Raw genomic sequence first — 54,033 nt, forward strand, 5'->3', positions numbered from 1 at the left:
GCGCCGAGGCACTGCTGAAGGTCCTCTGAGGACGCCGCCGGCCGCAGATCGGCCCTCTTAAGGCCACGTTCCGTCCGCTTGTGTCGCCGGGCTCTGCCCGGAGACCGGCCCGAGGACCGCATGGCCTTCCTGAACGACCTGCCCATCGCCGACCTGATCGCGAATTACGGATACATCGCGATCTTCGTGATCATCACCCTCGAGAGCGCCGGCGTGCCGTGCCCCGGCGAGACGGTGCTGATCTCGGCCGCCGTCTACGCGGGCAGCACCGGGAACCTGAACATCGGCCTGGTCATCGCCGCGGCGGCGACGGCGGCGATCCTGGGCGACAATGTCGGCTACTGGGCGGGGCGGCGCTGGGGCATGCCGCTGCTGCTCCGCTACGGCCATCTCATCGCCCTCGACCACGGGCGGCTCAAGCTCGGCCAGTACCTGTTCCGCCAGCATGGCGGGAAGATCGTGTTCTTCGGCCGCTTCACCGCGATGCTGCGCGCCTACGCGGCCCTGCTCGCCGGGGTCAACCGCCTGGACGCGCGCCGCTTCTTCGCCTTCAACGCCCTCGGCGGCATCGTCTGGGCCGGCAGCATGGGCATCGGCTCGTACTATTGCGGGCGCCAGATCGAGCACATCGTCGGCCCGGTGGGCCTGACCCTGCTCGCCCTGGTGGTGTTCGGCGGCCTGGCCCTGTGGCTGTTCGTGCGCCGCCACGAGGCGCGCCTGCTCAGCGAGGCGGAGATCGCCATCCCCGGCCCGCTCGCCTGACGGGCATCACGTCTCCGCGAGGTCGAACGCCTCGATCGCCTCGAGGGCGTCGTGGTGCAGGAGGAGGACGCCGGTGGCCGTGGCGAGCCGGCGCGCCGCCGGCGTGAAGCCGGCGTTCGACACCACGGCGGCCCGGTCCCCGTCCCAGTAGCGCAGGGCCGCGGCGGCTTCCTGCACGGCGGCGTTGCCCACGGGCTTGCTCAGCCGCTTGCACTGCACGACGAGGCGCAGCCCGTCCCGCACCGCCACGATATCGGCGCCCTGGTCGCCGCTCGCCGGCGTTCGGTGCGCCCGCCAGCCCGCCCGGACCAGGCGCTCGGCGCAGTAGCGCTCGTAGTCGAGCCCGTCCCCGGGCGCCTCGTCCTCCTCCGGGAGCGCGACGGCGGCGGCCTCGGCCTCGACGATCGCCAGCATCCGCGCGTGCTCCGCCTCGGCGAGGTCGGCGAAGCGCGGGCCGAGCTGCGGCAGGACGGTCCGCTCGAGGAAATAATCGCGCTCGCGCAACCAGCCGTCCTCGATCCGGTTGCCGTAGGGGTCGGTGTAGCTCTCCTGGCGCCGCCGCAGCGCCAGCGTCTCGGCATGGGCGCGGGCGATCCGGCGCACCCGGGCCCGGAACCGGCGCGGGCGCCCGAGATGCCGCACCAGGACGAGCGCGAGGGCGAGTCCCGTCGCGGCGAGCGCCGGCCGGCCGTACCAGAGCCCGAAGGGGAGGCCGATCACGGCCGTCCAGAACAGGCGGGCGACGAGGCTGGGCTTGCCGGGCATCGGGTCTCGGGGGCGCTGACGGGCCCCCGACCCTCGCAAGCGCGGCTTGCCCGATGCCTAACCCGCCTCCGAAAGCTGTGGACGCCGACGCGGATGAGAGCGCCGCGCCGTCAGCCCTTCCGGCGCTGGTGGCCGAGGCCCATGCTCTTGGCGAGGCTGGACCGCGCCGCGGCGTAGTTCGGCGCCACCATCGGGTAGTCGGGCGGCAGGCCCCACTTTCCCCGATACTCCTCGGGCGTCAGGTTGTAGTGCGTCCGCAGATGGCGCTTCAGCGACTTGAACTTCTTGCCGTCCTCCAGGCAGACGATGAAGTCGGGCTGGACCGAGCGCCGGACCGGCACGGCCGGCCGCAGCTGCTCCGCCGGCGGGGCGGACGGCTCGCCGAGCCCGTGCAGCGTCGCGTGGATGGCCGCGATCAGCCCCGGCAGTTCCGGCGCGGGGACCGGATTGTTGCTCACGAAGGCCGACACGATGTCGACGGACAGCGTGAGATAGTCCGGTTGCCCTTCACCCGTGGCGTCCATCCCGTAACCTCCAATCGATCCCAGCCGGCCAGCGACGCCGGCCGGGATCTGTCTCTGCTCGACCCGATACAGGGTAGTTAATGGGCAGTTACTATGGTGGTGTGAATTCAATAGCAAGTCCAATCCACACATGCCCACAAGTGCCGTCTTAGAGTGGATAAATGGCGCCCGATATTGAACAAAAGGAGGTCTGGAGACCGCGCTCGCGTCGACCACGCGATTTCCGGCCGGCGCGTGCCGACCGGGCGTTGCAGGCGCGCCGGATCGCGCCATCTGGGAGAGCGGCGGGCGCCCCGGCGCCTCGTCCGTTCGGACGTGAGCGAGAGGCCAGATGCGTGCCGCCAGGAACGGCCTGCGGGACCGCGTCCCGTGACGATGTCGTGAGCCGCCGGTCGTGAGCACCTACCGGTTCGACAAGCTGCTGGCGCCCCGCTCGATCGCCCTGGTCGGGGCGGTGGGGCGCGAGGGCTCGCTGGGGCGCAGCGTGCTCGACAGCCTGCGCGCCGCGGGCTTTCCCGGCGCGATCATGCCGGTCCAGCCCGACCAAACGACCGTCGACGGGCTGGCCTGCGTGCCGCGGGTCGCGGATCTGCCCGCCGCTCCCGACCTCGTCCTGATCGCGGTGCCGCCGCCGAGCGTGCCCGAGGTCGTCGCGCAGGCCGCCGCGATCGGCGCCGGGGCGGCCGTGATCCTCACGGCGCGGCTCGGATCCGGGCCGGAGGATCCCGGTCCGGTCGCCCACGGGATCGCCCGCGCCCACGGCCTGCGCCTGCTCGGGCCCGACAGCGCCGGCTTGGCGGTCCCGGGCGCGAGGCTCAACGCCAGCCTGTTCGCCCAGGCGCCCGAGGTCGGCGACCTCGCCCTCGTCTCGCAATCCGGCACGGTCGCGGCCGCCATCGTCGCCTGGGGCGCCCGCCACGGCACGGGCTTCTCGGCAGTGCTGTCGCTGGGCAGCGTCCTCGACATCGGCGTGGCCGACTGCCTCGACCACTTCGCCGCCGATTTCCGCACCCGCGCGATCCTGCTCTGCCTCGACCGGGTCGCGGATGCCCGCCGGTTCATGTCGGCCGCCCGCGCCGCGGCCCGGGCCAAGCCCGTCGTGGTCCTGCGGGCGGGCCGGCACCGGCCCGACACCCGCGCCGCCGTCACCCATACCGGCGCCCTGGCCCGCCCGGACGCGGTCTACGCCGCGGCCTTCCGGCGGGCCGGCCTGCTGGCCGTGCCGGACCTCGACGCGATGTTCTCCGCCGTGGAGACCCTGGGGCGGCAGCGGCCGTTTCCCGGCCACCGGCTGGCGATCGTGTCCAACGGCCGCGGCATCGGCCTCCTCGCGGCGGACCGGCTGATCGAGCGGGCCGGGACCCTGGCGGCGCCCGCTGAGGCGGAGGGCCGCGCACCGGGAAACCCCCTCGACCTCGGCATTGACGCCGCCGGTCCGGCCTTCGCGTCCGCGCTGACGCCGCTGCTGACGGACCGGACGAGCGACGCCGTGCTGGCGATCCACGTGCCGACGATCCGCTCGGAGGCCGGCGCGGTGGCCGAGGCCGTCGCCGCGACGGTCAAGGCCGCCCGCGCCGGCCAGACCCGCAAGAAGCCGGTCTTCGCGGTCACGCTGGGCGACGCGGAGGCGGCGCGCGAGACCTTCGCGCAGGCCGGGATCCCGCATTTCACCACCGATTCCGAGGCGATCGAGGGCTTCCTGCATCTCGTGCGCTACCGCGAGGCCCAGGACGACCTGATGCGCACGCCGGACTCGCTGCCGCGGGACTTCTCCCCCGACACGGCGCGGGCCCGCTCGATCGTCGCCGGCGCCCTGCGCCAGGGCGCCGCGTGGCTCGACCCGGTGGCGGTGAACGGCCTCCTGCAGGCCTACGGGATCCCGACCGTCCCGATCACGCTCGCCCCCGACACGGACGCGGCCGCGGCGGCCGCGTGGCCGATCATCGCGGCGGGCGGGACGGTGGCGCTGAAGGTCGTCTCGCCGGACATCGTGCACAAATCCGACATCGGCGGCGTCCACCTCGACCTGACCAGCGAGGCCGACGTCGCGGAGGCCGCCCGCAGCATCCTGGCCCGCGCGCGCCGGGAGCGGCCCGACGCCCGGGTCACCGGCTTCGCCGTGCAGCCGATGGTCCGCCGCGGCCAGCGCCGGGAGCTGATCGCCGGGCTCGCGGAGGACGCGGTGTTCGGTCCGGTGGTGGTGTTCGGCCGGGGCGGGACCGCCGTGGAGGTGATCGACGACCGCGCCCTCGGCCTGCCGCCGCTCGACCTGACCCTGGCGCGCGACCTCATCGCCCGCACCCGGGTCGCGCGCCGCCTGGAGGCCTACCGCGACGTGCCGGCGGCCGATCTCGGGGCGATCGCGCTGACGCTGGTGAAGCTGTCCCAGCTCGCCGCTGACCTGCCGCAGGTGCGCGAGCTCGACATCAACCCGCTCCTGGCCGCCGAGACCGGCGTGCTGGCCCTCGACGCCAGGGTCCGGATCGGGCGCGCCGAGCGCGGCGCCCAGGGCAGCGCCCACGGCCGCGGCCACCCGCGCTTCGCGATCCGGCCCTATCCGGCCGAGTGGATCCGCACGCTCAACCTCAAGGACCGGACCGTGCGGGTGCGGCCCGTGCGCCCGGAGGACGAGGGCCTGTTCCTGGCCTTCTTCAAGGGTCTTGATCCGGAGGACCTGCGGCTGCGGTTCTTCGGGCCGGTGCGCGAGTTCAGCCACGCCTTCCTGGCCCGCCTGACGCAGCTCGACTACGCCCGCGCCATCGCGTTCGTGGCCACGGAGATCGGGCCGGGCGGCGGCGAGCGCATGCTCGGTGCGGTCCGGCTCCACGCCGACGCCAACCACGAGAGCGGCGAGTACGCGATCGCGGTGGGCCGCGACGCCCGCGGGACGGGCCTCGCCTTCGCGCTGATGCGCCTGATGATCGACTGGGCGCGCTCCGAGGGGATCGGCCGGGTCGAGGGCACGGTGCTGGCCGAGAACCGGCCGATGCTGGCGGTGTGCCGCCGCCTCGGCTTCACGCAGGGGCGCGACCCGGACGATCCGGGCCTCGTGAAGGTGCACCTCGATCTCGCAACCGGCTAGGGGCGCGGCGAGGCCCGACCCGGCGCCGGCCGCGCCGGTGCCGGGGGGCGCGGCTCAGTGGCCGCTGTCGGTCGCGTTGCGGGTGGTCTCGTAGAGGAACCACGTCCGCTCCTCGGACTGATCGATCCACTCCTCGAGCTGCGAGGTGGTCGCCACGTCGCCGGCCTCGTCGGTGACCTCGTGGAGGGTCCGCATGTTGGCGGTGAGGGCCTTGTTGTCGTCGCGCAGCTCCTTGAGCATGTCGAGGGGCGAGACGTACTCGGCATCGTTGTCGGCCACGCGGGTCAGGCTCTTGGCCTGGCCGAGCGAGCGCAGGACCGTGCCGCCGATCTTGCGGGCGCGCTCGTTCACCGCGTCGATGATCTCGAAGATCTGGGCCGACTGCTCGTCCAGCAGCAGGTGGTAGTCGCGGAAATGGGGCCCGCTCATGTGCCAGTGGAAGTTCTTGGTCTTGATGTAGAGGGCGAACAGGTCCGAACTCAGGACCGTCAGGCCCTCGGCGATCGTCCGGACGTCGCTCGGATCGAGGTCGGTCGGGGTGTTGAGGCGCGCGCTCTCGATGCGGCTGCTCGGCTTGGCCTTGGCCATGGTCGTCTCCAATGCGATTCGCTGGCTCGGCGCGCCGCTCCGTCACTCCGCGGAGGGGCGAACGCGCCTTCTGCAGGCCAATGGCCGGCCCGCCGGGATGTTCCGGCGTGCCGAGAATCGCATAGCTGGGTTGGCTTTAGCGGGTAGGTTCGACGGATTCCAAACTGCGGTGCTCGGTAACGGGCCGCTCCGGCGACGGCTTCGCCGATGCGGGCCTGACCGGCGCGGGCCCGACCGTCGCGGGCTTGGCCGCGGCAGCCCGCGCGGGAGCCGGCTTCGCGTCGTGGGCGGCACCGGGCCGGGGCGGGGCCGGCGCGGTGGCGGGGGCCGGCTTCGCGGCGTCCGCGCCCGCCGCGGGCGGGATCGCGCCGGTGGCGGCGGGCTCGGGCGCCGGCGTGTCGAGGTTGTAGATGTCGTCGCGGAAATGCGCCTTCCCGTCCGGCGTGGCGAAGCCGGTGAGGTACACGAAGGTGACCGGAATCGGCTTGGTGAGCTTGATGTCGCGGCGCTCGCCGTCGGCGATGCCGGTCTCGATCTCGATCGGGCCCCAGCTCGTGCCCGGCCCGTTGGGGCCGTCCGTGCCCTGCAGCAGCCAGCCGACCAGCTCCTTCACCTGTCCGACCCGGACGCAGCCGTGGCTGTGGAAGCGGACGCTCGCGGCGAAGAGCGACTTCGCCGGCGTATCGTGCATGTAGACGGCAAAGCGGTTCGGCATGTCGATCCGCACCTGGCCCAGCGAATTGTCGAGGCCGGAATCCTGGCGCAGCGTGTAGTTGACGGCCTTCTGGCCCGCCCAGTCGATCCGGGTCGGGTCGACCTCGCCCGCCGGGCCCAGGATCCGGATGCGGTTCTTGGCGAGGTAGCCCGGGTTCTTGCGCATCGCCGGGATGATCTCGTTCTTCACCACCGAGGCGGGGACGGTCCAGGTCGGGTTGAAGTTGATGTCGGTGATCCGCGTCTCGACGGACGGCGTCGCCTTGTCGGGGGAGCCGACCACCGCGACGTAGCGGCGCGTCACGGCGCCGTTCTCCACCGCCTCCACGGCGGCGGACGGGATGTTGACCACCACGTAGCGCTCGCCGAACGGGAATTTCGAGCCCATCAGCCGGGCCGCGGAGGCGGCGAGCTGACGCTGGCGCACCGCGGCCGGCACGTTGAGCGCGTTGATCGTGAGCCGGCCAAGGATACCGCTGTCGGGCAGGCCGTGACGCCCCTGGAACGCCGCGATCGCCGCCACCAGGGGCGGGTCGAGGCGGTCGTTCGCGGGGGCATCCGCCGGCAGGTCGCCGGTCAGCGTCAGGTGGTGGCGCAGGGCGGGGATCGCCGGGTGGCGCTCGCCGGGCTTGAGGCGCGCGAGATCGTCTGGCAGCCGCTCCCAGCCCCCGGCCTCCGCGAAGGCCGCGTAGCGCTCGGCCGCCCGGAGCGTGTCGAGGAACGTCCGCGGCGTCAGCGTCGGGTTCGGGTCGGCGGAGACCTTGGCGTAGACCAGCGGCGCCGGCTCGCGGGACCTCTTCGCCGCTTCCTGAGGCTTGGCCGGCTGGGACTTGGTCTCGGCCGATCGGGCGTCCGACGCCTTGCTGTCCGACGCCTTGCTGTCCTGGGCCTTCGCGTCCTGTGCCTTCGCGTCCTGTCCCTTCGCGTCCTGCGCCCTGGCATCCTGCGCCTTGCCCTGCGCCGGGACTGGCTCCGGCGCGGCCTCGGTCGCCCGGGGCTCGGCTGGCCTGGTCTCGGCCGACCTGGTGTCGGCCCGCTTGGCCTCCGCCGGCTTGCCGGCCGCGCCCTTCGCCTCACCCTTCGCCTCCGGTGCGCGGGGCTCCTGGCCCTTCGCGGTCTCGCCCGCGGCGGGCGGCACCGCGACCGGCGCGGCGAGCGGCGGCACCGGCGCGGGGCCGCCCTGCGCCGCGCCGGTCCCCTGCGCCAGGGCGACGCCGGGCGCTCCGAGCAGGGCCAGCAGGGACAGGCCCGCACCCAGCGCGGCGTGCGGGCGGGCGTGACGGCGGGGCTGGACCGGGACCATACGCAACACTCCCGACGCGCTCAGGCGGCGCGACCGGGCCGGATGATGGGCCGGCGTGGTTACCAATCTCCTCCGACCCCGAGAGCGGGCAGGATCGGGATTCACGATCCCGCCATTGATTCATCCGCGTGTGACATCGCGGATGTCGGTCGGCGTGAACGTCGCGCTCATACATTCATGCGTTGCTGGCTCCGGCGCCCACGTCTTTGCGAGCGGAGCGAAGCGATCCAGACGGCGCGACGCCGCCCGTCGTCGCGCTGCCCCAGGTCACTTCGCTCCGCCCGCGATGACGGAGTAGGACACCTTCATCGAAGCGTTCCGTCGGACACCGCGTGGCCGGGCCGCCACGGCTGCCCAGGCCCAGACAGGAGATCGGTCCCCAGCATGCCGGATTCCGGTGATCCGATCCCGAGGACGATGCCCTACCTGCCGCAGCTCGACGGGGTGCGGGCGCTCGCCATCCTGATCGTGTTCGCGGCCCATTGCGGCTACGGCCACGTGGTGCCGGGCGGCTTCGGCGTGACCGTCTTCTTCTTCCTCAGCGGCTACCTGATCACCACGCTCCTGCGGATCGAGCGGGCGCGGACCGGGACGGTGTCGCTTCCCGCCTTCTACCTCCGGCGGAGCCTGCGCATCCTGCCGCCCATGTACCTGACCCTGCTCGCCTCCGGCGCGCTGTACGCGGCGGGGTGGCTCGACTGGATGCCGGTCGCGCCGGCGGCGGTCCTCGGGCAGGCGACCTTCCTGACGAACTATCCCGGCCTGTTCGGCACCGAGGCGGTGCTGCCGGTGCCGCTCTGGAGCCTCGCCATCGAGGAGCACTTCTACCTCGTCTTCCCGCTGGTCTTCCTGCTCTGGCTCGGGCGCCTGCGGCCGCGCCGCGCGGCCCTGGCCTGCCTGGGGCTCTGCGCGGCCGTCCTGGCGATCCGGTGCGTCAACGTCTGGCGGCTGCCGGATTACAGCCTGAACTACAGCTGGACCCACACCCGGATCGACGCGATCCTGTTCGGGTGCTGCCTCGGGCTGTGGAACAATCCGGTGGTCCCGGCCGACCGCGCGTGGCGCCCCGCGCCCTGGCACGTGGCGGCGAGCCTCGCGGTGATCCTCGGGACCCTGGCGGTCCGCGATCCCGCCTTCCGGGAGAGCCTGCGCTACACGCTCCAGAGCGCCGCCCTGTTCGTGCCCTTCGCGTACCTGCTGCACGGCGAGGGACCTCTGGTGCGGCTGTTGGCCAGCCGGCCTATGCGCCGGCTCGGGCTCTGGTCCTACAGCTTCTACCTCGCGCACATGACCGTGGTGGCCCTGGTGCTGCACCTGCGGCCCGGGCTGCACGGCGTCGGCCTGATGCTGGCGGCCTTCCCGGTGACCCTGCTGTGGTGCTGGGGCATGTACGGCCTCGTCGAGCGCCCCTGCGCGCGCGTCCGCCGCCGGCTCCTGGCGGACCGGCCGCCGGAGCCGAGCCTGGCCGAGGACGGCCGCCGGGCCGGCGTCACGCCCGCCTGAGCTTCTCGCGGGCGGCCCTGTGATCGGGCGCGGCCTCGAAGGCCGCCTTCATCGCGTTCCACAGGGGCTTGCGCCGGAACTGCGCGTCGAGCGGCAGCGCCCGCTGCGGCAGGCCGTCGGGCCGCTTGCGGTAGGGGTGGTCGTTCAGCCACGTGTCCGGGTCGTAGATGTCCCAGGTCAGGACGTCGAGGCAGGCGGGCTCGTCCAGCACCACGTCGAGGTAGCGGCGGGCGTAATCGGCCACCATCCGGTCGCGGGTCGCCACGTCGGACGGGAAGGCGCGGTCGTCGATGTCGAGCTCGGTGATCTCGATGCCGAGGCCCATCTGGCCGATCTCCCGCAGGAAGCGCCGCAGCTGGCCCTGATCGATCGGGATCGTGCTGGTGAGGTGCGACTGGAGCCCGAAGCGCCGGATCGGCACGCCCCGGGACCGCATCGCCTCCAGGCGGCGCAGGACCTTGGTGCGCTTGGCCTCCATCCAGGGCACGCCCTGCTCCACCGCGTCCTCGTTCCACGTGCCGGCGGCCGCGGGGTCGGTCTCGTGCAGGATCCGGAAGGCGAGGTCGACGTACCCGGGGCCGATGGAGGCCAGCCAGGGCGAGTCGCGCAGGCCGCCGCCGCGGTCGGGATCGGCCTCGTTGCCGAGGATCTCGTTGACCACGTCCCAGGCGACGATCTGGCCGCGGTAATGGCCCGCCACCGTCTCGATCCAGCGCCGCATGAAGTCCTCGGCCTGGACGGCGCTCGCCCGGCCGAGCAGCGGTCCGACCCAGGGCGGCAGCGCCGCGTGCCAGACGAGCGTGTGGCCGCGCATGCGCTGGCCGTTCGCCCTCGCGAAGCGCAGGATGGCGTCGCCGCGGGCGAAGTCGGTCTTGCCCGGCGCCGGCAGGACCTCCTCCATCTTCATCTCGGTGCCGCAGACGAGGATGCCGCATTCCCGCGCCACCGCCTGCCGGTAGGCGGGCGTCGCGTCGAAGCGGTGGAACGGCACCTCGCAGCCGTATGTCAGGCCCTTGGCGGCCGCGGCGGCCTGGAGGCTGTCGGCCGACCAGGACGGCCGGCCGAGGGGACCGAACCCCGCCGGGCCGGCCGCGCGCGCCGCGCCGGCGAGGCCGAGGGCGGCCGCGCCGGCGAGGATCGACCGGCGGTGCGGGAGAGGGGGCATCCGGGTGCTTCGTTCCGTGACGTGCCCGCCACCCTAGCAGAAGCCGCCGCGGCGGCGATCCGCAGGTTCTGCCGGGGCGGCGCGGGACCGCGGCGCGAACTCGCCTTCCGCCCGGGGCGCCCCATCTGATGGGCGCCCGTCAGCCGAGGATCCGTCATGAGCCAGCACCCCGCGATCAGTCCGGGCCGCAGCGCGGTCGTCACCGGGGCTGCGAGCGGCATCGGGCTCGCCGCCGCGCAGGCCTTCGCCCGGGCCGGCATGAACGTCTGGCTCGCCGACCTGCCGGGGCCGGTCCTGGACGCGGCCCGGGCCCTCGTCGCCGAACTCGCCGCCGTCGAGGTGCGCGCCGTGCCCACCGACGTGTCGGACCGGGGCGCCGTCGAGGCCCTGGCGGCCGCCGTCTCCAAGGGCGGGCCGCCCGCCCTGGTGATGCTGAATGCCGGGATCGAGGCCGGCGGAAAACTGTTCTCCGACGCCGACACCTGGACGCGGATCCTGGGCACGAATCTCGGCGGCGTGGTCAACGGCATCCACGCCTTCGCGCCCGGCATGATCGAGGGCGGCAAGCCCGGGGCGATCATCGTCACGGGTTCGAAGCAGGGCATCACCACCCCGCCGGGCAACGCGCCCTACAACGTCTCGAAGGCGGGCGTGAAGGCGGTCACCGAGGCGCTCGCCCACGAGCTGCGCAACCGGGAGGGCTGCCACACCACGGCCCACCTGCTGATCCCGGGCTTCGTCTACACGGGCCTCACGAAGGCCCGCGGCGTCGCCGAGAAGCCCGCCGGGGCCTGGACGCCCGACGAGACCGTGGCCTTCCTGCTGGACCGGCTCGCCGCCGGCGATTTCTACATCCTCTGCCCGGACAACGAGACCACCCGCGCCCAGGACGCGAAGCGGATCGCCTGGGCGTCCGGCGACATCGTCGAGAACCGGCCCGCCCTGTCGCGCTGGCACCCGGACTACGCCGAGGCGTTCAAGCGGTACATGGCGGGGTGACCCACGCGGCCTCGCGCTGCCCTGGGTCACGTCGCTCCGCTCGTGATGACGGAGTGTGTGAAGGCGGCCTGGGGGGCCGCGATGAGCCAGACAACGCCGTCTTTGCGAGCGCAGCGAAGCAATCCAGGGATCCGCGACGCCGGACCCGTTCACGCGAGATCGGGATACAGGTCGTTCCAGTCCGGATTCGTCGCCTCGATCAGCGCGAGCTTCTTCTTCCGTGAGCCCGCCTTGATCTGCTTCTCGCGGGTGATGGCCTCATTCATCGTGGGATAGCGCTCGTACCAGACGAGGCGTTGGCAAGCGTAGCGGCTCGTGAAACCGGGAAGCAGCCCCTCCCGGTGCTCGTGGACCCGCCGTGCGAGGTCCGAGGTCACGCCGGTGTAGAGCGTGCCGTTGCGGCGGCTCGCCATGATGTAGACGGCCGGCTCGCGCATCGTGCTGTCCTTCGGCGCCGCCGCGCTGCCCTGGGTTGCTTCGCTGCGCTCGCAAGGACGGAGCGTGGCAGCGTGGACTTGCCCGGATCTGTCCCGGCCGCCCCCTGAACCGGACAGCGCTGGCCTGCGCCCCTCGTCTGGCGAAGCCCTTGCACACGGGCTAGGTCAGTGCGACGCAGCCGCCGCACGAGACCAGCGCACGACAACCGGGAGCCGCACTTGGCCACGATCATCCCCGTCGCTTCCTTCGACTGCGTCGTGTTCGGCGCCACCGGCGATCTGACCGCGCGCAAGCTCCTGCCGGCCCTGTTCTACCGATTCCGCGACGGCCAGATCCCCGAGACCAGCCGGATCATCGGCGCCTCGCGCTCGGAACTGTCCCTCGACGCCTTCCGCGAGCACGCCCGCGACGCGCTCAAGCGCTTCGTGCCGGCGGCCGACCTGTCCGACGACATGCTCCACCGCTTCCTCGACCACGTCGACTACGTCGCGGTGGACGGGGCCGGCGACAGCGGCTGGACCGACCTCGTCGCCAAGCTCGACGAGCGGCCCGACCAGGTCCGGCCCTACTACCTCGCCACCTCGCCCGACCTCTACGGCTCGATCTGCCGCAACCTCGCCACCCACGGGCTCGTGGGGGAGAAGTCCCGCGTCGTGCTGGAGAAGCCGATCGGCAAGGATCTGAAATCGGCCCGGGCGATCAACGACGCGGTCGGCGAGGTCTTCCCCGAATCGCAGATCTTCCGGATCGACCACTATCTCGGCAAGGAGACGGTCCAGAATCTGCTCTCGCTCCGCTTCGCCAACACGATCTTCGAGCGGCTCTGGACCTCCGACGTGATCGACCACGTCCAGATCACGGTCGCCGAGACGGTGGGGGTCGAGGGCCGGGCCGGCTACTACGACACGTCGGGCGCGATGCGCGACATGCTGCAGAACCACATCCTGCAGCTCCTCTGCCTCACCGCCATGGAGAGCCCGCTCAATCTCGAGGCGAACTCCGTCCGCGACGAGAAGCTCAAGGTGCTGCGCGCCCTGAAGCCGATCACCAGCCAGGACATCCCGCTGGTGACGGTGCGCGGCCAGTACGTGGCGGGCGCCGTCGACGGCAAACCGGTCGAGGGCTACCTCGCCGAGCTCGGCCACGAGAGCCGGACCGAGACCTTCGTGGCCATGAAGGTCGAGATCCAGTCCGGGCGCTGGGCCGGGGTGCCGTTCTACCTGCGCACCGGCAAGCGCCTGCCCCAGAAGCTCTCCGAGATCGTGGTGCAGTTCCGCGCCTCGCCGTTCTCGATCTTCCCCGAGGAGGCCTTCGGCCGCGAGCCCAACCGCCTCGTGATCCGCCTGCAGCCGCAGGAGGGCATGAAGCTCGAGGTGATGACCAAGGATCCGGGGCCCGGCGGCCTGCGGCTGCGCCCGACCGACCTCGACATCTCCTTCGAGGAGACCTTCAAGCAGCGCTACCCCGACGCCTACGAGCGCCTGCTGATGGACGTGGTCCGCGGCAACGCGACGCTGTTCATGCGCCGCGACGAGGTCGAGGCGGCCTGGGCCTGGGCGGACGGCGTGCTCAAGGCCTGGGCCGACCGGCCCGAGGCGCCGCGGCCCTACCCGGCCGGCAGCTGGGGCCCGACCGCCGCCATCGCGCTGATCGAGCGCGACGGCCGGACGTGGCACGAGGAATTGCGGTAACGACGCGCCGCGGCTCACGGCCAAGCTGCCTTGATACGGTCAAGCCGGATGTGAAATCTGTCGGCGCTGCCGGATACCGCCCCGCCAGAGGGTGGAGACGGCGCAGCACGAGGGATCATCACATGCTGGACCATCATCGGGACGCGGCCGTCCAGGCCGAGCGTCGCCTGGAGCGTTCGGTCGCCGCCGCCCTGCGCGTCATCGCGGCCGCCCACGACGAGCGGCAGGCGCCGCCGGTCACCGCGGCCCGCCGCCGCCTGAGCGAGGTCTACGGCGCCACCCGCCTGGCCCGGCGCCTGGAGCAGGAGCGCCGGACCGCCTGAGACACGCCGTCTTCGCGAGCGTGGCGACGCGATGACGGAGCCTAGACGGCGGCGTCCCAGGTCTCGCTGAGTGGGACGGTTCCGCGGACCAGCCGGGCGCGCAGCACGACGTCGCCCGGCGGCACCGGCTCCGGCGGGCGCCACTCGACGTAGATCCGCCAGCCTCCGGTCTGCGGCACGAAGTTGGCCACCGGATCGTGCAGCGTGCCGGCGCTGGCCGAGACCTCCGCGGCGACCGCGTCGTCGGGACCCTTCGGCAGGCCCGGACCCTCGAAGTCGATGACGCAGAGGCGCCGCCGCGGGTCGGGCGGGTTCGACGGGCGCAGGCGCTCCGCCGAGCCGAGCCGCGTCGACGTCACCCGGGCGAGGGCGGCCTCCGGGATCGCCGGCACCGGCTCGGCGCCCACCGTGGTCAGCCCGTAGCGGACGTGCAGCGGCGCGCCGGGCTGCGCCGGGGCCGCCGGCACGAAGGCCGCCACGATGTTGTCCATGTACTCCTCGCCCGACGGGATCTCGAAGAGCTGCACGGCGCCGTCCGCGAAGGCGCCCCCGGCGGAATCCGGCGCCACCCACAGGCCCGGCCGCGCCTCGTGGCGCGCCTCCACGTCGAGGTAGGCCGCGAAGCTCCGCTCCCGCTGCAGCAGCCCGAAGCCGGCGAGCGGCCGGGCCGCGAAGGCGGAGATCTGCGGCTGCGCCCGCCCGTTGACCAGGGGCCGCCAGATCCGGTCGATCCGCGCCGGGTCGGCCCCGGCCGCGACGCAGAGCCCGTCGGAATCGTGCACCTGCGGCCGGAAATCGTCGAACGGCTTGGCGCCCCGCGCCCCGGGCCCGTTCTGGCCGTACAGGAACATGCTGGTGAGCGGCGCCAGCCCGAGCTTCGGGAGCGCCCGGCGCGGGTGGAGCGCCGCGGTGACGGCGATCCGGGCCGGGTCGCCGGGCGCGATCTCGAACCGGTAGGCGCCGGCCACGCTCGGGCTGTCGAGGAGGGAGAGCACCGTGAGGGTGCGCGCCTCCGGCTCCGGCTCGCAGATCCAGTGGGCCACGAAGTCGGGAAATTCCTCGCCCTCCGGCGCGCCGGTGCCGATGGCGAGGCCCCGGGCCGAGAGCCCGTATTCCTGGTTCGCCGCCCGCAGGCGGAAGTAGGAGGCGCCCAGGAAGACGAGGAACTCCTCCTGGAAGCCCTTCGGCCGCCAGGCCGGCGTGTCCGGGAAGGCGTAGTGCAGGCGGAAGCCCGCGAAGCCGAGATCCGCCGGGAAGCCCTGGCCGGCGAGCCACGTGCCCAGGTCGAACAGCCCCGTGTCGTAGGGGATCGGCCGCGCGGGCCCCCGGAGCGGCTGGAGGTGGAGCGCCACGCGCCGGCGCTGCAGGAAGCCGCGGTGGAACAGCTGGGCGCTGAAATGCGCGCCGAGCCGCAGGCCCGCGTCCGGCCGGAAGGTGATCGCGCGGTAGCCGTCGTAGTCGAGGGCGGCGAGCGCCGGCGGCAGGTCCTCGGGCGGTGCGGCATAGGGCGCTGCTGCGCGCCGCGCCGCCTCGGCCGAGAGGGTCTCGAAGGTCATCGCGTCGCCCTGCGGCGGAAGCGCCGGCCCGGCCCACGTTCTGGACCCATTCAGATCCGTCGCGCTAGGTAGAACCGTGCCGGCAGCCGCGGCCAGGACTGTTCGAAGAACGCGGCGCCGGGAGGGGGGATTGATCCGTTCGGCTTCCGGCGGCCTGGGCTGCCGGCTCGGCTCCGTATCCTCACCCCGCACATCGGTATCCACGGTCATCGGTTCCCGGCCCCGCACGGCCAGGCGGCCGGCAGCCTTCCACGGTCGAGTTCCTCGCGCCATGTCGTCACGCGTCACCTCCTCCGCCGAGCGGTCGCACCGGAACGCGGCTCCCGCCATACCCGATCCGTCGGAGAACGCAGCCTGCCGCGAGGTCTGGACCGACGCGCCGCGCGGCGCCCTGCGCGCCCGCCGCCTCGCCCTGGCCATCCCGAGCCTCGCCGCCGCCGGCGGCCTCGTCTGGCTCGCCGCGCTCGCCTACCCGGCGAGTGTCAGCCCGCTGGCCTGGGCGGTCCTGGTGCTGTTCGGCCTCGTGATGGGCTGGCAGGCCTTCGTCGCCTGCCAGTACGTCTACGGGTTCGTCGCGGCCCTCCTGGGCGACCGGGCGAAGTCCGCGCTGGAGCGCCGCTCCGAGCAGGCGGGCGCCGGCCCGGACGGGGCCGGACGCACCGCCGCCGTGGTGGCGATCCACGCCGAGGACGCGGTCGCGGTCTTCGCCCGCCTGCGGGTGATGGCCCGGTCGCTCGCCCGCGCCGAGGCGCGGGGCATCGACATCTTCGTCCTCTCCGACACCCGGGACGGCGCGATCGCCGCCGTGGAGGAGCACGAGTACGCCCGCATCCAGGCCTGGGCGGCCTCCGACCCGGCGCTGCCGCGGATCCGCTACCGGCGCCGGACGGAGAATGTCGGCCGCAAGGCCGGCAATATCGGCGAGTTCTGCCGCACCCACGGCGGCGAGTACGCCTTCATGATCGTGCTGGACGCCGACAGCCTGATGACCGGCGCGGCCATGGGCCGGCTCGTCGGGCTGATGCAGGCGAGCCCGCGCACCGGCCTGATCCAGACCGTCTCGTACGCGGCCGGCCGGGACACGCTCTTCGCCCGCATCCAGCAATTCGCCGTTCGGCTCTATGCGCCGCTGGCCCTGCGCTGCCTAGAGACCTGGCAGGGGCCGGAGGGCAGCTACTGGGGCCACAACGCGATCCTGCGGGTCGAGGCCTTCGCGGAGAACGCGCAGCTCCCGAAGCTCCCGGGCCGGGAGCCGCTCGGCGGCGAGATCCTGTGCCACGACATCGTCGAGGGCGCGCTGATGGTGCGCGCCGGCTGGGAGGTGCGGCTGCTGCCCGAGATGGGCGGCACCTGGGAGGAGATGCCCACCAACCTCGTCGACCTGCTCGGCCGGGAGCGCCGCTGGTGCCAGGGCAACCTCCAGCACCTGCGGGTGCTGCCCTGGGCGGGCCTTCACGGCGCGAGCCGCTGGCACCTCCTCGTCGGCATCCTCTCCTACGGGGTGCTGCCGCTCTGGATCGCCTTCCTGGGCCTCGCCGCGTGGCAGGCCGCCCGGACCGGCGATCTCGGCCTCCTGGCCTACGGGCTGACCGGGCAGGGCGCCGCCGCCCACGCGCTCGCCGCCCTCAGCGTCGCCGTGCTGGCCCTGCCGAAGCTCCTGAGCCTCGGCCACGTCCTCGCCTCCGCGGAGCGCCGGGCGGCCTTCGGCGGCGCGCGGGCGCTGCTCGCGAGCGCCGCCCTGGAGCAGGCGGTGTGGGTGATCCTGTGGCCGGTCCTGACCCTGTTCACCGCCGGCGCCGTGGTCTCGACCTTCTTCGGCCGGGTGGTCCGCTGGGAGACGCAGGACCGGGACGACCGGCAGGTCTCCTGGGCGGAGGCGTTCCGGCTCCAGGCCGACGCCGTGGTGGTCGGCGCGCTGATGGTGCTCGCCCTGGTCCTCGCCGGGAACCCGTGGCTCGCCCTCTGGCTGGCGCCGATCGCCCTGGCGCTGCTCACGAGCCCGGCCCAGAGCGTCTGGACCAGCCGGGCCGATCTCGGCCGCGCCGCCCGGGCGCGGGGCCTGTTCCTGAACGCCGACGACACCGCGCAGGCGCCGGAACTCGCCGAACTCGCCCAGCTGCGCGGTCTGCCCGCCGCCCCGGCCCCGCTCCGCCCGGCCGCGCGCGAGCCGGCGATCTGGCTCGCCGCCGACGAGGCCTGACGGGGGGCGCGAACGCGCGGATCCGCGCCCGTCATCCAGGCTCTTACGGCCAAGCTGCCACAGTGTTGCCATCGAGTCACGGGCGGGCGGAACCGCCCCGGCCGGGCGGTTTCAGGCTTGGATTTGAGGCGCGAGCGTTTACCCCTTGGCGAGGATCGGCACGGCATCGTGCCGCGGTCTTCGCCGCGTTCCCGCCATAGTCCGCGCCTGCCCCGAGAGGCTTTGATGCGTCGTTTTCTCCCCGCCCTGATCGGGCTTCTCGGCGCGGCCGCCTGCGCCGCGCCGGCACTGGCCTACGAGATCGACCCGCTGACCCGCCAGCCGCTGAACGACGCGCTCACCGTGCGCGTCCGCCCGCAGGCCGTCGAGACCGTCGCGGTGCCGGTGGCCAACGCCTCCCTGAACCCCGCCGACCCGCTGAACGCCGACGCGGCGGTCCCGCAGATGTCGGCGATCCCGCGCGAGACGGTGGCCTATAACGGCCCCTACGGCGCCGGCACGATCGTCGTCTCCACCGCCGAGCGGCGGCTCTACTACGTTCTGGGTGGCGGCCAGGCCCTGCGCTACGGCGTCGGCGTCGGCCGGCCGGGCTTCACCTGGGGCGGCGTGCAGACCATCACGATGAAGCGCGAGTGGCCGGATTGGCGCCCGCCGGCGACCATGCTGAAGCGCCGGCCCGACCTGCCGCGCTACATGAAGGGCGGCCTCGAGAACCCGCTCGGCGCCCGCGCCATGTATCTCGGCGGCTCGATCTACCGCATTCACGGCTCCAACGAGCCGGAGACGATCGGCACGGCCGTCTCGTCGGGCTGCATCCGCATGACCAACGACGACGTGACGGACCTCTACACCCGCGCCAAGGTCGGCACGAAGGTCATCGTCCAGCGCTGATTCCTTTTCGGAGCTTCGACGAGGGGGCCGGCCGCGAGGTCGGCCCTTTTTGCGTTTCGTAGGGTTTCCGGTTGATGGCTTCGGCACGGCCGTCTTTGCGAGCGGAGCGAAGCAATCCAGCGGCGCCACGCCTGCAGAGGTCGCGCTGCCCTGGGGCACTTCGCTTCGCTCGTGATGACGGGATAGGCACATCAACCGAAGCGTTCAAACGGAAACCGGATCAGGGCAGCGTGACCAGCGCGTCCGGACGCTTCACCTCGATCTCGACGAACGCGATCGGGTGGTCGGACCCGTTCATCACGTCGTGTCGGATGCCCGCCGGGCGCATGTAGGATTGCCCGGCCGCGAGCGCCGTCTCGCTGACCGCCGCGCCGTCGTGGACGCGCAGGATCCCGTCCACCAGCATCACCACGAAGTAGGGCCAGCCGTGCTCGTGCCAGCCGGTCACGCCGCCGGGCGGGAAATCCCAGCGCGTGATGCGCACGGCGGCGTCGTCCTGCTGGATCGTGGGCGTCGCGGGGATGGTGCAGGCGAAGGCCATGGCGGCTCCGAAGGTGCGGGCTGACGGGTGCGCGGCTCGACGCCGCCGTCATCGCGAGCGCAGCGAAGCGACCCAGGGATGCGCGACGCCGAAAATCGTGGCGCCACTCTGGATTGCTTCGCTCCGCTCGCAAAGACGAGGCTCGGGGCCGGCGTAAGCGGGAGCGGCTGCCCTCAGTGGCAGCCGCACGAGCCCGACCCGCAGCCCCCGCCCTGCTTCACCGGGGCGGTGCGCGCGGTCTCGCGGTCCAGTCCGCGCTCGGCGAGCTCGCCGAGATAGGTGTTCCAGCGCGTCTCGTACTCGCGGCCCAGCGTGTGGAGGTAGCCCCACCCGTAGATGCCGGTGTCGTGCATGTCGTCGAAGCCGAGCTTCACCGCGTAGTTGCCGACCGGCTCCACCGCCAGGATGGCCACGGCGCGCTTGCCGCCGATCACCTTCCGCTCCAGCGGCGAGTGCCCCTGCACCTCGGCCGAGGGGCTCGACACCCGCAGGTACTCGGCCGGCAGGGCGTAGCGCGCCCCGTCCTCGAAGGCGACGTTGAGCACCCGCCGGTCGGCCGACAGGCGGATCTCGGTCGGCCACAGATCCTCGCTCACGGGTCACACTCCTCACGCAATCCGGGACTGCGGCGCGGGATCGGCTTGCCCGCGACCGCCGGTGGCATCATATGCCGGACGATGCTCGATGACAGCTCCTTGACGCCGCAGACGTCCGCTCTCGGCGCGCCCGCCGGGCCCGCGCCGCTGATCGACCCGTTCCAGCGGGCGATCTCGTACCTGCGCATCTCGGTGACGGATCGCTGCGACCTGCGCTGCGCCTACTGCATGTCCGAGCACATGGAGTTCCTGCCGAAGCGCGACCTGCTGACCCTGGAGGAGCTGGACCGGCTCTGCGGCGTGTTCATCGCCCGGGGCGTGCGCAAGCTCCGGATCACCGGCGGCGAGCCGCTCGTGCGCCGCGACATCATGCACCTGTTCCGCCGGCTCTCGCGCCACCTCGATTCGGGGGCGCTGGAGGAACTGACGCTCACCACCAACGGCACGCAGCTCACGCGCTACGCCGACGAGCTGGCGAGCCTGGGCGTGCGCCGGATCAACGTCTCGCTCGACACCCTCGACCCGGACAAGTTCCGGGAGATCACCCGCCGCGGCGACCTGAAGGTGGTGCTCGACGGCATCGCGGCGGCCCGCGCCGCCGGGATGAAGGTGAAAATCAACGCCGTGGCGCTGCGCGACGTCAACGCCGACGAGATCCCCGGCATGATCGCCTGGGCGCACGGCCTCGGCATGGACATGACGCTGATCGAGGTGATGCCGCTCGGCGAGATCGAGGCGGACCGGACCGACCAGTTCCTGCCCCTGTCGGTCGCCCGGCAGCGCCTGGAGACCCGCTACACCCTCACGCCGCTGCCCGACCGCACCGGCGGCCCGGCGCGCTACGTGCGGGTCGAGGAGACCGGCGGGAAGCTCGGCTTCATCACGCCGCTGACCCACAATTTCTGCGAGAGCTGCAACCGGGTCCGCCTGACCTGCACGGGTCAGCTCTACATGTGCCTGGGCCAGGAGGATTCGGCCGACCTGCGCGCGGTCCTGCGCGCCTCCCAGGACGACGCGGTGCTGGCCGCAGCGGTGGTCGAGGCGATCACCCGCAAGCCCAAGGGCCACGACTTCGTCATCGAGCGTCAGCGGCCTGCGGCCGTGCCGCGGCACATGAGCGTGACGGGGGGCTGACCGTCTCCGTCTTTGCGAGCGCAGCGAAGCAACCCAGGGCAGCGGGCCCTTCCCGGACGTAGCGCATCTCTGGATTGCTTCGCTGCGCTCGCAAGGACGGACGCGCTCACATCTCCTCGTCGGCGTAGCGGGCCTGCTGCCGCCCGCGCTGGCCGGATCCCCGCCGCGGCGCGCCCGCGCTGATCCCCGCCACCAGGTCGGCGATGTGGCGCAGTGTCTCCACGGAGAGCGCCTTCTCGCCCTCGCCGCGGCCCTGCGGGATCAGCGCCTTGGCAAAGCCGAGCTTCTGCGCCTCCTTCAGCCGGGAGCCGGCCTGCGCCACGGGCCGGATCGCCCCCGACAGGCCGATCTCGCCGAAATAGACCGTCTCGGGCGGCAGCACGGCCCCCGACAGCGACGAGACCAGCGCTGCCGCCACCGCCAGATCCGCTGCCGGCTCGGCGATGCGCAAGCCTCCGGCAACGTTCAAATAAACGTCGTGGCTGCCGAGCCGGATGCCGCCGTGGGCCTCCAGCACGGCGAGCACCATCGACAGCCGGTTCGGGTCCCAGCCGACCACGGCGCGCCGCGGCATGCCGAGCGAGGAGGGCGCCACCAGCGCCTGGATCTCCACCAGCAGCGGCCGCGTGCCTTCCATGCCGGCGAAGACCGCGGTGCCCGCCGCCTGATGGTCGCGGCCCGCCAGGAACAGGGCGGAGGGGTTCGGCACCTCGCTGAGGCCCGCGTCGGTCATCTCGAACACGCCGATCTCGTCGGTGGGGCCGAAGCGGTTCTTCACGGCGCGCAGGATGCGGAAATGGTGGCCCTGGTCGCCCTCGAAGGAGGCGACCGCGTCGACCATGTGCTCCACCACGCGGGGACCGGCGATCTGCCCGTCCTTGGTGACGTGGCCGACCAGGATCACCGCCGTGCCGGTGGTCTTGGCGAAGCGGATCAGCGCCTGCGCGGAGGAGCGCACCTGCGTGACCGTGCCGGGGGCCGATTCCACCGTCTCGGTCCACATGGTCTGGATCGAGTCGATGATCGCGAGCGCGGGCGGGCGCCCCTGGCTCAGGGTCTCGACGATGTCCTCGACGTTGGTCTCGGCGGCGAGCTGGACCGGGCGCGCGCTCAGGCCCAGCCGCTCAGCCCGCAGGCGCACCTGCCCGACCGCCTCCTCGCCCGAGATGTAGGCGACCCGCTCGCCCGTGCCCGCCATGGCGGCCGAGGCCTGCATCAGCAGGGTCGACTTGCCGATGCCGGGATCGCCGCCGAGCAGGATCACCGAGCCGCGCACGAAGCCGCCCCCGGTCACCCGGTCGAGCTCGTCGATCCCCGAGGGGATGCGCGGCGCCTCCTTGGCCTCGCCGGTCAGGCCCTCGAGGGGGAAGACCCGGCCGCGGTTGCGCGACGACCGGGTCGCGGCAGGACCCGACTGACCTGGCGCCGAGGGCGCCTCCTCGACGATCGTGTTCCAGCCGTTGCAGGCCTCGCAGCGGCCGCGCCAGCGATTGTAGACCGCCCCGCAGGACTGGCAGACGAAGGTCTGGTGGATCTTGGCCATACGGGTCCGGGCGCCGGCGATCCGGCGTGTCAGGGTGGAGTCGCGTCAGCCTACATAAGTTCGAACATACCGAGAACCCAGCCCGGTCAGGATCTCGTACCCGATCGTGCCGGCGGCGCGGCCGACCGCGTCGATGTCGAGGCTGTCGCCGATCAGCACCGCTTCCGCGCCGCGCCGGGCCGCGGGTGCCGCCGTGACGTCGAGGATGATCAGGTCCATGGAGACGAGGCCCAGGATCGGGCACGGGACGCCGCCGACCAGCGCGTGGCCGCGGCCACTGATCGCCCGGGGGAAGCCGTCGGCGTAGCCGAGCGAGAGCGTCGCCAGCCGGCTCGGCGCGGCGGCGGTCCAGCGGCCGTTATAGCCCGCGGTGGCACCGGCCGCGACGCCGCGCACCTGCGCGATCGCCGCCTCCAGCCGCACCACTGGGCGCATCGGGTTCGCGGCGCCCGGCGTCGGGTTGCCGCCGAACAGGGCGTAGCCCGGCCGCAGCAGGTCGTGCCGGGCCCCGTCGAGGAAGACCCCGGACGAGTTCGCCAGCGAGGCCCGGAGCCCGGGATAGGCCGCCCGGACCCGCGCGAAATCGGCGATCTGCCGGGCGTTGACCGGGTCCTCCGGCTTCTCGGCGCTGACGAAGTGGCTGAGGAGCAGGTCGATCCCGGCGGCAGCGATCCGCGCGTCCCCGGCGAGGTCCAGCGCCTCGGGCACCGACAGGCCGAGCCGGTTCATGCCGGTATCGACGTGGAGCGCCGCGGGCGGCCGGCTCCCCGGGAACGCCGCCCAGTCCGACAGCTCCTCGACGCTGCCGAGCACCGGGCGCAGCCCGTGGGCCGCGAAGGCCGCCGCGGCGCCCGGGGGCAGACCGTTCAGCACGTAGATCGCGGCGTCCGGCAGGGCGGCCCGGGCGGCGACGCCCTCGGACAGGTGCGCGACGAAGAAGGTCCGGCATCCGGCGGCCCACAGGGCCGGCCCGACGCGGCCGACGCCGCAGCCGTAGGCGTCGGCCTTCACCACGGCGGCGCAGTCGGCGCCCGCGCCGCGGGCCGCCAGGATCCGCCAGTTGGCCGCGATCGCCCCGAGGTCGATCGTCAGCCGGGCGCCGTGGGCGCCGATCTCCGTCACAGGTCCGGCCTCGGACACGCGGAACGCCTCCATCCATTCGCCACCGAGAGTCCGGACGCGCGGACCGGACCCCGGGCGCGACCCATAGCACCGGGACGGTGCCCGGGTGGAGCCGGGCATTCCGCGCGGCGGCGCGCGCCACGGTGATCGGCGCGTCCGATGCACGGTCTGATGCACGGACGGCACAGGCGCGCGATCAGGCGGGCGCGCCAGGGTGACGGCCGAGGTCGGGCTTGGTATAAATCCGCCGCGGTCCGGGGGAGCCGCACGGCCGACGCGCTATCCCCGCGGGTACCAAAAAGCTCAACGATGCCGTTTACCGTCCTGGATCTCGCCGTGCTCGGCATCGTCGCGGTCTCCGCGCTGCTCGCGGCCGTGCGTGGTGTGACCCGCGAGGTCCTGGCGATCGTCGCCTGGGTGGCGGCCGCCGCGGTCGCGTGGACGCTCCACCCCATGCTGCTGCCCACCGTGAAGCAGCACGTGAACAGCGACACCGTGGCGCTCGTCGCCTCGATCGCGGCGATCTTCCTCGGCACCCTGATCGTCGTGTCGATCATCACGGTGAAGATCTCCGACGTCGTGCTCGACTCGCGGATCGGCGCGGTCGACCGCTCCCTCGGCTTCCTGTTCGGCGCGGCCCGCGGCTTCCTGATCTGCGTGATCGGCTGGGTGTTCCTGTCGTGGCTGGTGCAGGGCAAGGTGCCGGACTGGGCCGCCCAGGCCCGCACGCGCCCGATGCTGGAGAAGTCCGGCGACGCCCTGGTGGCGCAGCTGCCCGAGAATCCGGAAGGCTTCCTCAAGCAGTTCAAGAAGCCGAAGACCGGCGCGCCGCCGAGCGATTCCGCCGACGCCCCGGCCGAGACCGACGCGGCGCCGCAGCGCCGGACCGAGACCGCGCCGACCCCGACGCGACGCTGATCTGCGGTATTCGCCGTAGGTCTCGTCGCGCGGAACGCCTAGATAGCGGTTCCGGTGGTGTACGGATTGCTTCCGCGACGACCGGCGCGCCGGCCCGTCGCCGCCGGGATCTGTGAGTGATCGACAGCCCCATGTCACACGCCGCTGCCGCCACCGACACCTTCGATCTCGATCTCGACGGCGACACGCTCCGCGAGGAGTGCGGCGTCTTCGGCATCTTCGGCCATCCGGACGCTTCGGCGATCGTCGCGCTGGGCCTGCACGCCCTGCAGCACCGGGGCCAGGAGGCGGCCGGCATCGTCTCCTTCGACGGGTCGGTGTTCCACTCCGAGCGCCGCCCCGGCCTCGTCGGCGATTCCTTCTCGGACGGGGACACGATCGCCCGCCTCAAGGGCCGCGCCGCCATCGGGCACGTGCGCTACTCGACCACTGGCGGCACGATCCTGCGCAACGTCCAGCCGCTCTTCGCCGAGCTCGCCAGCGGCGGCCTCGCGGTCGCCCACAACGGCAACCTCACCAACGCCCTGTCGATCCGCCGCGACCTCGTGCGCGACGGCGCGATCACGCAGTCGACCTCCGACACCGAGGTGATCCTGCACCTCGCGGCCCGCTCGCGGAAGCCGCGGATCATCGAGCGCTTCATCGACGCCCTGCAGGCGATCCAGGGCGCCTACGCGATCGTGGCGCTCACCAACAAGAAGCTGATCGGCGCCCGCGACCCGCTGGGCATCCGCCCGCTGGTGCTGGGCGAGCTCGACGGCCGCTACATGCTGGCCTCCGAGACCTGCGCGCTCGACATCATCGGCGCCCGCTTCGTGCGCGACATCGAGAACGGCGAGATCGTGGTGATCTCCGAGGAGGGGATCGAGTCGATCCGCTTCGCCGACGCCGTGCCGATGCGGCCCTGCATCTTCGAGTACATCTACTTCGCCCGGCCGGACTCGGTGGTGAACGGCAAGAGCGTCTACGCGGTGCGCAAGGCGATCGGCCGGGAGCTGGCCCGCGAGGCCGCGGCGCCCGCCGACATCGTCGTGCCGGTGCCGGATTCCGGCGTCCCGGCGGCGCTCGGCTTCTCGCAGGAGACCGGGATCCCCTTCGAGATGGGGATCATCCGCAACCACTATGTCGGCCGGACCTTCATCCAGCCGACCCAGTCGGTGCGCGAGCTCGGCGTGCGGATGAAGCACTCGGCCAACCGCGCGGCGATCGAGGGCAAGAGTATCGTCCTCGTGGACGACAGCCTCGTGCGCGGCACGACCTCGGTGAAGATCGTCCGGATGATGCGCGAGGCCGGCGCCGCGGAGGTGCATTTCCGGATCGCCTCGCCGCCGATCACCTACCCGGACTTCTACGGGATCGACACGCCCGAGCGGGAGAAGCTGCTCGCCGCGACCCACGATCTCGAGGCCATGCGCAAGTATATCGGCGCCGATTCGCTGGCCTTCCTGTCGATCCCCGGCCTCTACCGGGCGATGGGCGAGGAGGCGCGCAACGCGGCCTGCCCGCAATACACCGACCACTGCTTCACGGGCGACTACCCGACGGGCCTGACCGACCTGTCCATCGCCGGCCCGAAGCGCTTCGCCATGCTGGCCGAGGCCGACTGACAGGATCCGGCCGTTTCGCGCGATCGGGCATCCCCTGCGCGCGGAAATGCGCTAGGTCCTCGCCATGGCTGAGTCTCAGAGAATCCTGGAAGGCCGCGTCGCGGTCGTCACCGGCGCGTCCCGCGGCATCGGGCGCGCCGCGGCCCTGGCGCTGGCCGGGGCCGGCGCGCACGTCATCGCGGTGGCCCGCACCGTGGGCGCCCTGGAGGAACTCGACGACGCGATCCGCGCCGCCGGCTCCAGCGCCACCCTGGTGCCGTTCGACCTCGCCGACTACGACGCGATCGACCGCCTGGGCGCGGCGATCAACGAGCGCTGGAAGCGCCTCGACATCCTGGTCGCCAATGCCGGCATCCTCGGCGCGCTCATGCCGATCGGCCACATCACCCCGAAGATCTGGGGGCAGGTGATGGACGTGAACGTCACCGCCAACTGGCGCCTGATCCGCTCCCTCGACCCGCTGCTGCGCATGTCGGACGCCGGCCGGGCGATCTTCGTCTCGTCGGGGGCCGCCGCGAAGTGCCGGCCCTACTGGGGACCCTACTCGGTCTCGAAGGCGGCGCTGGAGGCCCTGGTGCGGACCTACGCGGCCGAGAACGAGAGCGCGGCGATCCGGGCCATGCTGCTCAATCCGGGCCCCCTGCGGACCGGCATGCGCCGCTCGGCCATGCCCGGCGAGGATCCCGAGACCCTCCGGACACCGGAGGAGCTCGCGCCTCATTTCGTGCGGCTCGCGTCCCCGGACTGGACCGAGACCGGCAAGCTCTACGATTTCCCCACCGACCGGGTGCTGAGTTTCCGCGCACCCGAGTGAGCCCCTGCGCTGCTATTCGAACGCACATCCCACCGCCTGCCTCATCCTGAGGTGCCGGAGCGAAGCGGAGGCCTCGAGAGAACGGCCCGGAGGTCGCGCGATCCCTGGAGCCCTCCTTCGCGGTCCGCTCGCGCGGGCATCTCGGGATGAGCGGTTGTATGGGACGGGCCTGATCTTCCTCTCTGAGTTCATCACGATGATCGACGTCCGCTGCATCTGCGCGATCGGCCTGCGGGGCCAGCTCGGCCTCAACGGCCACCTGCCCTGGGAGGGCAACACCGACCCGCTCTTCGTGGAGGACGTCACGCGCTTCTTCGCCCTCACCATGGGCCACGTGCTGATCGCCGGGCCGAAGACGGTGGCCTCGGTACCCGAATTCGCCTTCAAGGACCGCACCATCGACGTGATCCGCAGCCACGAGGATCCGGAGGCGGTGCTCAAGCGCTATCCCGGGCGGCGGATCTTCGTCGGCGGCGGGATCGCGGTGTGGAACGTCTACGCGCGGTACATCCAGCACTGGGACATCACGCGCCTGCCCTACGACGGCGAGGCCGACCGCTGGTTCGACCCCGCCTGGCTGGTCGGCGGGCCGCTGCGGACGCCCTGAGCGGCACCTTCGTCCCCGCCGGCGCGTTGGCGCGCACGCGTCGCGTTTTCCGGAGACCACGATGAGCGCCCCGAGCTACCGCTTCGGCATCGAGGAGGAGTACTTCCTGGCCGATGCCGAGACCCGGGGGACGCCGCGGGGCGACCTCGCCGCCTTCCACGCGCGGGTCAAGGCGGAGCTCCCCGAGACGGGCCGCGAGCTGGTCGCCGCGCAGGTCGAGGTCTGCACGCCGCCGCTCACCGACGCGGCGGCCGCCCGCGAGAACCTCGGCGGCCAGCGGGCGCAGCTCGCCGGGATCGCGGCCGAGAACGGCCTCCGGCTGCTGGCCTGCGGCACGCACCCCCTCGCGCGCTGGTCGCGCCAGACCGCCACCGACGGCGCGCGCTACAAGGGCATCCTGTCGGATGTCGGCATCGCGGCGCGGCGGGCCCTGATCTGCGGCATGCACGTCCACGTCGAGGTTCCGGACCCCGACGCCCGGGTCGACCTGATGAACCGGCTGCTGCCGTTCCAGCCGCTGCTGCTCGCGCTGTCGGCCTCCTCGCCGTTCTGGCAGGGCGAGGCGACGGGCCTGCGGGCCTACCGGCTCAGCGTCTTCGGGGAATTGCCGCGCACCGGCCTGCCGGAACTGTTCGCCGACGCCGCCGCCCACGCGCGGTTCGTCGCCATCATGACCCGGTCGGGCGCCATCGCGGACGCGAGCTTCCTGTGGTGGTCGCTGCGCCCCTCCATCAAGTTCCCGACCTTGGAGCTGCGCATCGCCGACGCCTGCACGCGCCTCGACGATTCGCTCTGCATCGCCGCCCTGTTCCGCTGCCTCGTGCGCCTGTGCGCGCGCCGGCCGGACCTCCATGCCGGGCTCGACGGCGTCTCGCGGGCGCTGGCCTCGGAGAACCTCTGGCGCGCCCAGCACAGCGGCGTCGCCGCGTCCCTGATCGACGAGGCGCGCGGCGAGGCCGTGCCGTTCGCCGAGGCGCTGGAAGGGGTGCTCACGCTGGTGGCCGAGGACGCGGACGCCCTCGGCTGCGCGGCGGACGTGGCCCGCGCGCGGGCGATCGTCGCCGAGGGGACCAGCGCGGACGGGCAGATCGCGGCCTACGAGGCCGCGCTCGCCGCGGATCAGGACGAGCGCGCCGCGCTGGCGGCCGCGGTGGACTGGATCGCCGACGCGGCGCGCTGAGCACTGCCGCATCCGCGCCGTCATCACGAGCGGAGCGACGTGACCCGGGGTGCCGCGACCTCGACCAGCGCGGCGCGACACTGGGTTGCTTCGCTCCGCTCGCAAGGACGACCGGAGGTCGGATCAGCCCTTGTCGAACGGGTTCTGCGAGGTGCGCAGGGACAGGCGGATCGGCGTGCCCGGCAGGTCGAACGCCTCGCGCAGGCCGTTCACGAGGTAGCGCGTGTAGGATTTCGGCAGGGCGTTGAGCTGGTTGCCGAACAGCGCGAAGTGTGGTGGCCGGCTCTTCACCTGGGTGGCGTAGCGGATCTTGATCCGCCGGCCCGACACCGCCGGCGGCGGGTTGCGGGAGGTGGCCTCGTTCAGCCAGTCGTTGATGCGCGAGGTCGAGACGCGCCGGTCCCAGACCTCGGCGGCCTGCACCACCGCCTGCATCAGCTTGTCGACGCCGTCGCCCGCGAGACCCGAGAGTGGCACGACCCCGACGCCGCGCACCTGCGGCAGCAGCCGGGTGCAATCCTCGCGGAGCTGCTTGAGCAGGCCCGGCTGGTCGGCGACCAGATCCCACTTGTTGAGGCCGATCACCAGGGCGCGGCCCTCGCTCTCGACGAGGTCGACGATGGTGAGGTCCTGCTTCTCGAACGGGATCGTCGCGTCGAGGAGCACCACCACCACCTCGGCGAAGCGCACGGCGCGCAGGCCGTCCGAGACCGCGAGCTTCTCCAGTTTGTCGTCGATCCGGGCGCGGCGGCGCATCCCGGCGGTGTCGTGCAGCTTGATCCGCCGCCCGCGCCACTCCCAGTCCAGGGAGATCGAGTCGCGGGTGATGCCGGCCTCGGGGCCGACGAGCAGCCGGTCCTCACCGAGCATGTTGTTGATCAGGGTCGACTTGCCGGCATTCGGGCGGCCCACGATCGCGACCTTCAGGGCGCGGCCGCCGGGGGCGTCGTCGTCGGCCTCCTCGTCCTCGTCGCGCTGGGGCAGGGCGCCCTTGAGCGCCTCGTGCAGCTCGCCCAGGCCCTCGCCGTGCTCGGCGGAGAACGGGATCGGGTCGCCGAGCCCGAGGGTGAAGGCCTCGTAGGCGCCGGCGAGGCCGGCGCCGCCCTCGGCCTTGTTGGCGATCAGGATCACCGGGCAGCCGGCGCGGCGCACCAGCTCGGCGAAGGGCTGGTCGGCCGGAAGCACGCCGGCGCGGGCGTCGATCACGAACAGGACCACGTCGGCGGCGAGGATCGCCGCCTCGGTCTGCATCCGCATCCGGCCCGTGAGTGTCTTCTCGTCGGCCTCTTCCAGGCCGGCGGTGTCGATCACCCGGAACTGGAGGCCGCCGAACGCGACGTCGCCCTCGCGCCGGTCGCGGGTCACGCCCGGGCGGTCGTCGACCAGCGCGAGCTTCTTGCCCACGAGGCGGTTGAACAGGGTCGACTTGCCGACGTTCGGCCTCCCGACGATCGCGACGGTCGGCATATCCATGGTGGTTCTCGAGACAGTCCGGACGATGAAATCAGCGCGTGATCGGCGGGGGCGGCGCGGCGGGCTCGGGCTTGGCCGCGGTCACCGTCACGGGACCGCCCGCCACGATCGCCGCGTAGACCTCGATCCGCTCGCGCAGGTTCCGTGGCGTGTCGGGATCGGCCACGATCTGGTCGAACCAGCGGCTGGCGTCCTCGTAATCGCCCTTCTTCAGGGCGGCGAGGCCCAGCATCTCGCGGGCGGTGTGGCGGAACGGGGTCCCGGCCGCGAGGCCCTGGAGGTTGGCGAGCGCCGGATCCGGGTTCGCCCCGTCGAGGCGCAGCAGCGCGGCGCGCAGGCGCGCGAGGTCGCGCAGGCCGTCGCCGAGGCCGGTATCGTCGGCCAGCTTGTCGAACTCCGCGGCCCCGGCCGCCGGGTCGCGCTTGCCGGTCTCGGCCGCAGCCCGGAACCGGGCGAGCAGGCGGTAGCCCGCCGGGCCCTGCGCCTCGAGGGCGTCGAAGGCCTTGTCGGCCTCCGCGACCTTGCCGTCCTTGGCGAGGCGGTTGGCGTCGTCGAACTGCACCGAGGCGACCTCGGCCGCCGCGCGCTGCTGGGCCTGCCAGTAGCGCCAGCCCGCGACGCCCGCCACCAGCAGCACGGCGAGCGCGATGATCACGCCGCTGTAGCGCTTCCAGATCTGGAGGATCCGGTCGCGGCGGTAATCCTCGTCGACCTCGCGGAGGAACTCGTTGTTCTCGGCCATTCTATCCCGGCCCACATGATCTCAGCGGGCCACCTCGTCGCGTTCGGGCCCCGCGCCTAACACACGGGCGCCGGGTTGGCGACAGGCCATGTCTCGGGGCCGTCTCGGGTGTCGTCTCGGGGGGCCAGCTCAGGCCGGGGTACCCGGCCAGACCGGCACGCCGATCACCGGGTAGTGCAGGTAGCGGGCGAAGACGAACCATGCGGCCGTGCCGATCACCAGGGCCAGGACGTCGTTGCGCCAGCCCAGCGGGGCCGCCGCCGGACCGCCGTGCTGGGCCGCGACCGCCCCCGGGGCGAGGCCCCGGCGCTTGGCGCTGATCCGGGCGGTCACCGCCCAGGCGAGGAAGCCGCCGAACAGCAGCATCGAGCCGAGATCGCCGTTGGCGAGGAGGTGCGCCGTCGCCCAGATCTTCACGGCGAGCAGCATCGGGTGCTTGGCCTTGGCGCGGATATGGCCCGGCAGGTAGGCGGCCGCGAGGCACACGAAGGCGGCCCAGACCAGCGTCAGGGCGAGGTGGCGCGTCCAGACGGGCGGGTCCCAGACCGGGATGTAGCCGGCGAGCCGGTAATCGTGGAAGCCGATCCCGATCAGCACGAGCCCGAGCAGCGACAGGGCGGTGTAGCCGAGCTTGTAGCGGCCCTCGCCGATCCGGCCGACGATCGCGGCGCGGCGGGTGCGGGCCATCGAGAAGGCGTGCGTGCCGAGGAACAGCACCAGCCCGAGGATCAGGAGAACCATGGATGACTTTCGGTCGGGCCGCGCGCGTCCGGTCGGCGGCAAGCACTCTGTAATGGTTCTCAAGCGAATCTCCGCCTGTTTGTCCAGGCGCGGCCGGGACGCAGCCGGGTGGCGATCATGGGTTGGGCGAACGGGATCGCCGGACGGGCGTGCGCCGCGCGCCCAACCGGCTCCGGGACGGCGGCGCGCCGGATCCTGCCGACGCTTTCCCTGGCGCTATCCGTGGCACTCCCCCTGGTGCTTCTGCCGCTCCTCCCGCGCGTTGCCGCGGCCGCGCCCGAGCCGCCGCTGTCGGCGCTGACGCTGGTCGGGCCGCCCGCGCTCGTCTTCAAGGCGGGGCGCGACGCCTGCGACGGCGCCGACGTGCCCGACGCGCCGGCGCGCGCCTTCCGGGACGCGTCGGGCGCGGTGGCGCTCTACGGGATGCATTACCGCAACCGGGCGCTGCGCGGTCCCGACCTCGAGCATCTCAAGATCGACTGCGCGGTGGTGCTCGATTCGGGCGAGAAGCCCGACCCGGCCGCCTACGACGACCGCTCCTGGATCACCGCCACCTGGACCGAGGACGGGAGCCGCGTGGCCGCGCTCCTCCACCACGAGTACCAGGCCAACGAGCATCCCGGCCGCTGCCCGGCCGCCAGCTACATGGCCTGCTGGTACAACACGATCACGGCCGCCGCCTCGACGGATGGCGGCCGCAGCTTCAAGCGCCAGAGCCCGCCCGCGGTGGTCGCCGGAGCGCCGTTCCGGCAGGAGATCGACCAGGGCCGCCACCGCGGCTTCTTCAACCCGTCGAACATCGTCGCGGACGGGACGTGGCGGTACTTCCTCGCCTCGACCACCGGCTGGACCCGACCGGGCAGCGATCAGGAGGCCGGGGTCTGCCTGTTCCGCAGCGACGACCCGGCCGATCCGGCCCGCTGGCGGGCCTGGACCGGCACCGGCTTCACCGCCGCCTTCCCGGACCCCTACCGCGCCGCCCGCCCGAACACGGCCACCTGCCGGCCGGTCGGGCCGTTCCCGGGCCCGGTCGGCGCCGTCGTTCGGCACCGCGGCACGGGCGCCTGGATCGCCGTGTTCATGGCCAAGGCGGGGGAGGGCTTTCCCCGGTCGGGCTTCTACTGGACCACCTCCCGCGACCTGATCACCTGGGACAGCCCGCGCCTGCTGCTCGAGGGCGCGACCCTCTACGACGACCCGTGCGCGGCGACGGCGCCGCTCCTCGCCTACCCGTCGCTGCTCGACCCGGACGCGCGCGGCCGCAATTTCGACGACGTCGGCGACCGGGCGCTGCTGACCTACGCGAGCCTGCGCACGGAGGGCTGCACGATCACCTCCGACCGCGACCTGCTGCGCCGCCCGGTGGCGATCCGCGTCTGGCCCTGATCCCGCTCGACCGGCGCGGCCCCACCGCGCGACACCGTCCCGAGCCTCGGGCGCATCCCGTCCGACCGGACGCGGCTCTACGGAGCGGGCCGGCCGAGCGCCACCGTGTAGGACGGGCCGGCCGCGACGGAGCGCCCCGGAAGGCCGATCCGCTGGCAGAGCACGGTGCCGAGGGTGACGCTCAGCATCAGCACGGTCGCGGAGAGCAGGAGCGTGGTCGCCCGGGCATAGGCGCGACCGGCATGGATCAGCAGGCAGCCGAACGCGAAGATCGCGACGGCCTGGAACAGGTGCTGCACGGGCGACGTCCTCTCTGGCGGCGGACGCGTGGTCCGGGCCGGCCGGGATCGAGCGCCATCGTCTCCGAGCGGCGTGAAAACGCGGTTAACGTCGGGTATAGCTGGCTCCGCAATCGCCTGCTCGGAGAGGAATCCGCATGTCGCGTTCGAGGGTTCCGGAGGCGCAGAGCCGCCCCGACGGGACGGGGGTGATCCCGTCCCACGACACGGCGATCTTGGGATCGGGCGCCGTCGGCGCGGGGGCGATCGGGGCGTCGGCCCTGGGCGCGCTGGCCCTCGGGGCCGCGGCCCTCGGCGTCGTGGCGGTCGGCGCCTTCGCGATCGGCCGCCTCTCGGTGGGCCGCGCCCGGATCGGCACCCTGGAGGTCGGTTCGCTGGAGATCGACACGCTCACGGTGCGGTCGGTGCGGATGCCGGACCGCGACTGAGCCGCGGCGCCGGGGACCGGCGCCGGGAGGAATGCGAGGAGGGGAGCGATGACCGATCGGAAACCGCCCTTCCGGCCCGCGGACGCGGTCGACGCCCTCGGCGAGGTCGAGGGCGATTTCGTCCTGCCGCTCTGCCTGCCCGGATCCAACCTGCTGATCGGCGAGGACCTCGCCATGCTGGTCCTCGACACGATCCACGGGCAGCGGGTCGGCCTGCCGCTGAGCCAGCAGGGCGCGGCCGACCTCCACGCGGTCCTGGGCGAGGCCCTGCGGCTGCTGCAGGCGCGGGACCGCGGCCCTATCCAGTAGGGCGCGCGCCGGCGAAAGGCTTCGTTGAGGCGGCCGGGATAGACAGGTCCCGGTTCCTCACCGTGGCGGCCGATGCGCGCTCCGTTGCTTCTCCTGCTGCTGGCCTGCGCCGCCCCCGCGCAGGCCCGGCCCGCCACCTTCCTGACGGTGCACGCCGTCGGCATGGCCTCGCTGCCGCCGGTCCCGCCCGCGCCTGCGGCCGTGCCCGCACCCGCGCCCGCACCGGTCGCCGCCGACGCCCGCGCCCGCTACCTTCCGCTCATCGCCCGCGAGGCCGCCGGCACCGGCCTGCCCCTCGCGGTGGCCGACGCCGTCGCGCGGATCGAGAGCGGCTACGATCCCACCGTGGTCGGCAGCGTCGGCGAGGTCGGTCTGATGCAGGTCCGCCCGACCACCGCGGCGATGCTCGGCTTCCGCGGCACCGTCTCCGAGCTGGCGTCGCCGGAGATCAACGTCCGCTACGGCGTCCGCTACCTCGCCGAGGCGTGGCGCCGGGCCGACGGGGACCTCTGCCGCGCCCTGATGAAGTACCGGGCCGGCCACGGTTCGGAGGCGATGTCACCGCTGTCGCAGCTCTACTGCGCCCGCGCCCAGGCGATCCTCGGCAACCCGGAGGCGCGCGTCGTCCGGGTGAGCGCCCGCGCCGCCGCGCCGGACCGCCTCGCCGCGCGGCCGGCGGGCCCCGTCCACCGGACCCGCGTCGCCGCCGTCCCGGCGAAGCCGATGTCGTTCTGGGAGGCGCACCGGGCGCGCATCGCCCGGCTCAACGCCGCCGTGGTGTCGCGCTGGCGGGCCCGCGGCTGGTCGGCCGCGCCCGACGGGTCCTCCGGCGAGCCGGCCGGCGGCTAGCGCCCCTCACGCCTCGGCTTCGGCCTCCGGCCCGTCCGAGCGCGCGCCGCGGGCGACCTCGCGCATCGCCGTGTCCGGAAGCGGCCGCTGGAGCCGGAGCGCCTCCGCGGTCGGCGCCTCCAGCCACGTCGCCCATTCCTCCGGCTTCGTGAGCAGGACCGGCATGGCCTTGGGATGGACCGGCCCGACGACGCCGTTCGCCTCGGTGGTCAGGAAGGCGAAGAGCCGGTGCTCCTCGGCGACCCGGTCGGGGTTCTCGCGCTTCGTGCCGCGCACGCCGGTCCAGGGCCGCCAGATCCCCGCGAAGGCGAAGAGCGGCCGGTCCTCGTCGAGGGCGAACCAGACGGGCGTCTTGCGCGGCTTGGTGTCGGCGTACTCGCTGAAGGCGGTGACCGGCACGAGGCAGCGGTGGGCGACGCCGAGCCAGGGCCGCCAGTGCGGGCTCGCGGCGTTGCGCACGTTGGTGATCGGGTGCTCGCCGAACGCCTTCGGGCCGGGCATGCCCCAGCGCATCATCGCGAGGTCGCGGCCGGTCGCGCCGTTCAGGACCACAGGCGCCAGCTGGTCGGGAAAGATAGCCGGCAACAGCGGGAGGTTTCCGGTGCGATCCTCCGCGATCTCGAAGGCCCGGCGCAGGTCCGCGGGGCCGGTCCGCAGGCTGTAGAGATTGCACATGGACACCCCGCGTGCTCGGTGAGCGCGTTGCCGGCTCTACACGCTTTCGGGACGCCGCGCCCAGCCCGGCGGAGAGGGGCGTCCCGGCCGATCGCCGACCGGGACGCCGCCGCCTCAGTTCAGGTGGAACACCACCTTCACGCAGCCGTCCTTCTTGTCGCGGAAGGTCTTGTAGAGGTCCGGGCCCTCCGCGAGGTCCTGCGAGCGGTGGGTGATCAGGGAGGTCATGTCGATCTTGCCCTCTTGGATCAGCTTGGTCAGCGGCTCGAGGTAGCGCTTCACGTGGGTCTGGCCGCTCTTGAGGGTCAGGCCCTTCTGGACGATCGAGCCCATGTTGACCGGAATCGGGCCGCCGTAGACGCCCGGCACCGAGACGATCCCGCAGGGGCGGACCGCCTTGATGGCCTCGGCCAGCGCGTAGGGGCGCTCGGTGGCGGTGAGCTTCTCCTGCACCGTCGACAGCATGCCGGTGAGGCCGCCGTGGCCGGCGCTCGCCTCCATGCCGACGCAGTCGATCACGCCGTCGGCGCCCTGGCCCTTGGTGATCTCCTTGATCCGCTCGAACACGTCCTCGTTCATGAAGTCGATGACGTCGGTGGCGCCGGCCTTCTTGGCCAGGGCGATCCGCTCGGGCACGGTCTCGATGGCGATGATCCGCTCGGCCCCCATGATCTTCGCGGACTGGATCGCGAAGATGCCGACCGGGCCGGTGCCCCAGACCGCGATCGTCTCGCCGCCCCGGATCTCGCAGTGCTCGGCACCCTGCCAGCCGGTGGGCAGGATGTCGGTGAGGAACAGGACGGATTCGTCGTCCATGCCGTCCGGCACCTTCATGGGCGCGACGTCCGCCATGGGCACGCGCACGTACTCGGCCTGGCCGCCCGCGTAGCCGCCGGTGAGGTGCGAGTAGCCGAACAGGCCGGCCGTCGTGTAGCCGAACTGCGCGGCGGCCATCTCGGCGTTGCGGTTCGACCGCTCGCAGACCGAGAAGTTGCCGAGCTTGCACTGCCGGCATGCACCGCAATTGATGTTGAAGGGCACCACGATCCGGTCGCCCTTCTTGAACTTGGTGAAGCCCTGTCCGACCTCGACGACCTCGCCCATGAATTCGTGGCCGAGGACGTCGCCGCTCTTCATGGTCGGCATCAGGCCGTCCATCAGGTGCAGGTCCGAGCCGCAGATCGCGCAGCTCGTCACCTTGATGATGACGTCGCGGGAATCCTCGATGACCGGATCCGGGACCGTGTCGCAGCGGATGTCGTTGCGGCCGTGCCAGCACAATGCCTTCATGGCGTCGTCTCTCCGGAAGCTCTCGGGATTGCGGCCGTCTCGGCCGCTCTCCCGTAAAGCCCGCCTCGGCACGGCCAAGTTCCGGCGTCGCCGTTCGCCCACCGCGGGCGAAAGGGTTTACGAATGTTTCACGTGAAACAGCCCCGTTCACCGTCGCTTTACGACTCGCGCCGGCCCGGTCCGGATCAGGCGATCCCGTCGATGCCGATGCCGAGCTGCTCGGGCCCCCGGAGCGAAGCGCCCGGCCGGTAGGGCGGCGGATCGACCGCGAGCCGCGGGGCGACGAGGCGGCGGCTCAGCGCCACCAGAGCGATCTCGGCCTCGAGCCGCGCCAGGGGCGCGCCGACGCAGTAGTGCAGGCCCCCGCCGAAGCCGAAATGCTCGATGTCGCCCCGGTCGGGATCGAAGCGGTCGGGATCCGCGAACCGGTCGGGATCGCGGTTCGCGGCGGCGAACATCAGGATGACGGGTGCCCCCTTCGGGATCATCTCGCCGGCCACCGCGATCGCACCGAGGGCCTTGCGGGTCCGGAAATGCACCGGCGGCTCGTAGCGCAGGACCTCCTCGATCAGCCGCGGCGCCCGCTCCGGATCGGCCCGGAGCCGCTCCAGCTCTTCGGGGTGCCGGAGCAGGGTCAGCATGGCGTTGGTGATGAGGTTCACGGTGGTCTCGTGACCGGCGACCAGCAGCAGGACCGCCGTCGACAGGAGGTCGAAGTCGCTCATCTGCTTCCGGCCGTCCGGACCGGGGGCGGCGAGGCCGCTCAGCATGTCGTCGGCCGGGCGCCGCCGCTTCTCGCGGATGAGGTCGCGCATGTAGGCGGCGATCTCGTCGAAGGCGCCGACGATCTGGCGCCGGGTCGCGTCGTCGTGGCGCGCGTCCGGCTCGACGGCCGTGGCGAGCTGCGTCGCCCAGGCCTGGAACCGCGGCTCGTCCTCGCGCGGCACGCCGAGCAGCTCGCAGATCACCGTCACCGGCAGCGGGTAGGAGAGGTCGCTCACGAGACAGACCTCCCGCCGGTCCCGGCAGGCGTCGATCAGGCCGTCCACCTCCCGGGCGATCCGCGGCCGCAGCGCCTGAACCCGCGCGATCGAGAATTCCCGCATCACCAGGCTGCGCAGCCGGTCGTGGTCCGGAGGATCGCGGAAGATGAACGGGCGGTGCGTGGCGCTGATGCGGTTCTTGATCGGGTTGAGGATCAGGTCCTTGAGCGGATTGCCAGTGCGAGGCCGCCGGGGCGGTGGCAGATCCTCGGAGCTGAGCCGCGGGTCGAACAGCAGGCTGCGGATCGCCGCGTGCGTGGAGACGACGTAGCTGCCGTCGCGCTGGCGGGAGACCGGCTGCTGCCGCAACCGACGATAGAGCGGGTACGGGTCGGCCCGGTTGGCCGGATCCATCACCGCGGCGAACAGCGCGTCGTCAGACATGGACGGTCTCGGCGGAAGGCCGCGCCGGGGCGGCTCGGTGCGGCGGCGGGAAGCCCGGTGCCGCCATCTCGACGCGCGGCCGGTCGGTGGCGTCGGTGATCGGCGGGAACGGGTCGCCGGCCGTGATCGCCTCCGCGTAGGCCGGCAGCCAGCGAGCCTGATCGAACGAGACGGCCGCGATGCTGCGCCCGGCGCGGCCGTAGACGGCGAGGAAGCGCCGGGAGGCCCGCGAACCCTGCACCACCGCCACGGAATCGGCGCCGTCGGGGAGGCCAACGAGCTTGATGTTGATCCCGAACTGGCTCGACCAGAAGGCCGGCAGGTGGCCGTAGGGGCGCTGCTCGCCGGGGCCGGCCAGCATGTTGCGCGCGGCGTGGGCGGCCTGCTCGACGGCGTTGCCCCAGTGCTCCACGGCGATCAGCCGATTGCCGTAGAGCGGGATCGGCCACCGGGCGACGTCGCCCGCGGCGTAGATGTCCGGGCAGGGCACCCCGTCGGCGTCGAGGACCCGGCAGGCGGCGTCGCAGGTCACGCCGCCGGCATCGGCGCGCAGGCCCGCGCCCCGCAGCCAGCCCGTCGCCCGGGTCGCCCCAAGGGCGGCGATGACGAGGTTGGTCTCGACGGTGCTGCCGTCCGCCAGCCGGGCCCGGGCGACGTGCCCCGCCGCGTCGCCCTCGAACGCCCGCACCATCGTGCCGGGGCGGAACGTGGCGCCGGATTCGCGCAAACGCTCGGCGATCACGCCGCCGACGAAGGTCCCGAGACCCCGGGCCAGGGGCGCGGCGTTCGGGTCGACCAGGGTCACGGGCAGGCCGAGGTCGCGCAGGCAGGAGGCCGCCTCGCAACCGATCAGGCCGCCGCCGACGATGAGCACCTGCCGCGGGCGCGCCAGCAGGGCGTCCCGCAGGGCGGCCGCGTCGTCGCGCCCGCGCAGGGTGAAGATGCCGGCGAGCCCGCCGCCGGTCTCGGCCGGCCAGGGCCGGGCCTCGGCGCCGGTGGCGATGAGCAGGGCCTCGTAGGCCAGCGCCGACCCGTCGGCGAGCCGGAGCGTGCGGGCTGCCCGGTCGAGGGCGACGGCCGGGCTCCCGAGACGCCAGCGGGCGCGCAGATCCGCCAGTTCCGGCAGCCGGGTCGCGTCGGCGGCGAGCTCGCCGGCGAGCACGTGCTTCGACAGGGGCGGCCGGTCGTAGGGCCGGTACGGCTCGGCGCCGACCAGCGTGAGCGGGCCGTCGTACCCGCCCCGCCGCAGCGTCTCAGCGCCGCGCAGGCCGGCGAGGGAGGCGCCGACCACGACGATGCCGGCGGGTTCGGGGGTCACGGCGCGTCTCCGTCGTCCGGGCCGGCCTGGAGGCTGATGGCGCGGACCGGGCAGGCCTGCACGGCCCGCTCGATGGCGCCGCGGCGGTCGGCCGGCGGCGCGGGATCGTAGAACAGGATCTCGTGGCCGCGGATCGCGAAGGCGTCCGGCGCGGCGTAGCAGCATTGGGCGTAGCCCTGGCAGCGGTTGAGATCCACGACGACCCGGAGCGCCGCGGTGTCGGAGGCCGGCATCACGCCGACCTCGCCAGCCGGCGCGCGGTCCCGGCATCGGTCCCGGCGCGCGCGAGATCGTCCAGAGCCGTCAGGATCGACGCCATGGCGTCCCGGGCCGCGAAGGCGTCCCGCAGCGCCCCGGCGCGCGCCCGGAAGTCGGGCTCGCCGAGCACTCGCGCCACCGCGGCGCCAACCGCCTCCGGGGCCGGCGCGTTGGTTCCGAGGTTGATCCCGACGCCGGACCAGCCGATGCGCGCGTTCACCTCCGCCTTGTCCTCGGTCAGGCCGGCCGACACGATCGGCACGCCGGCGGCGAGCGCCTGCGAGACGCTGCCGTAGCCGCCGTTGGTCACCAGCAGGCTCACCCGCGGCAGCAATTCGCGGAACGGCAGGAAGCACGACACCCGGGCGTTGGCCGGGACCGGAACCTTCAGCGCGTCCACCGGGCGGCCGCCGGTGGTGGCCAGGACCAGCAGATCGTCCCGGTCGGCCAGGGCGGTCAGTGTCGGCTCGACCAGCTCGCCGAAATCCGCGTTGGCCAGCGTGCCCTGGGTGACCAGCACGACGGGCCGGCCCGCCGCGTTCGCCGCCTCCAGATCGGGCCACCAGTCCGGGAGCGGCGCGGGCGGCGTCGGCGGATCGAGCAGGCCGATGAAGCGCAGGCCGGGCGGCAGGGTGCCGTACTCGTACTCGAAGCCCGGCACGGTCGGCTGCAGGAACAGGTCCGGCAGGACCACGATCGAGTGGGGCAGGGACGCCGGCAGGGGCGGCAGGCCGAGCGCGGCGAGCTTCGCGTCCGTGTAGGCCCGCACCGGGTTGACGAAGGCCGCGTCCATGCCGGCCTTCAGGGTCGCGTAGCGGACGAGGTCGTCCCGGTCGCGGGCCGGCGGCAGGCCGAGGCCCACGGGCGCGTGGTCGGGCCGGTCGAGAAACAGGATGCTGACGTTGACGGTCACGATCGGCGGCCGCGGCGCGCTGTCGAGCAGCAGCGGCAGCGCGCCCAGGAACATGCTGCCGGCCAGGATCACGTCGGGCGCCTCGGCCGCGATCAGCGCCCGCAGGGCGGCGGCCTGGACCGGCATGGGATCCACGAACCGGCGCTCGAACTCGCGGCGGTAGCGCTCCGGGCCGGCCGGCAGCTCGGTCTCGCGGTACTCGGCCGCGTGGTTGTCCGCGTAGGGCGTGAAGCGCAGGGCCGCCGCCTCGACCTTTGGCCGGAAGGCCGGGTCGGTGAGCACGAGGACGTCGTCCCCCCGGGCCGCCACCGTCCGACCGATGGCGAGGAGCGGGTTCACGTGGCCGGTGAGCGGCGTCGCGGCGATCAGGATCTTCATCACGGCCTCCTCGAGCGCCGCCGGTCGGGCCGACGTCGCTCCTGCTCGGGTGCCGGCGCCTTCACGCGCGGGTGCCCCGTGGCCCCCGGCGCGCCGGACTCACAGGGGAAATCGCGGCCGGTCCAGCGCAGTTACACAACCCCAAGGTGCTTGGTGCGGCGCCGCACCATGGCATCCGGTTGAAGTCCGACGCAATATCGGAGTGTCGCAGGCCACAGCGATCGTGCGGCCTGCCGGATTTCGGCGCGTCCACCGTTCGGATGACGCGTCACGGACGCCCGACCGCGACGGCCGGCGGCGCCGTCAGTCGACCACGACGACCCGGTTCGGCAGCTCGTCGGGATCGCCCGGGCCCGCGGGGAGGTGCTCCGCCAGGCAGGCCCCGACGCGCGCGACCGCCGCCGTCAGGCCGTCCTCGATGGCGCCGCGCCCGAGCGCCGGTATCAGCTCGGCGAGGATCCCGTCCCAGGCGGAGGGCGGGATCTCCCGCAGGACGCCGAGATCTGTGACGATCTCGGCGTGCCGCTCGGCGAGCGACAGGTAGAGCAGGATGCCGGTGCGCCGGCGCGTCAGGCTCAGGCCGCGCGACCAGAAGGCCCGCCGGGCTGCCTCCCGGGCGCGGGCGCGGCGCAGGCGGCGCGGCACCAGGGCCATGCGCAGCCGCTCGCTCTGGCTCGCCGCGAGGATCGCCGCCACGAGGGCCGCCTGCGCCAGTAGGATCGACGCGGCGCTCCAGGCGGTCAGGGCGATCAGCGGCCAGGGCAGGACCAGCGCCGCGACGAGGGCGGTGAGCAGCACGATCGAGCGGTAGGCGCCGGCGCGCCGGCTCACCATCACGACGATCTCGCCGGAGGTCCCGGCCTCCGCGCGCCCGACCGCCTGGGCGAGCCGCTCCCGCGCTTCCAGAGTCAGGACAGCCGCGCGTCTACCAGTCACCGGAGGCCCCTCCGCCGCCCGACGAGCCGCCGCCGCCGGAAAATCCACCGTCGAAACCGCCCGAGGAGCCGCCCGACCCGCCGTCCGAGAAGCCGCCGCCCCACCCGCCCGAGCCGGGCCCCGGCAGGATGACGAGGCCGCCGGGTCCCGACCGGCCGCCCCGGCTCATGCGCCACGCGACGAACACCACGATCAGGAGCAGGACGACGAAGACCGCCACCTGGGCGGGATCGACCTCGTCGGACCGCACCTGCGGCTTGCGCTGCCAGTCCTGCGCGTCGCCGGCCAGGATCGACAGGATGCCGTCGACGCCGGCGTCGAGGCCGCCGAAATAGTCGCCGGTCTTGAAGCGCGGCGTGATGGCGCCTGCGATGATCACCTTGGACAGGGCGTCGGTCAGCGCCCCCTCCAGGCCGTAGCCGACCTCGATCCGGACCTTCCGCTCGCTCGGCGCCACCAGCAGCAGGACGCCGTTGTTGGTCTTGGCCTGCCCGAGCTTCCAGTCCCGGAACAGGCGGTTGGCGTAGTCCTCGACGGTCGTGCCCTGCAGGTTCGGCACCGTGGCGACGACCACTTGGTCCGAGGTCTTGTCCTCGTGCGCCTTCAGCTTGGCCTCGAGGGTGCCGCGCTGCTCCGGCGTCAGGATGCCGGCCGCGTCGACCACGCGGCCGGTCAGCGCCGGGAAGGTCAGCTCCGCCGCCAGCGCCCCGATCGCGAAGACCGTCAGGCAGGCCGCCAGGACGGCGAGCGACAGGGCGAGCCGCACCCGGTCGGGCAGGATCCCGCCCCGGGTCCGGGTCATGGTCGGTCCTACGCGCCGCCCCACGCGCCGCATCCTAGAACTTCACGTTCGGCGGCCGGTCGGCGTTCGGTGTCGCCGTGAAGGTCTCCATCGGCTTGGCGTCGGGGTACAGGACCGCCGCGATCCAGCGGCCCGGGATCGTGCGCACCTCGGTGTTGTAGGCCTGGACCGCCGTGATGTAGTCGCGCCGCGCCACCGCGATGCGGTTCTCGGTGCCCTCCAGCTGGGATTGCAGGGCGAGGAAGTTCTGGTTCGACTTGAGGTCGGGATACCGCTCCACCGTCACCAAGAGGCGTCCGAGCGCGCCCGAGAGCTGGTTCTGGGCGTCCTGGTACTCCTTGAACTTCTGCGGATCGCTGACCGTGGAGGCGTCGACCTTCACGCTGGACGCCTTGGCGCGCGCCTCGGTGACGCCGATCAGCACGTCCTTCTCCTGCTGCGCGTAGCCCTTCACGGTCTCGACGAGGTTGGGGATCAGGTCGGCCCGGCGCTGGTACTGGTTCTGCACCTCGCTCCACGCGGATTTGGCCTGCTCCTGCAGCGTCGGCACCCGGTTCACCGCCCCGCAGCCGGAGAGACCCGCGGCCACCAGGATCACCGAGAGCACGCCGAGGAGGCGCGCCGCGGGCGATGTCCGGCGCACCGCGCCGGCCGTCAGCGTCGTTCCCATATCGTCCCCCATCTGCCGGCCGAGACTCGGCCGCTTGATCACGAGCCCGAGAGATAAGGGCCGGAACCGCCAAGGTAAGGCCCTCGCCCGACGGGTCTTGAAGGTTTGTGGCGCGGCCCGCTAAGGGCGTCGGCAACGGACCGGGCCGGCGCACGTTCGGACCCTCGAGCCGATGGTCCGGCCGAGGACCGATCGGCGCGGCGCCGCGGAGGCCGGGAATGGATGCAGCACTCGCCGACGATGTCAGGGCCGCCAGCGCCGACGCGCGGCGCCACGCTCGGGCGTACCGGGCGCCGTCCGGCAAGGACGCGCTGCCCTGGTCGGTCATCGCGACGTTCGACGCCCGGGTCCGGGGCCACCTCGCCCGCGATCCGCGGATCGAGGACGAGCGCGACCGCGTCCTGATCGCCGCCGTGAAGCTCGCCGAGACGCCGGTCGAGGAGGGGGACGAGAGCGTCGCCGCGGCGCGCGCCCACCTCGTCGACGCGATCGACTACCTGGAGCAGGCTGTGCTGCGCTTCGGCCTCGTCAACCGGGAGGGGGCCAAGGCCGGTCTCGGCACCTACGGCCAGCCGGTCGGATCCCGCGACTGACGGCGCGCCCGGACCGAGCCGCCGGATGTCCGCCGACCTGCCCGCGGCCGCGACCCTGAGCCGCCTCGACCTGAAGACGCTCCGGCTGTTCGCGGCCATCTGCGCGGAGGGGACCCTGAACGGCGCGGCCCGCCGGGCGGCGATCGCGCCCTCGGCGGTGAGCAAGCGCCTCGCCGAGCTGGAGCACGCGCTGGGCTGCACCCTGCTCACCCGCGAGCCGCGCGGCATGCGGCTCACCCCGGCGGGCGAGACCCTGCTGCACCACACCCGGCGGATGCTGGCGAGCGCCGAGCAGATCGCTCTGGAACTCGCCGAGCACGCCCGGGGCGTGCGCGGCTTCGTGCGGGTGCTCGCCAACCTCTCGGCCATCGTGGAGTTCCTGCCCGAGGACCTGCAGGCGTTCCTGGCGGCGCAGGACGGGATCCGGGTCGACCTGGAGGAGCGGCCGAGCGGCGGCGTCGTCGCCGGCGTCGAGGAGGGCTTCGCCGATCTCGGCCTCTGCGCGGACAACACCGACACCCGCAGCCTCACCGCCTACCCGTACCGGAGCGACCGCCTCGTCCTGGTGATGCCGGCCGGGCATCCCCTGAGCGGCCGCGGCGCCGTCGCGCTGGCCGACACACTCGACTACGACCATGTCGGGCTGCACGCGGAGAGCTCGATCTACGCCGCCCTGCGCGACGAGGCCCGGCGCCTCGGCCGGCCCCTGCGGCTGCGCATGCACGTCCCGAGCTTCGACGCGATCTGCCGCATGGCGCAGGTCGGGCTCGGCCTCGGGACCGTGCCGGAGCGCGTCTACGCCCTGCTCGGCCCGCCGATGCGGCTCGCCGCGGTGCCGCTCACCGATCCCTGGGCCGTGCGCACGCTGCGCCTCGTGGTCCGCCCGGGCGCCCTGTCGCCGGCGGCCGCCCTCCTGCTGGAGCATCTCCGGGCCGCCGGTCGCTGAGCGTGCGTTCTCCTGCGGCGAACGCACGGTGGTGCATGGCGTTTGGACTTGGCTACCGGAAGAGCCCTATCTCCGGGGCAACAAACGATGGAGGAAAGCCGTGTCCGGTCCGCTCAGCGGTATCCGCGTTCTCGAGCTCGGTCAGCTGATCGCCGCGCCCTTCGCGACGCGGCTGATGGCCGAGTTCGGCGCCGAGGTCATCAAGGTCGAGCCCCCGGGTGAGGGCGATCCCCTCCGGAAGTGGCGCAAGATGCACGAGGGCACCTCGCTCTGGTGGTACCTGCAGTCACGCAACAAGAAGTCGATCGCCGTCAATCTGAAGTCGCCCGAGGGGCTCGACATCGTCAAGCAGCTCGCCCGGAGCGCCGACGTGGTGGTCGAGAACTTCCGGCCCGGCGGCCTGGAGAAGCTCGGCCTCGGCTGGGACGTGCTCTCCGCCCTCAACCCGAAGCTCGTGATGGTCCGGATCTCCGGCTACGGCCAGACCGGCCCCTACCGCGACCGGCCCGGCTTCGGCGCCATCGGCGAGTCGATGGGCGGCATCCGCTTCACCACCGGCAGCCCGGAGGCCCCGCCGGCCCGGGTCGGCGTCAGCATCGGCGACACCCTGGCCTCGCTCCACGGCGTCATCGGCGCGCTGATGGCCCTGCTGCGGGTCAAGACCGGGCAGGGCGCGGGCCAGGTCATCGACGTCTCGCTCGTCGAGAGCGTGTTCAACGTCATGGAGAGCCTCGTCCCCGAGTACGACCTGCTCGGCGAGGTCCGCACCCGCACCGGCGGCGCCCTGCCGGGCATCACCCCGTCGAACACCTACCCGACGCGGGACGGCGGCTACGTGGTCATCGCCGGCAACAGCGACCCCATCTTCCGCCGCCTGATGACGGCGATCGGCCGGCCCGACCTCGCGGACGACCCGGCGCTGCGCAACAACGAGGGTCGCTCCAGGCAATCCGCCATGCTGGACGGCACCATCGCCGACTGGTCGAAGACGCAGACGGTCGAGGAGGCGCTCGCCGCCCTCGACGCCGCCGACGTGCCAGCCGGCCGCATCTACTCGGTGGCCGACATCGTGGCCGACCCGCATTATCAGGCGCGCGACATGATCCTGCAGGCGGAGCTGCCCGGCGGGACCGCGGTGAAGATGCCCGGCATCGTGCCGAAGCTCTCCGACACGCCCGGCGAGGTCCGCTGGCAGGGGCCGGCCCTCGGCGCCCACACCGATTCCGTGCTCGCCGAGCTCGGTCTCGACCCGGCGCGCATCGCCGCGCTGCGCGAGAAGGGAGCCGTGGCATGAGCGGCGACGCCCTGATCGTCCAGGAGGTCGCGACCCGCGACGGCTTCCAGATCGAGCCGGTCTTCGTGCCGACGGCGGAGAAGATCCGCCTGATCGACGCCCTGGCGGCGGCCGGCTTCAGCCGGATCGAGGTCTCGTCCTTCGTCTCGCCGAAGGCGGTGCCGGCGCTCGCCGACGCGGCCGAGGTCTTCTCCGGGATCCGGCGCCGGCCCGGGACCGTCTACGTCGCCCTGGTGCCGAACCCGAAGGGCGCCGAGCGGGCGCTCGCCGCCAGGGTCGACGAGATCAACCTCGTCGCCTCGGTGAGCGAGACCCACAACCGCGCCAATATGGGCATGAGCCCGGCCGACTCGATCGCCGGCTTCGCGCGGATCATGGATTCGGTGCGCGGCGCCCCGCTCAGCACCAACGCCACGGTGGCGACCGCCTTCGGCTGCCCGTTCGAGGGCGACCAGCCGGCCGACAGGGTCGTCGCGCAGGTGGAGCGCTACCTGTCGCTGGGCGTCGACGGGGTGACGTTGGCCGACACGACCGGCATGGCCAATCCCCGGCAGGTGAGCCGCCTCGTCGCACGGGTCCTACCCCTGGTCGGTCCCGGGCGCCTGACGCTTCACTTCCACAACACACGCGGCCTCGGCCTCGCCAACGTGCTGGCGGCCTACGACGCGGGCGCCCGGCGCTTCGATGCGGCGCTCGGCGGCCTGGGCGGCTGCCCGTTCGCGCCCGGCGCCACCGGCAACATCTGCACCGAGGATCTCGTCAGCATGGCCCACGAGATGGGCCTGCCGACGGGCCTCGACCTCCCGGCGCTGATCGGCCTGTCGCGGGACCTGCCGCGCCTCGTCGGCCACGACGTGCCCGGCCAGGTCGCCAAGGCCGGACGGCCCTGCGACCTGCATCCGGCCCCCGCCCGGGCGGCCTGAGACTCTGTCAGCTCCTGCATCCTTGAGCCTGCGCGTCACGACGGAGATCCCGCTCGCGCCCTCATCCTGAGGGGACGGAGCGCAGCGGAGGCCTCGAAGGAGGCCTCCAGGGATCGCACGTCCGGCTGGAGGCCTCCTTCGAGGCAGCTTCGCCGCACCTCAGGATGAGGGCGCGGGTTGGAGAGGCCCGGTCGCACAGGCTCTGAGTTCACGCGGACAAGCCGCCCGCCCGAAGGCGGCACCGCCCACGACACGTCCCTCAAGAACACACCACGGAGGAAACCATGACCGCAGCCCTGTCCGGGTCGCCGGCCGCCGCCGAGGCCGGCGCGGTGACGGAGACCGGCGTCGTCCGCAAGGTCGCGTGGCGGCTCATGCCGCTGATCATGATCTGCTACATGTTCGCGTTCTTCGACCGCATCAACATCAGCTTCGCCAAGTTCCAGCTCCAGAGCGACCTCGGCTTCAGCAACGTCGCCTACGGGCTCGGCGCGAGCATGTTCGTCGTCGGTTACGTGATCTTCGAGGTGCCCTCGAACCTGTTCCTCTACCGGGTCGGGGCGCGGCGCTGGATCGCCCGGATCATGATCTCCTGGGGCATCGCCACCGCGCTGATGATCTTCATCCGCAGCGAGTGGCACTTCTACGCCCTGCGCTTCCTGATCGGCGCCATGGAGGCGGGCTTCGCGCCGGGTATCCTCTATTACCTGACCATCTGGTTCCCGGCCTCGCATCGCGGCCGCATCACCTCGTTCATGTTCGTGGCCTCGGCCTTCTCGGGGATCTTCGGGGCGCCGGTGGCGGGCCTGATCCTCGGCGGCCTCAACGGCGTCGGCGGCCTCGCCGGCTGGCAATGGCTGTTCCTGGCCGGCGGCCTGCCCTGCCTCGTGCTCGGAATGCTCGTGCTGACGCGCCTCGACGACCGGATCGCCGATGCCCGCTGGCTGTCCGAGCCCGAGAAGGCGCTCCTGTCGAGCCGGATCGCACACCACAACCGGGACATCGGCGACCACTCGCTGATCGGGGCGATCAAGCAGCCCGGCTTCCTGATGATCGCGCTGATCTACTTCCTGCTCCAGATCGGCTCGTACGGCCTGAACTTCTGGGGGCCGGACCTGATCAAGACCGCGAGCGGCGGGCAGGCGGCCTCGGTGGGCTTCCTGACGGCGATCCCCTACATCTGCGGGGCGATCAGCATGGTGGTGATCGGGCGCCTGTCCGACGCCTCGGGCGAGCGGCCGAAATTCGTCGCCGGCCTCGCCATCGCGGCCGCGCTCGGCTTCTTCGGCGCCGGCCTGTTCGACAAGCACATCGTGCCGCTGATGTTCGCCCTGGCACTGTTGGGGGCCGGCATCGTCGCCTCGATCCCGACCTTCTGGACCCTGCCGGCCAAGCTCGTCACCGGCGTCGGCGCGGCGGGCGGGATCGCGCTGATCAACACGCTCGGGCAGTTCGGCGGCATCGTCAGCCCGGTGATGGTCGGCTGGGTGAAGGATCTCACCGGCTCGACGACGCCCGCGCTCTACGGGATCGGCGTGCTCTGCCTCGTCGCCGCCGGGCTCGCGCTCTTCGCCATGCCGGCGAGCCTGCGCCGGAGCGACCGCGCGGCGTGAGACGGCCCGCCGCCCCGGTGCGGCCGAGGTGGCGGATCACGGGGTGCCGGCGCGGGCCGCGTGCCGGTGGTCGCGGGGTGTCGGACCACACCCGTAGGCCGCGACGCCGATCGGCAGGTGGGCGCAGGCCGGATCGGGCAGGCGCGCGGCGGCCGCCGACAGCCGGTCGCGGACCACCTCGCTGAGAAGGTCGCGCCGGGCTCGCCGAAGCCGGCTCTGCGCCGACGGTCAGGGCGGTGTCGAGGCGGCCCGGCCGAGCACGCGCTCCGGGCGGTCGCGCCGCGCGTCCGGGAGCCAGCGCCGGTCGGTCTCCGCCGTCGCCACCGGCGGCTGCCGGTCCACGACGACGCGGTCGCCGGCCTGAACCACCGCCCCACGGCCGCTCCGCTGCATGATCGACCGGTCGGCGGGCTTCAGGACCACGAACAGCGCGTCGGGACCGTTCGGCCGCCGGAGAGTTCGGTGCGTCGCGGCCGTTCGCACGGCGCCGCGCGGGTCACGACGAGGCGGCCGATCTGCGCGCATCCCAGCTTGGCCGCGATGGGGCGGTCGTGGAGCTTCTGAAGATCCTCTGTCACGAGATGCTCGGACACGATCTCCCGCCAGCGTCGGAAGCTTCCCCGCAGCCCCAGACCGGCGGTCGTGAAGAGGGTCTGCATGGATGGACGCCCGCGGCACCGGAGTGTGAGGGAAGCCTCGGCCGACCGCGCCACCGCGAAGGCGCCGATGGACTTCGCCGGGATCGTCCGGGGTCGCTTGGGCCGAGGCGTCGGCCGGCGGGAAATCCGCTTTCGAAGCCGTCCTCAGCGGCCGAAAACAGTGAATGTCCCAGTAACCATTCCGGGAATCCCGGAGGCTGCGCGGTGGAGCAAAAAACCTCGCGCCGTCGGACAAACGCCGCGCCGCTCATATTGTATATTATCTGCATCCTCAAGAAACGGAGTGCTTTCAACTTGAGGTGGTCTCATCCCGGAGCCGGACCGGCGCTCCGCATCGGCCGCACGCGATCGGATCAGACCGATCACCGATCGGCACGGCGCGTGTGACGGAACAGCTCTTCAACAGCGATGTCTCAGATGAACAACCTTATCGATCACCGCTCGACGTTCATGATGGAGAAGGTCGGCGCGATCGTCGCGGCCTACGTCTCGCGCAACGCGATCGAGGTCGCGGCGCTGCCGGCCCTGATCGACCAGGTGCACGCGGCGATCGCGGTGCTGCGCTGCGCGCCGTCAGAGTTCGGCGGGTCCGGGCTCAGCCAGTCGCAGGTCGATGCCTCGATCCAGGAGACGGGCCTGATCAGCTTCATCGACGGCCGGTCCTACCAGACGCTGAAGCGGCACCTCACCGCGCACGGCCTCACCCCCGAGCGGTATCGGGCGAAGTACGGCCTCCCGGCCGACTACCCGATGGTGGCCCCGGGCTACGCCGCGCGGCGCTCGGAGATCGCCCGGGCGATCCAGCTCGGCCACAAGGCGGCCTGAGCGATGGCGCCCGACGCTTCCGCGGATCCGGCACGGACCCGCACGCCGACCCCGGAGGCGGCGCGCGCGAGCGACGCCCTGAACCGTATCGCCGGCATCCTCGACGTGCCGGTGGCGAGCTTCTACCCGGATACCGACCAGCCCGACGCGGCCATGACCCAGGCGGCCGACCTCGTCTCGGCCTTCGTGGCGATCGACAGTCCGGCGGCGCGCCGGACCTGCCTGGCCTTCGTGCGGGCGATGGCGAGTTCCTGAAGCGCCGGGGCGCGCTGCGGAAGGCCGGAGACCGGGTCGCTTCGTCGGGGGGCGGAGCGCGGTCTCCGGCCCGTCCGGCCGGACCCGCGTCAGAACAGGTGGCGCAGGAGGTAGAACAGAGCGGCCGCGAGGGTGATCGCCGCCGGCAGGGTCAGGATCCAGGCGAGCGCCATGTTGCGCACCGTGGACATCTGGAGGCCCGAGCCGTTGGCCGCCATCGTCCCGGCGACGCCGGATGACAGGATGTGGGTGGTCGAGACCGGCAGGCCGTAGAGCTCGGCCAGCCCGATCGTGCCGGCGGCGACGATCTCGGCCGAGGCGCCCTGCGCGTAGGTCAGGTGGGTCTTGCCGATCTTCTCGCCCACCGTGACGACGATGCGCTTCCATCCGACCATGGTGCCGAGACCCAGGGCCAGGGCGACGCAGACCTTGACCCAGCCCGGGATGTAGCGCGTGCCGTCGTTGAGCAGGCCCGCGTAGCGCTTCAGGTCGGCCTTGTCGGCCTCCGAGAAGTCGGCTCCGGCGCCCGGCAGGAGGACGCGCACCGCGTCGGCGGCGAGGTACATGTCGCTGCGCAGGTTCTGGGTCTGGGCGGCCGGCACCGTGCGGATCGCCCCGTAATTCTTCACGCTGGCGGCGATGTCGTTCGAGAGCGCCGCCAGCGCCGCGTAGACGGGCGGCGTGTTCAGCGCCTTGGTCTTGAGCGCCTCCGTCACGGTCCGGCGCGCGGCCGCGGCGTCCGGCACCGCGGCGCCGGGGGCACGGGCGGCGAACACCGCGCTCGCCGCCGTCGAGGCCTGCACGAAGGCGGGCGTCGTGTCGTCCGCCATGGTGCGGTTGAGCGCGTAGGCGGTGGGGGCGGCGCCGATCAGGATCAGCATGATCAGGCCCATGCCCTTCTGCCCGTCATTGCCGCCGTGGAAGAACGACACCAGCGTGCAGGTGAGGATCAGCAGGCCGCGGATCCACGGGGGCGGGGGCGCCTCGCCCTTGGGCGCCTCGTACAGGTCCTTCCGGCGCACCGTGACCTTCAGGGCGAGCAGCAGCAGCGCCGCGAGCACGAAGCCGCAGACCGGCGAGAACAGCAGTGCCTTGAAGACGTTGAGCGCCTGGGTCCAGTCGACGCCCGCGGTGCCGTCGCCGCCGTTCATCAGCTGGTTGGCGAGGCCGACGCCGAGCACCGAGCCGATCAGCGCGTGGGACGACGAGTTCGGCAGCCCGAAGGCCCAGGTCCCGAGGTTCCAGATGATGGCCGCCAGCAGCAGCGCGAAGATCATCGCGTAGCCCGCGTGCGAGCCCACGTTGAGGATCAGCTCGACCGGCAGCAGCGTCACGATGGCGTAGGCCACCGCGCCCGACGACAGCATCACGCCGAGGAAGTTGAAGAAGCCCGACCAGATCACCGCGACGAGCGGCGGCATCGAGTGCGTGTAGATCACCGTGGCGACCGCGTTGGCGGTGTCGTGGAAGCCGTTCACGAACTCGAAGGCGAGGGCGATCAGCAGGGCGAGGCCGAGCAGCGCGAAGGCGCCGTAGGCCAGGGGCGCCTCCCCGACCGCGTTCATGTCCGCGACGAGGCTCACCACCGCGTAGCCGAGGCCCGCCACGAGGACGAGCAGGAACGCCACCACCCCGCCGAGATGCATCCCGTGGTCGAGGCGCGGACCGCCCGCCTTCCGGTCTCCCACCGCCCCCGACGGCATCACGGCGGTATCGGACATGAACCCTCGCGCGGAATCTTTCGTGGTGAGCGGGGATTAAAACCGCGCGGTGACGGTTGGGTGACGGCCCGCGACGCCGCGCGTCGGCGAGCGTGTCCGAGAACGTGTCCGAGAGCGTCGGGCGGCGCTGTCACACGCCTGACGCGGTCCGGCCGCTAGCGGACCGGACCGCTCGCCCGATCGCACGAGGGATCCGCATGATTGACGCCACGGTGCCGGCCCTGTCCCTCGGCGCGCTCCTGGCCGTCGTCCAGATCGGTAGCATCGCCGTCGCGGCCCGGCGCCTCGGCCGGGACCACGGCCCGTCGCGGTTCCCGGACGGCGCGCCCGTCTCCCTGGTCCGCCCCCTGCGCGGGGTCGAGGCCTACAGCGAGGAGATGCTCCTCCGCAGCTTCCGTCTCGACTACCCGTCCTACGAGCTGATCTTCTGCGTGGCCGACCCGGCCGACCCGATCGTCCCGATGGTGGAGCGCCTGATCGAGGCCCACCCGCACGTGCCCGCCCGCCTGATCCTCGGCGACGAGCGCGTCAGCGCGAACCCGAAGCTCAACAACTGCCTGCGCGGCTGGCGCGCCGCCGCCCACGACTGGGTGGTGCTCGCCGATTCCAACGTCGCCATGCCGCCGGACTACCTCCAGCGGCTGCAGGCGGCGTGGCGCGCCGATACCGGCCTCGTCTGCTCCACCCCGGCCGGCGCCCGCCCGGGCAGCTTCATGGCGGAGGTGGAGTGCGCCTTCCTGAACACCCTGCAGGCGCGCTGGCAATACGCCGCCGAGGCCTTCGGGCTGGGCTTCGCGCAGGGCAAGAGCATGCTCTGGCACAAGCCCTTCCTGGAGGCGCAGGGCGGCCTCCAGGCGCTCGCGGCCGAGATCGCCGAGGACGCGGCCGCCACCAAGCTCGTGCGCGCCGCCGGCAAGCGGGTCCACCTCGTGGCGAGCCCGTTCGAGCAGCCGCTCGGCCCGCGCGGCTTCCGGGAGGTCTGGTCGCGGCAGCTGCGCTGGGCGCGCCTGCGCCGCGTGACCTTCCCGCTGTTCTTCGCCCCCGAGATCGGCAGCGGCGTCCTGCTGCCGGCGCTCCTCGTCGCCCTCTGGGCCGGAAGCCTCGCGGGCCTCGCGGGCGCTGCCGGCCTCGCCGCCCTGTGCTATGCCGCCGAGCACCGGCTCGCGGCCCGCGCGGGCTGGCACCGCTCGCCCCGAACGCTGGCGGCCTTCCTGGCGCGCGACGCCCTGATCCCGGCGATCTGGGTCGGCGCCTGGATGCGGAGCGCCATTGTGTGGCGGGGCAATGCCATGGACGTGCGCCCCCGGCGGGCCGCCGACGCGCGCACCTACGCGCCGACGGCCTGACCGCCCGGCGATCGGAGACCCTACGTGTCGCGCCGCTACGCCCTCTACTGGCTGCCCGCCCCGGATTCGCGCCTCGAAGCCTTCGGCCGGGCGATCCTCGGCACCGACAACGTCACCGGGCTGCCGGTGCCGCACCCGGAGGGGCTCGGTGATCTCGCTGCGGTCACGGCGGGCGCGCGGGTCTACGGGTTCCACGCCACCCTCAAGGCGCCGCTGCGCCTCGCCCCGGGCACCGGGGAGGCCGACCTCGTGGCCGCCGCCCGCGCCCTCGCGGCCGCGCACCCGCCGGTTGCGGCGGGGCCGCTCCGGGTCGCCGCCCTCGGGCCGTTCCTCGCCCTGGTGCCGGAGACACCCCCGCCGGAACTCGGGCTCCTCGCCGCCGAGTGCGTCGCCGCCCT

56 protein-coding genes (2 of these 56 cut by a window edge) are annotated in these 54,033 nt (G+C 72.9%); 28 read left to right on the forward strand and 28 right to left on the reverse strand.

Annotated elements, in window-relative coordinates:
- Together ASG32_RS06520 and ASG32_RS06525 are read left to right on the forward strand one after the other, a co-directional pair.
- Positions 1-29 carry the 3' portion of a peroxiredoxin gene (locus ASG32_RS06520; protein WP_020093824.1) on the forward strand. It extends 451 nt beyond the left edge of the window, so the window shows 29 of its 480 coding nt (coding positions 452-480); its start codon lies off the left edge, out of view; it ends in the stop codon at positions 27-29.
- A gap of 91 nt (positions 30-120) precedes the next feature.
- Positions 121-762, forward strand: coding sequence for a DedA family protein (locus ASG32_RS06525; protein ID WP_056523681.1), 642 nt, complete (start codon positions 121-123; stop codon positions 760-762).
- 6 nt (positions 763-768) lie between these two features.
- On the opposite strand, the gene ASG32_RS06530 is transcribed toward ASG32_RS06525, so the two are convergent.
- Both ASG32_RS06530 and ASG32_RS06535 read right to left on the reverse strand, forming a co-directional pair.
- Positions 769-1,527 carry a restriction endonuclease gene (locus tag ASG32_RS06530; RefSeq protein ID WP_056523684.1) on the reverse strand — a complete coding sequence of 253 codons (759 nt, stop codon included), beginning with the start codon at positions 1,525-1,527 and terminating at the stop codon, positions 769-771.
- Positions 1,528-1,637: 110 nt separating this feature from the next.
- On the reverse strand, positions 1,638-2,051 hold the full coding sequence (locus tag ASG32_RS06535) for a MucR family transcriptional regulator (protein ID WP_020093821.1): 414 nt from the start codon (positions 2,049-2,051) through the stop codon (positions 1,638-1,640).
- 394 nt (positions 2,052-2,445) lie between these two features.
- Between ASG32_RS06535 and ASG32_RS06540 the strand changes: the two genes are divergently transcribed.
- Positions 2,446-5,133 (forward strand): bifunctional acetate--CoA ligase family protein/GNAT family N-acetyltransferase, encoded by a 2,688-nt coding sequence (locus tag ASG32_RS06540; RefSeq protein WP_056523686.1) that lies wholly within the window; start codon positions 2,446-2,448, stop codon positions 5,131-5,133.
- Positions 5,134-5,187: 54 nt separating this feature from the next.
- Here ASG32_RS06540 and ASG32_RS06545 read toward each other — a convergent pair whose 3' ends face one another.
- Both ASG32_RS06545 and ASG32_RS06550 read right to left on the reverse strand, forming a co-directional pair.
- Positions 5,188-5,721 (reverse strand): DNA starvation/stationary phase protection protein, encoded by a 534-nt coding sequence (locus ASG32_RS06545; protein ID WP_056523688.1) that lies wholly within the window; start codon positions 5,719-5,721, stop codon positions 5,188-5,190.
- 136 nt (positions 5,722-5,857) lie between these two features.
- The gene (locus ASG32_RS06550) at positions 5,858-7,738 is read right to left on the reverse strand and encodes a L,D-transpeptidase family protein (RefSeq protein WP_056523691.1); all 1,881 of its coding nucleotides are present in this window, start codon (positions 7,736-7,738) and stop codon (positions 5,858-5,860) included.
- Between the two features lie 384 nt (positions 7,739-8,122).
- Here ASG32_RS06550 and ASG32_RS06555 point away from each other — a divergent pair, with 384 nt between their 5' ends.
- Positions 8,123-9,241 (forward strand): acyltransferase, encoded by a 1,119-nt coding sequence (locus ASG32_RS06555; RefSeq protein WP_056523695.1) that lies wholly within the window; start codon positions 8,123-8,125, stop codon positions 9,239-9,241.
- Here ASG32_RS06555 and ASG32_RS06560 read toward each other — a convergent pair.
- Entirely contained in the window at positions 9,228-10,406 is a 1,179-nt protein-coding gene (locus tag ASG32_RS06560; protein ID WP_056523698.1) for an endo-1,4-beta-xylanase, read from the reverse strand. The genes ASG32_RS06555 and ASG32_RS06560 overlap by 14 nt on opposite strands.
- Positions 10,407-10,562: 156 nt before the next feature.
- On the opposite strand from ASG32_RS06560, the gene ASG32_RS06565 reads away from it, so the two are divergent.
- Positions 10,563-11,405 carry an SDR family NAD(P)-dependent oxidoreductase gene (locus ASG32_RS06565; protein WP_056523701.1) on the forward strand — a complete coding sequence of 281 codons (843 nt, stop codon included), beginning with the start codon at positions 10,563-10,565 and terminating at the stop codon, positions 11,403-11,405.
- 149 nt (positions 11,406-11,554) lie between these two features.
- Here ASG32_RS06565 and ASG32_RS06570 read toward each other — a convergent pair whose 3' ends face one another.
- On the reverse strand, positions 11,555-11,842 hold the full coding sequence (locus ASG32_RS06570; protein WP_056523704.1) for a GIY-YIG nuclease family protein: 288 nt from the start codon (positions 11,840-11,842) through the stop codon (positions 11,555-11,557).
- 219 nt (positions 11,843-12,061) lie between these two features.
- On the opposite strand from ASG32_RS06570, the gene zwf reads away from it, so the two are divergent.
- Together zwf and ASG32_RS06580 are read left to right on the forward strand one after the other, a co-directional pair.
- Positions 12,062-13,534 carry a glucose-6-phosphate dehydrogenase gene (gene zwf / locus ASG32_RS06575; RefSeq protein WP_056523707.1) on the forward strand — a complete coding sequence of 491 codons (1,473 nt, stop codon included), beginning with the start codon at positions 12,062-12,064 and terminating at the stop codon, positions 13,532-13,534.
- 122 nt (positions 13,535-13,656) lie between these two features.
- Entirely contained in the window at positions 13,657-13,857 is a 201-nt protein-coding gene (locus tag ASG32_RS06580; RefSeq protein ID WP_056523710.1) for a hypothetical protein, read from the forward strand.
- 41 nt (positions 13,858-13,898) lie between these two features.
- Here the strand turns inward: ASG32_RS06580 and ASG32_RS06585 are convergent, their stop codons facing one another.
- The gene (locus tag ASG32_RS06585) at positions 13,899-15,413 is read right to left on the reverse strand and encodes a glucan biosynthesis protein (protein WP_056523713.1); all 1,515 of its coding nucleotides are present in this window, start codon (positions 15,411-15,413) and stop codon (positions 13,899-13,901) included.
- 271 nt (positions 15,414-15,684) lie between these two features.
- On the opposite strand from ASG32_RS06585, the gene mdoH reads away from it, so the two are divergent.
- Together mdoH and ASG32_RS06595 are read left to right on the forward strand one after the other, a co-directional pair.
- Positions 15,685-17,613, forward strand: a complete 1,929-nt coding sequence (gene mdoH, locus ASG32_RS06590) for a glucans biosynthesis glucosyltransferase MdoH (RefSeq protein WP_056523716.1) — start codon at positions 15,685-15,687, stop codon at positions 17,611-17,613.
- 225 nt (positions 17,614-17,838) lie between these two features.
- Complete coding sequence (locus ASG32_RS06595; protein ID WP_056523719.1) at positions 17,839-18,504, forward strand: L,D-transpeptidase; 666 nt, start codon at positions 17,839-17,841, stop codon at positions 18,502-18,504.
- Between the two features lie 220 nt (positions 18,505-18,724).
- On the opposite strand, the gene ASG32_RS06600 is transcribed toward ASG32_RS06595, so the two are convergent.
- Together ASG32_RS06600 and ASG32_RS06605 are read right to left on the reverse strand one after the other, a co-directional pair.
- Positions 18,725-19,045: a cupin domain-containing protein gene (locus tag ASG32_RS06600; RefSeq protein ID WP_020093808.1), complete on the reverse strand. Its 321-nt coding sequence runs from the start codon at positions 19,043-19,045 to the stop codon at positions 18,725-18,727.
- Between the two features lie 173 nt (positions 19,046-19,218).
- Positions 19,219-19,641, reverse strand: a complete 423-nt coding sequence (locus ASG32_RS06605; protein WP_056523722.1) for a DUF971 domain-containing protein — start codon at positions 19,639-19,641, stop codon at positions 19,219-19,221.
- Positions 19,642-19,722: 81 nt separating this feature from the next.
- Here ASG32_RS06605 and moaA point away from each other — a divergent pair, with 81 nt between their 5' ends.
- Positions 19,723-20,775, forward strand: a complete 1,053-nt coding sequence (moaA, locus tag ASG32_RS06610) for a GTP 3',8-cyclase MoaA (protein ID WP_056523724.1) — start codon at positions 19,723-19,725, stop codon at positions 20,773-20,775.
- A 106-nt stretch (positions 20,776-20,881) separates the two neighbouring features.
- On the opposite strand, the gene radA is transcribed toward moaA, so the two are convergent.
- Together radA and alr are read right to left on the reverse strand one after the other, a co-directional pair.
- Positions 20,882-22,318 (reverse strand): DNA repair protein RadA, encoded by a 1,437-nt coding sequence (gene radA, locus ASG32_RS06615; RefSeq protein WP_056523726.1) that lies wholly within the window; start codon positions 22,316-22,318, stop codon positions 20,882-20,884.
- A 45-nt stretch (positions 22,319-22,363) separates the two neighbouring features.
- Positions 22,364-23,473, reverse strand: coding sequence for an alanine racemase (gene alr / locus ASG32_RS06620; protein WP_157861909.1), 1,110 nt, complete (start codon positions 23,471-23,473; stop codon positions 22,364-22,366).
- A 276-nt stretch (positions 23,474-23,749) separates the two neighbouring features.
- Between alr and ASG32_RS06625 the strand changes: the two genes are divergently transcribed.
- The 5 genes from ASG32_RS06625 to ASG32_RS06645 all read left to right on the forward strand — a co-directional run bounded on the left by ASG32_RS06625 (position 23,750) and on the right by ASG32_RS06645 (position 28,566).
- Positions 23,750-24,358: a CvpA family protein gene (locus tag ASG32_RS06625; protein WP_056523728.1), complete on the forward strand. Its 609-nt coding sequence runs from the start codon at positions 23,750-23,752 to the stop codon at positions 24,356-24,358.
- Positions 24,359-24,489: 131 nt separating this feature from the next.
- Positions 24,490-25,965, forward strand: a complete 1,476-nt coding sequence (gene purF, locus ASG32_RS06630) for an amidophosphoribosyltransferase (protein WP_056523848.1) — start codon at positions 24,490-24,492, stop codon at positions 25,963-25,965.
- Positions 25,966-26,029: 64 nt separating this feature from the next.
- On the forward strand, positions 26,030-26,779 hold the full coding sequence (locus tag ASG32_RS06635) for an SDR family NAD(P)-dependent oxidoreductase (RefSeq protein WP_056523730.1): 750 nt from the start codon (positions 26,030-26,032) through the stop codon (positions 26,777-26,779).
- 196 nt (positions 26,780-26,975) lie between these two features.
- The gene (locus ASG32_RS06640; RefSeq protein WP_024829075.1) at positions 26,976-27,386 is read left to right on the forward strand and encodes a dihydrofolate reductase; all 411 of its coding nucleotides are present in this window, start codon (positions 26,976-26,978) and stop codon (positions 27,384-27,386) included.
- Positions 27,387-27,447: 61 nt separating this feature from the next.
- Positions 27,448-28,566 carry a carboxylate-amine ligase gene (locus ASG32_RS06645; protein WP_056523733.1) on the forward strand — a complete coding sequence of 373 codons (1,119 nt, stop codon included), beginning with the start codon at positions 27,448-27,450 and terminating at the stop codon, positions 28,564-28,566.
- 123 nt (positions 28,567-28,689) lie between these two features.
- Here ASG32_RS06645 and der read toward each other — a convergent pair whose 3' ends face one another.
- From der to ASG32_RS06660, 3 genes are all read right to left on the reverse strand, one after another.
- Positions 28,690-30,039 (reverse strand): ribosome biogenesis GTPase Der, encoded by a 1,350-nt coding sequence (gene der / locus ASG32_RS06650; RefSeq protein WP_020093798.1) that lies wholly within the window; start codon positions 30,037-30,039, stop codon positions 28,690-28,692.
- Between the two features lie 31 nt (positions 30,040-30,070).
- Positions 30,071-30,781 carry a tetratricopeptide repeat protein gene (locus tag ASG32_RS06655; RefSeq protein ID WP_020093797.1) on the reverse strand — a complete coding sequence of 237 codons (711 nt, stop codon included), beginning with the start codon at positions 30,779-30,781 and terminating at the stop codon, positions 30,071-30,073.
- Between the two features lie 129 nt (positions 30,782-30,910).
- Complete coding sequence (locus tag ASG32_RS06660) at positions 30,911-31,522, reverse strand: NnrU family protein (protein ID WP_020093796.1); 612 nt, start codon at positions 31,520-31,522, stop codon at positions 30,911-30,913.
- Between the two features lie 117 nt (positions 31,523-31,639).
- Between ASG32_RS06660 and ASG32_RS06665 the strand changes: the two genes are divergently transcribed.
- On the forward strand, positions 31,640-32,908 hold the full coding sequence (locus ASG32_RS06665; protein ID WP_199866087.1) for a hypothetical protein: 1,269 nt from the start codon (positions 31,640-31,642) through the stop codon (positions 32,906-32,908).
- A 77-nt stretch (positions 32,909-32,985) separates the two neighbouring features.
- Here ASG32_RS06665 and ASG32_RS06670 read toward each other — a convergent pair whose 3' ends face one another.
- Positions 32,986-33,207: a hypothetical protein gene (locus ASG32_RS06670; RefSeq protein WP_020093794.1), complete on the reverse strand. Its 222-nt coding sequence runs from the start codon at positions 33,205-33,207 to the stop codon at positions 32,986-32,988.
- Between the two features lie 137 nt (positions 33,208-33,344).
- Here ASG32_RS06670 and ASG32_RS06675 point away from each other — a divergent pair, with 137 nt between their 5' ends.
- The 3 genes from ASG32_RS06675 to ASG32_RS06685 all read left to right on the forward strand — a co-directional run bounded on the left by ASG32_RS06675 (position 33,345) and on the right by ASG32_RS06685 (position 34,793).
- Positions 33,345-33,635 (forward strand): hypothetical protein, encoded by a 291-nt coding sequence (locus ASG32_RS06675; protein WP_020093793.1) that lies wholly within the window; start codon positions 33,345-33,347, stop codon positions 33,633-33,635.
- A 48-nt stretch (positions 33,636-33,683) separates the two neighbouring features.
- Entirely contained in the window at positions 33,684-33,944 is a 261-nt protein-coding gene (locus tag ASG32_RS06680) for a hypothetical protein (protein WP_020093792.1), read from the forward strand.
- A gap of 72 nt (positions 33,945-34,016) precedes the next feature.
- Positions 34,017-34,793 (forward strand): transglycosylase SLT domain-containing protein, encoded by a 777-nt coding sequence (locus ASG32_RS06685; RefSeq protein ID WP_056523735.1) that lies wholly within the window; start codon positions 34,017-34,019, stop codon positions 34,791-34,793.
- A 6-nt stretch (positions 34,794-34,799) separates the two neighbouring features.
- On the opposite strand, the gene ASG32_RS06690 is transcribed toward ASG32_RS06685, so the two are convergent.
- From ASG32_RS06690 to ASG32_RS06730, 9 genes are all read right to left on the reverse strand, one after another.
- Complete coding sequence (locus tag ASG32_RS06690; protein WP_056523737.1) at positions 34,800-35,468, reverse strand: SOS response-associated peptidase; 669 nt, start codon at positions 35,466-35,468, stop codon at positions 34,800-34,802.
- A 114-nt stretch (positions 35,469-35,582) separates the two neighbouring features.
- The gene (locus ASG32_RS06695; RefSeq protein ID WP_056523740.1) at positions 35,583-36,758 is read right to left on the reverse strand and encodes a zinc-dependent alcohol dehydrogenase; all 1,176 of its coding nucleotides are present in this window, start codon (positions 36,756-36,758) and stop codon (positions 35,583-35,585) included.
- A 185-nt stretch (positions 36,759-36,943) separates the two neighbouring features.
- Positions 36,944-38,185, reverse strand: a complete 1,242-nt coding sequence (locus ASG32_RS06700; protein WP_056523747.1) for a cytochrome P450 — start codon at positions 38,183-38,185, stop codon at positions 36,944-36,946.
- The gene (locus ASG32_RS06705; RefSeq protein ID WP_056523749.1) at positions 38,178-39,503 is read right to left on the reverse strand and encodes an FAD-dependent oxidoreductase; all 1,326 of its coding nucleotides are present in this window, start codon (positions 39,501-39,503) and stop codon (positions 38,178-38,180) included. The genes ASG32_RS06700 and ASG32_RS06705 overlap by 8 nt, the downstream gene beginning before the upstream one ends.
- Positions 39,500-39,736 (reverse strand): ferredoxin, encoded by a 237-nt coding sequence (locus ASG32_RS06710; RefSeq protein ID WP_020093786.1) that lies wholly within the window; start codon positions 39,734-39,736, stop codon positions 39,500-39,502. The genes ASG32_RS06705 and ASG32_RS06710 overlap by 4 nt, the downstream gene beginning before the upstream one ends.
- A complete protein-coding gene (locus tag ASG32_RS06715; RefSeq protein ID WP_056523751.1) occupies positions 39,736-41,052 on the reverse strand; it encodes a nucleotide disphospho-sugar-binding domain-containing protein in 1,317 nt (438 codons plus the stop codon). Before ASG32_RS06715 ends, ASG32_RS06710 begins: the two co-directional genes overlap by 1 nt.
- Before the next feature lie 303 nt (positions 41,053-41,355).
- A complete protein-coding gene (locus ASG32_RS06720) occupies positions 41,356-41,988 on the reverse strand; it encodes a TPM domain-containing protein (protein ID WP_056523755.1) in 633 nt (210 codons plus the stop codon).
- Positions 41,978-42,790 (reverse strand): TPM domain-containing protein, encoded by an 813-nt coding sequence (locus ASG32_RS06725; protein ID WP_107351930.1) that lies wholly within the window; start codon positions 42,788-42,790, stop codon positions 41,978-41,980. Before ASG32_RS06725 ends, ASG32_RS06720 begins: the two co-directional genes overlap by 11 nt.
- Positions 42,791-42,824: 34 nt before the next feature.
- Positions 42,825-43,460: a LemA family protein gene (locus tag ASG32_RS06730; RefSeq protein ID WP_020093782.1), complete on the reverse strand. Its 636-nt coding sequence runs from the start codon at positions 43,458-43,460 to the stop codon at positions 42,825-42,827.
- Positions 43,461-43,678: 218 nt separating this feature from the next.
- Between ASG32_RS06730 and ASG32_RS06735 the strand changes: the two genes are divergently transcribed.
- From ASG32_RS06735 to ASG32_RS06755, 5 genes are all read left to right on the forward strand, one after another.
- Positions 43,679-44,053, forward strand: coding sequence for a hypothetical protein (locus ASG32_RS06735; RefSeq protein ID WP_020093781.1), 375 nt, complete (start codon positions 43,679-43,681; stop codon positions 44,051-44,053).
- A 25-nt stretch (positions 44,054-44,078) separates the two neighbouring features.
- Positions 44,079-44,999 (forward strand): LysR substrate-binding domain-containing protein, encoded by a 921-nt coding sequence (locus ASG32_RS06740; protein ID WP_056523758.1) that lies wholly within the window; start codon positions 44,079-44,081, stop codon positions 44,997-44,999.
- Between the two features lie 100 nt (positions 45,000-45,099).
- A complete protein-coding gene (locus ASG32_RS06745) occupies positions 45,100-46,293 on the forward strand; it encodes a CaiB/BaiF CoA-transferase family protein (RefSeq protein WP_056523761.1) in 1,194 nt (397 codons plus the stop codon).
- Positions 46,290-47,216 carry a hydroxymethylglutaryl-CoA lyase gene (locus ASG32_RS06750; RefSeq protein ID WP_056523764.1) on the forward strand — a complete coding sequence of 309 codons (927 nt, stop codon included), beginning with the start codon at positions 46,290-46,292 and terminating at the stop codon, positions 47,214-47,216. Before ASG32_RS06745 ends, ASG32_RS06750 begins: the two co-directional genes overlap by 4 nt.
- 284 nt (positions 47,217-47,500) lie before the next feature.
- On the forward strand, positions 47,501-48,829 hold the full coding sequence (locus ASG32_RS06755; RefSeq protein WP_056523767.1) for an MFS transporter: 1,329 nt from the start codon (positions 47,501-47,503) through the stop codon (positions 48,827-48,829).
- Between the two features lie 36 nt (positions 48,830-48,865).
- Here the strand turns inward: ASG32_RS06755 and ASG32_RS33695 are convergent, their stop codons facing one another.
- From ASG32_RS33695 to ASG32_RS06765, 3 genes are read right to left on the reverse strand one after another with little or no spacing between them, the layout of a single operon-like run.
- Positions 48,866-49,006, reverse strand: coding sequence for a hypothetical protein (locus tag ASG32_RS33695; RefSeq protein WP_157861910.1), 141 nt, complete (start codon positions 49,004-49,006; stop codon positions 48,866-48,868).
- A 51-nt stretch (positions 49,007-49,057) separates the two neighbouring features.
- A complete protein-coding gene (locus ASG32_RS06760) occupies positions 49,058-49,252 on the reverse strand; it encodes a hypothetical protein (protein WP_056523770.1) in 195 nt (64 codons plus the stop codon).
- Positions 49,243-49,488 carry a hypothetical protein gene (locus ASG32_RS06765; protein ID WP_056523776.1) on the reverse strand — a complete coding sequence of 82 codons (246 nt, stop codon included), beginning with the start codon at positions 49,486-49,488 and terminating at the stop codon, positions 49,243-49,245. The genes ASG32_RS06760 and ASG32_RS06765 overlap by 10 nt, the downstream gene beginning before the upstream one ends.
- A 417-nt stretch (positions 49,489-49,905) precedes the next feature.
- On the opposite strand from ASG32_RS06765, the gene ASG32_RS06770 reads away from it, so the two are divergent.
- Positions 49,906-50,313: a MucR family transcriptional regulator gene (locus ASG32_RS06770; RefSeq protein ID WP_056523778.1), complete on the forward strand. Its 408-nt coding sequence runs from the start codon at positions 49,906-49,908 to the stop codon at positions 50,311-50,313.
- A 3-nt stretch (positions 50,314-50,316) separates the two neighbouring features.
- Complete coding sequence (locus ASG32_RS06775; RefSeq protein ID WP_056523780.1) at positions 50,317-50,568, forward strand: hypothetical protein; 252 nt, start codon at positions 50,317-50,319, stop codon at positions 50,566-50,568.
- Between the two features lie 89 nt (positions 50,569-50,657).
- On the opposite strand, the gene ASG32_RS06780 is transcribed toward ASG32_RS06775, so the two are convergent.
- Positions 50,658-52,289, reverse strand: coding sequence for an inorganic phosphate transporter (locus tag ASG32_RS06780; RefSeq protein WP_056523786.1), 1,632 nt, complete (start codon positions 52,287-52,289; stop codon positions 50,658-50,660).
- Between the two features lie 197 nt (positions 52,290-52,486).
- On the opposite strand from ASG32_RS06780, the gene ASG32_RS06785 reads away from it, so the two are divergent.
- Both ASG32_RS06785 and ASG32_RS06790 read left to right on the forward strand, forming a co-directional pair.
- Positions 52,487-53,635 carry a ceramide glucosyltransferase gene (locus tag ASG32_RS06785; RefSeq protein ID WP_056523789.1) on the forward strand — a complete coding sequence of 383 codons (1,149 nt, stop codon included), beginning with the start codon at positions 52,487-52,489 and terminating at the stop codon, positions 53,633-53,635.
- Positions 53,636-53,659: 24 nt separating this feature from the next.
- A protein-coding gene (locus tag ASG32_RS06790; RefSeq protein WP_056523792.1) for a DUF1045 domain-containing protein crosses the window boundary here: on the forward strand, positions 53,660-54,033 show its 5' portion. The gene runs 313 nt beyond the window's last position; only the first 374 of its 687 coding nucleotides appear in the window; its start codon is at positions 53,660-53,662; the stop codon falls past the right edge of the window.

This window comes from Methylobacterium sp. Leaf361 (assembly GCF_001424445.1).
Lineage (GTDB): Bacteria > Pseudomonadota > Alphaproteobacteria > Rhizobiales > Beijerinckiaceae > Methylobacterium.

What these genes read in the sequence shown, in the direction of transcription:
- ASG32_RS06550 (WP_056523691.1), bottom strand. Translation starts at nt 7,738, where the DNA reads ATGGTCCCGGTCCAGCCCCGCCGTCACGCCCGCCCGCACGCCGCGCTG.
- der (WP_020093798.1), bottom strand. Translation starts at nt 30,039, where the DNA reads ATGGATATGCCGACCGTCGCGATCGTCGGGAGGCCGAACGTCGGCAAG.
- ASG32_RS06555 (WP_056523695.1), top strand. Translation starts at nt 8,123, where the DNA reads ATGCCGGATTCCGGTGATCCGATCCCGAGGACGATGCCCTACCTGCCG.
- ASG32_RS06545 (WP_056523688.1), bottom strand. Translation starts at nt 5,721, where the DNA reads ATGGCCAAGGCCAAGCCGAGCAGCCGCATCGAGAGCGCGCGCCTCAAC.
- ASG32_RS06680 (WP_020093792.1), top strand. Translation starts at nt 33,684, where the DNA reads ATGACCGATCGGAAACCGCCCTTCCGGCCCGCGGACGCGGTCGACGCC.
- purF (WP_056523848.1), top strand. Translation starts at nt 24,490, where the DNA reads ATGTCACACGCCGCTGCCGCCACCGACACCTTCGATCTCGATCTCGAC.
- ASG32_RS06585 (WP_056523713.1), bottom strand. Translation starts at nt 15,413, where the DNA reads ATGACCTTCGAGACCCTCTCGGCCGAGGCGGCGCGGCGCGCAGCAGCG.
- ASG32_RS06780 (WP_056523786.1), bottom strand. Translation starts at nt 52,289, where the DNA reads ATGTCCGATACCGCCGTGATGCCGTCGGGGGCGGTGGGAGACCGGAAG.
- ASG32_RS06595 (WP_056523719.1), top strand. Translation starts at nt 17,839, where the DNA reads ATGCGTCGTTTTCTCCCCGCCCTGATCGGGCTTCTCGGCGCGGCCGCC.
- ASG32_RS06695 (WP_056523740.1), bottom strand. Translation starts at nt 36,758, where the DNA reads ATGAAGGCATTGTGCTGGCACGGCCGCAACGACATCCGCTGCGACACG.
- ASG32_RS06755 (WP_056523767.1), top strand. Translation starts at nt 47,501, where the DNA reads ATGACCGCAGCCCTGTCCGGGTCGCCGGCCGCCGCCGAGGCCGGCGCG.
- ASG32_RS06635 (WP_056523730.1), top strand. Translation starts at nt 26,030, where the DNA reads ATGGCTGAGTCTCAGAGAATCCTGGAAGGCCGCGTCGCGGTCGTCACC.
- ASG32_RS06740 (WP_056523758.1), top strand. Translation starts at nt 44,079, where the DNA reads ATGTCCGCCGACCTGCCCGCGGCCGCGACCCTGAGCCGCCTCGACCTG.
- radA (WP_056523726.1), bottom strand. Translation starts at nt 22,318, where the DNA reads ATGGCCAAGATCCACCAGACCTTCGTCTGCCAGTCCTGCGGGGCGGTC.
- ASG32_RS06525 (WP_056523681.1), top strand. Translation starts at nt 121, where the DNA reads ATGGCCTTCCTGAACGACCTGCCCATCGCCGACCTGATCGCGAATTAC.
- ASG32_RS06565 (WP_056523701.1), top strand. Translation starts at nt 10,563, where the DNA reads ATGAGCCAGCACCCCGCGATCAGTCCGGGCCGCAGCGCGGTCGTCACC.
- ASG32_RS06560 (WP_056523698.1), bottom strand. Translation starts at nt 10,406, where the DNA reads ATGCCCCCTCTCCCGCACCGCCGGTCGATCCTCGCCGGCGCGGCCGCC.
- ASG32_RS06580 (WP_056523710.1), top strand. Translation starts at nt 13,657, where the DNA reads ATGCTGGACCATCATCGGGACGCGGCCGTCCAGGCCGAGCGTCGCCTG.
- ASG32_RS06665 (WP_199866087.1), top strand. Translation starts at nt 31,640, where the DNA reads ATGGGTTGGGCGAACGGGATCGCCGGACGGGCGTGCGCCGCGCGCCCA.
- alr (WP_157861909.1), bottom strand. Translation starts at nt 23,473, where the DNA reads ATGGAGGCGTTCCGCGTGTCCGAGGCCGGACCTGTGACGGAGATCGGC.
- ASG32_RS06660 (WP_020093796.1), bottom strand. Translation starts at nt 31,522, where the DNA reads ATGGTTCTCCTGATCCTCGGGCTGGTGCTGTTCCTCGGCACGCACGCC.
- ASG32_RS06675 (WP_020093793.1), top strand. Translation starts at nt 33,345, where the DNA reads ATGTCGCGTTCGAGGGTTCCGGAGGCGCAGAGCCGCCCCGACGGGACG.
- ASG32_RS06730 (WP_020093782.1), bottom strand. Translation starts at nt 43,460, where the DNA reads ATGGGAACGACGCTGACGGCCGGCGCGGTGCGCCGGACATCGCCCGCG.
- ASG32_RS06645 (WP_056523733.1), top strand. Translation starts at nt 27,448, where the DNA reads ATGAGCGCCCCGAGCTACCGCTTCGGCATCGAGGAGGAGTACTTCCTG.
- ASG32_RS06535 (WP_020093821.1), bottom strand. Translation starts at nt 2,051, where the DNA reads ATGGACGCCACGGGTGAAGGGCAACCGGACTATCTCACGCTGTCCGTC.
- ASG32_RS06735 (WP_020093781.1), top strand. Translation starts at nt 43,679, where the DNA reads ATGGATGCAGCACTCGCCGACGATGTCAGGGCCGCCAGCGCCGACGCG.
- ASG32_RS06600 (WP_020093808.1), bottom strand. Translation starts at nt 19,045, where the DNA reads ATGGCCTTCGCCTGCACCATCCCCGCGACGCCCACGATCCAGCAGGAC.
- ASG32_RS06570 (WP_056523704.1), bottom strand. Translation starts at nt 11,842, where the DNA reads ATGCGCGAGCCGGCCGTCTACATCATGGCGAGCCGCCGCAACGGCACG.
- ASG32_RS06655 (WP_020093797.1), bottom strand. Translation starts at nt 30,781, where the DNA reads ATGGCCGAGAACAACGAGTTCCTCCGCGAGGTCGACGAGGATTACCGC.
- ASG32_RS06685 (WP_056523735.1), top strand. Translation starts at nt 34,017, where the DNA reads ATGCGCGCTCCGTTGCTTCTCCTGCTGCTGGCCTGCGCCGCCCCCGCG.
- ASG32_RS06640 (WP_024829075.1), top strand. Translation starts at nt 26,976, where the DNA reads ATGATCGACGTCCGCTGCATCTGCGCGATCGGCCTGCGGGGCCAGCTC.
- ASG32_RS06750 (WP_056523764.1), top strand. Translation starts at nt 46,290, where the DNA reads ATGAGCGGCGACGCCCTGATCGTCCAGGAGGTCGCGACCCGCGACGGC.
- ASG32_RS06725 (WP_107351930.1), bottom strand. Translation starts at nt 42,790, where the DNA reads ATGACCCGGACCCGGGGCGGGATCCTGCCCGACCGGGTGCGGCTCGCC.
- ASG32_RS06775 (WP_056523780.1), top strand. Translation starts at nt 50,317, where the DNA reads ATGGCGCCCGACGCTTCCGCGGATCCGGCACGGACCCGCACGCCGACC.
- moaA (WP_056523724.1), top strand. Translation starts at nt 19,723, where the DNA reads ATGCTCGATGACAGCTCCTTGACGCCGCAGACGTCCGCTCTCGGCGCG.
- ASG32_RS06625 (WP_056523728.1), top strand. Translation starts at nt 23,750, where the DNA reads ATGCCGTTTACCGTCCTGGATCTCGCCGTGCTCGGCATCGTCGCGGTC.
- ASG32_RS06690 (WP_056523737.1), bottom strand. Translation starts at nt 35,468, where the DNA reads ATGTGCAATCTCTACAGCCTGCGGACCGGCCCCGCGGACCTGCGCCGG.
- ASG32_RS06765 (WP_056523776.1), bottom strand. Translation starts at nt 49,488, where the DNA reads ATGCAGACCCTCTTCACGACCGCCGGTCTGGGGCTGCGGGGAAGCTTC.
- ASG32_RS06700 (WP_056523747.1), bottom strand. Translation starts at nt 38,185, where the DNA reads ATGTCTGACGACGCGCTGTTCGCCGCGGTGATGGATCCGGCCAACCGG.
- ASG32_RS06785 (WP_056523789.1), top strand. Translation starts at nt 52,487, where the DNA reads ATGATTGACGCCACGGTGCCGGCCCTGTCCCTCGGCGCGCTCCTGGCC.
- mdoH (WP_056523716.1), top strand. Translation starts at nt 15,685, where the DNA reads ATGTCGTCACGCGTCACCTCCTCCGCCGAGCGGTCGCACCGGAACGCG.
- ASG32_RS06715 (WP_056523751.1), bottom strand. Translation starts at nt 41,052, where the DNA reads ATGAAGATCCTGATCGCCGCGACGCCGCTCACCGGCCACGTGAACCCG.
- ASG32_RS06710 (WP_020093786.1), bottom strand. Translation starts at nt 39,736, where the DNA reads ATGCCGGCCTCCGACACCGCGGCGCTCCGGGTCGTCGTGGATCTCAAC.
- ASG32_RS06530 (WP_056523684.1), bottom strand. Translation starts at nt 1,527, where the DNA reads ATGCCCGGCAAGCCCAGCCTCGTCGCCCGCCTGTTCTGGACGGCCGTG.
- ASG32_RS06770 (WP_056523778.1), top strand. Translation starts at nt 49,906, where the DNA reads ATGAACAACCTTATCGATCACCGCTCGACGTTCATGATGGAGAAGGTC.